At 68.8% G+C, this 42,704-nt stretch carries 50 protein-coding genes (1 of these 50 cut by a window edge); 6 read left to right on the top strand and 44 right to left on the bottom strand.

Annotated elements, in window-relative coordinates; all coding sequences use genetic code 11:
- The 5 genes in view from IE168_RS07640 to IE168_RS07660 are tightly spaced (at most 49 nt apart) and all read right to left on the bottom strand, a layout consistent with a single transcriptional unit that may run on beyond the window.
- On the bottom strand, window positions 1-946 hold the 5' portion of the coding sequence (locus IE168_RS07640) for an SPOR domain-containing protein (protein ID WP_189496839.1). Its footprint begins 191 nt before the window's first position; only the first 946 of its 1,137 coding nucleotides appear in the window; it begins with the start codon at window positions 944-946; its stop codon lies off the left edge, out of view.
- A gap of 30 nt (window positions 947-976) precedes the next feature.
- Complete coding sequence (folC, locus tag IE168_RS07645) at window positions 977-2,278, bottom strand: bifunctional tetrahydrofolate synthase/dihydrofolate synthase (RefSeq protein WP_189496841.1); 1,302 nt, start codon at window positions 2,276-2,278, stop codon at window positions 977-979.
- 3 nt (window positions 2,279-2,281) lie between these two features.
- Window positions 2,282-2,926 (bottom strand): histidine phosphatase family protein, encoded by a 645-nt coding sequence (locus tag IE168_RS07650; protein WP_189496843.1) that lies wholly within the window; start codon window positions 2,924-2,926, stop codon window positions 2,282-2,284.
- Entirely contained in the window at window positions 2,923-5,100 is a 2,178-nt protein-coding gene (locus IE168_RS07655) for a S46 family peptidase (protein WP_189496844.1), read from the bottom strand. Before IE168_RS07655 ends, IE168_RS07650 begins: the two co-directional genes overlap by 4 nt.
- Window positions 5,101-5,149: 49 nt before the next feature.
- Complete coding sequence (locus IE168_RS07660) at window positions 5,150-7,351, bottom strand: S46 family peptidase (protein WP_229823237.1); 2,202 nt, start codon at window positions 7,349-7,351, stop codon at window positions 5,150-5,152.
- Window positions 7,352-7,525: 174 nt separating this feature from the next.
- On the opposite strand from IE168_RS07660, the gene tdh reads away from it, so the two are divergent.
- The 3 genes from tdh to kbl all read left to right on the top strand — a co-directional run bounded on the left by tdh (window position 7,526) and on the right by kbl (window position 10,854).
- A complete protein-coding gene (gene tdh, locus IE168_RS07665; RefSeq protein ID WP_189496946.1) occupies window positions 7,526-8,548 on the top strand; it encodes an L-threonine 3-dehydrogenase in 1,023 nt (340 codons plus the stop codon).
- A gap of 68 nt (window positions 8,549-8,616) precedes the next feature.
- The gene (locus IE168_RS07670) at window positions 8,617-9,612 is read left to right on the top strand and encodes a hypothetical protein (RefSeq protein ID WP_189496846.1); all 996 of its coding nucleotides are present in this window, start codon (window positions 8,617-8,619) and stop codon (window positions 9,610-9,612) included.
- A 48-nt stretch (window positions 9,613-9,660) separates the two neighbouring features.
- Window positions 9,661-10,854, top strand: a complete 1,194-nt coding sequence (gene kbl / locus IE168_RS07675) for a glycine C-acetyltransferase (protein WP_189496848.1) — start codon at window positions 9,661-9,663, stop codon at window positions 10,852-10,854.
- Window positions 10,855-10,890: 36 nt separating this feature from the next.
- Here kbl and IE168_RS07680 read toward each other — a convergent pair whose 3' ends face one another.
- From IE168_RS07680 to IE168_RS07695, 4 genes are all read right to left on the bottom strand, one after another.
- Window positions 10,891-11,736 (bottom strand): pseudouridine synthase, encoded by an 846-nt coding sequence (locus tag IE168_RS07680; RefSeq protein ID WP_189496850.1) that lies wholly within the window; start codon window positions 11,734-11,736, stop codon window positions 10,891-10,893.
- On the bottom strand, window positions 11,633-12,169 hold the full coding sequence (locus IE168_RS07685) for a hypothetical protein (RefSeq protein ID WP_189496948.1): 537 nt from the start codon (window positions 12,167-12,169) through the stop codon (window positions 11,633-11,635). Before IE168_RS07685 ends, IE168_RS07680 begins: the two co-directional genes overlap by 104 nt.
- Window positions 12,170-12,275: 106 nt before the next feature.
- Window positions 12,276-13,367, bottom strand: coding sequence for an OmpA family protein (locus tag IE168_RS07690; protein WP_189496852.1), 1,092 nt, complete (start codon window positions 13,365-13,367; stop codon window positions 12,276-12,278).
- A gap of 184 nt (window positions 13,368-13,551) precedes the next feature.
- Window positions 13,552-14,670, bottom strand: coding sequence for an OmpA family protein (locus tag IE168_RS07695; protein ID WP_189496949.1), 1,119 nt, complete (start codon window positions 14,668-14,670; stop codon window positions 13,552-13,554).
- Window positions 14,671-15,149: 479 nt separating this feature from the next.
- On the opposite strand from IE168_RS07695, the gene IE168_RS07700 reads away from it, so the two are divergent.
- Complete coding sequence (locus IE168_RS07700; protein ID WP_189496854.1) at window positions 15,150-15,605, top strand: cell wall hydrolase; 456 nt, start codon at window positions 15,150-15,152, stop codon at window positions 15,603-15,605.
- Between the two features lie 339 nt (window positions 15,606-15,944).
- On the opposite strand, the gene prpC is transcribed toward IE168_RS07700, so the two are convergent.
- The 6 genes from prpC to IE168_RS07730 form a co-directional block, all read right to left on the bottom strand.
- The gene (gene prpC / locus IE168_RS07705) at window positions 15,945-17,099 is read right to left on the bottom strand and encodes a bifunctional 2-methylcitrate synthase/citrate synthase (RefSeq protein ID WP_189496856.1); all 1,155 of its coding nucleotides are present in this window, start codon (window positions 17,097-17,099) and stop codon (window positions 15,945-15,947) included.
- Between the two features lie 88 nt (window positions 17,100-17,187).
- On the bottom strand, window positions 17,188-18,069 hold the full coding sequence (gene prpB / locus IE168_RS07710; RefSeq protein WP_189496859.1) for a methylisocitrate lyase: 882 nt from the start codon (window positions 18,067-18,069) through the stop codon (window positions 17,188-17,190).
- Between the two features lie 126 nt (window positions 18,070-18,195).
- Window positions 18,196-20,085: a propionate--CoA ligase gene (gene prpE, locus IE168_RS07715; RefSeq protein WP_189496861.1), complete on the bottom strand. Its 1,890-nt coding sequence runs from the start codon at window positions 20,083-20,085 to the stop codon at window positions 18,196-18,198.
- Window positions 20,086-20,673: 588 nt separating this feature from the next.
- Window positions 20,674-21,660, bottom strand: a complete 987-nt coding sequence (locus tag IE168_RS07720) for a malate dehydrogenase (RefSeq protein ID WP_189496863.1) — start codon at window positions 21,658-21,660, stop codon at window positions 20,674-20,676.
- 105 nt (window positions 21,661-21,765) lie between these two features.
- The gene (locus tag IE168_RS07725) at window positions 21,766-22,965 is read right to left on the bottom strand and encodes an aminotransferase class I/II-fold pyridoxal phosphate-dependent enzyme (RefSeq protein ID WP_189496865.1); all 1,200 of its coding nucleotides are present in this window, start codon (window positions 22,963-22,965) and stop codon (window positions 21,766-21,768) included.
- 94 nt (window positions 22,966-23,059) lie between these two features.
- On the bottom strand, window positions 23,060-23,554 hold the full coding sequence (locus tag IE168_RS07730) for a peptidylprolyl isomerase (RefSeq protein ID WP_189496868.1): 495 nt from the start codon (window positions 23,552-23,554) through the stop codon (window positions 23,060-23,062).
- Between the two features lie 194 nt (window positions 23,555-23,748).
- Here IE168_RS07730 and typA point away from each other — a divergent pair, with 194 nt between their 5' ends.
- Together typA and IE168_RS07740 are read left to right on the top strand one after the other, a co-directional pair.
- Window positions 23,749-25,596 (top strand): translational GTPase TypA, encoded by a 1,848-nt coding sequence (typA, locus tag IE168_RS07735; RefSeq protein ID WP_189496870.1) that lies wholly within the window; start codon window positions 23,749-23,751, stop codon window positions 25,594-25,596.
- Window positions 25,593-26,357 (top strand): 2'-5' RNA ligase family protein, encoded by a 765-nt coding sequence (locus tag IE168_RS07740; protein ID WP_189496872.1) that lies wholly within the window; start codon window positions 25,593-25,595, stop codon window positions 26,355-26,357. Before typA ends, IE168_RS07740 begins: the two co-directional genes overlap by 4 nt.
- Here IE168_RS07740 and IE168_RS07745 read toward each other — a convergent pair.
- From IE168_RS07745 to rpsJ, 29 genes are all read right to left on the bottom strand, one after another.
- The gene (locus tag IE168_RS07745; RefSeq protein WP_189496874.1) at window positions 26,282-27,676 is read right to left on the bottom strand and encodes a class II 3-deoxy-7-phosphoheptulonate synthase; all 1,395 of its coding nucleotides are present in this window, start codon (window positions 27,674-27,676) and stop codon (window positions 26,282-26,284) included. The genes IE168_RS07740 and IE168_RS07745 overlap by 76 nt on opposite strands.
- A 70-nt stretch (window positions 27,677-27,746) precedes the next feature.
- Complete coding sequence (locus IE168_RS07750) at window positions 27,747-28,259, bottom strand: disulfide bond formation protein B (RefSeq protein ID WP_189496951.1); 513 nt, start codon at window positions 28,257-28,259, stop codon at window positions 27,747-27,749.
- A 92-nt stretch (window positions 28,260-28,351) separates the two neighbouring features.
- Window positions 28,352-28,726 carry a 50S ribosomal protein L17 gene (gene rplQ, locus IE168_RS07755; RefSeq protein ID WP_189496875.1) on the bottom strand — a complete coding sequence of 125 codons (375 nt, stop codon included), beginning with the start codon at window positions 28,724-28,726 and terminating at the stop codon, window positions 28,352-28,354.
- Window positions 28,727-28,751: 25 nt separating this feature from the next.
- Window positions 28,752-29,750: a DNA-directed RNA polymerase subunit alpha gene (locus IE168_RS07760; RefSeq protein WP_189496877.1), complete on the bottom strand. Its 999-nt coding sequence runs from the start codon at window positions 29,748-29,750 to the stop codon at window positions 28,752-28,754.
- A gap of 49 nt (window positions 29,751-29,799) precedes the next feature.
- Window positions 29,800-30,435, bottom strand: a complete 636-nt coding sequence (rpsD, locus tag IE168_RS07765; protein WP_189496879.1) for a 30S ribosomal protein S4 — start codon at window positions 30,433-30,435, stop codon at window positions 29,800-29,802.
- A 15-nt stretch (window positions 30,436-30,450) separates the two neighbouring features.
- The gene (rpsK, locus tag IE168_RS07770) at window positions 30,451-30,840 is read right to left on the bottom strand and encodes a 30S ribosomal protein S11 (protein WP_189496882.1); all 390 of its coding nucleotides are present in this window, start codon (window positions 30,838-30,840) and stop codon (window positions 30,451-30,453) included.
- Between the two features lie 12 nt (window positions 30,841-30,852).
- On the bottom strand, window positions 30,853-31,209 hold the full coding sequence (rpsM, locus tag IE168_RS07775) for a 30S ribosomal protein S13 (protein ID WP_189496883.1): 357 nt from the start codon (window positions 31,207-31,209) through the stop codon (window positions 30,853-30,855).
- A gap of 345 nt (window positions 31,210-31,554) precedes the next feature.
- Window positions 31,555-32,892, bottom strand: a complete 1,338-nt coding sequence (secY, locus tag IE168_RS07780) for a preprotein translocase subunit SecY (protein WP_189496885.1) — start codon at window positions 32,890-32,892, stop codon at window positions 31,555-31,557.
- A 7-nt stretch (window positions 32,893-32,899) separates the two neighbouring features.
- A complete protein-coding gene (gene rplO / locus IE168_RS07785; RefSeq protein WP_189496887.1) occupies window positions 32,900-33,334 on the bottom strand; it encodes a 50S ribosomal protein L15 in 435 nt (144 codons plus the stop codon).
- Window positions 33,335-33,338: 4 nt separating this feature from the next.
- The gene (gene rpmD / locus IE168_RS07790; RefSeq protein WP_144892887.1) at window positions 33,339-33,536 is read right to left on the bottom strand and encodes a 50S ribosomal protein L30; all 198 of its coding nucleotides are present in this window, start codon (window positions 33,534-33,536) and stop codon (window positions 33,339-33,341) included.
- Window positions 33,529-34,068 carry a 30S ribosomal protein S5 gene (rpsE, locus tag IE168_RS07795; RefSeq protein ID WP_189496889.1) on the bottom strand — a complete coding sequence of 180 codons (540 nt, stop codon included), beginning with the start codon at window positions 34,066-34,068 and terminating at the stop codon, window positions 33,529-33,531. Before rpsE ends, rpmD begins: the two co-directional genes overlap by 8 nt.
- A 170-nt stretch (window positions 34,069-34,238) precedes the next feature.
- Window positions 34,239-34,592 carry a 50S ribosomal protein L18 gene (gene rplR / locus IE168_RS07800; RefSeq protein ID WP_189496891.1) on the bottom strand — a complete coding sequence of 118 codons (354 nt, stop codon included), beginning with the start codon at window positions 34,590-34,592 and terminating at the stop codon, window positions 34,239-34,241.
- A gap of 30 nt (window positions 34,593-34,622) precedes the next feature.
- Window positions 34,623-35,150: a 50S ribosomal protein L6 gene (gene rplF / locus IE168_RS07805; RefSeq protein ID WP_189496893.1), complete on the bottom strand. Its 528-nt coding sequence runs from the start codon at window positions 35,148-35,150 to the stop codon at window positions 34,623-34,625.
- 13 nt (window positions 35,151-35,163) lie between these two features.
- Complete coding sequence (gene rpsH, locus IE168_RS07810) at window positions 35,164-35,559, bottom strand: 30S ribosomal protein S8 (protein WP_189496895.1); 396 nt, start codon at window positions 35,557-35,559, stop codon at window positions 35,164-35,166.
- 84 nt (window positions 35,560-35,643) lie between these two features.
- Window positions 35,644-35,949 carry a 30S ribosomal protein S14 gene (gene rpsN / locus IE168_RS07815; protein WP_189496897.1) on the bottom strand — a complete coding sequence of 102 codons (306 nt, stop codon included), beginning with the start codon at window positions 35,947-35,949 and terminating at the stop codon, window positions 35,644-35,646.
- A gap of 12 nt (window positions 35,950-35,961) precedes the next feature.
- On the bottom strand, window positions 35,962-36,504 hold the full coding sequence (gene rplE, locus IE168_RS07820) for a 50S ribosomal protein L5 (RefSeq protein ID WP_189496900.1): 543 nt from the start codon (window positions 36,502-36,504) through the stop codon (window positions 35,962-35,964).
- Between the two features lie 10 nt (window positions 36,505-36,514).
- A complete protein-coding gene (gene rplX, locus IE168_RS07825; protein ID WP_189496901.1) occupies window positions 36,515-36,829 on the bottom strand; it encodes a 50S ribosomal protein L24 in 315 nt (104 codons plus the stop codon).
- Window positions 36,830-36,850: 21 nt separating this feature from the next.
- Window positions 36,851-37,219 (bottom strand): 50S ribosomal protein L14, encoded by a 369-nt coding sequence (rplN, locus tag IE168_RS07830; protein ID WP_189496902.1) that lies wholly within the window; start codon window positions 37,217-37,219, stop codon window positions 36,851-36,853.
- 12 nt (window positions 37,220-37,231) lie between these two features.
- Entirely contained in the window at window positions 37,232-37,498 is a 267-nt protein-coding gene (gene rpsQ / locus IE168_RS07835) for a 30S ribosomal protein S17 (RefSeq protein WP_189496903.1), read from the bottom strand.
- 13 nt (window positions 37,499-37,511) lie between these two features.
- Window positions 37,512-37,697, bottom strand: a complete 186-nt coding sequence (gene rpmC / locus IE168_RS07840) for a 50S ribosomal protein L29 (RefSeq protein ID WP_133000743.1) — start codon at window positions 37,695-37,697, stop codon at window positions 37,512-37,514.
- Complete coding sequence (gene rplP, locus IE168_RS07845) at window positions 37,697-38,110, bottom strand: 50S ribosomal protein L16 (protein WP_189496904.1); 414 nt, start codon at window positions 38,108-38,110, stop codon at window positions 37,697-37,699. The genes rpmC and rplP overlap by 1 nt, the downstream gene beginning before the upstream one ends.
- 3 nt (window positions 38,111-38,113) lie before the next feature.
- A complete protein-coding gene (gene rpsC, locus IE168_RS07850) occupies window positions 38,114-38,854 on the bottom strand; it encodes a 30S ribosomal protein S3 (RefSeq protein ID WP_189496905.1) in 741 nt (246 codons plus the stop codon).
- A 4-nt stretch (window positions 38,855-38,858) separates the two neighbouring features.
- Window positions 38,859-39,194 (bottom strand): 50S ribosomal protein L22, encoded by a 336-nt coding sequence (gene rplV, locus IE168_RS07855; RefSeq protein ID WP_189496906.1) that lies wholly within the window; start codon window positions 39,192-39,194, stop codon window positions 38,859-38,861.
- A gap of 10 nt (window positions 39,195-39,204) precedes the next feature.
- Window positions 39,205-39,471, bottom strand: coding sequence for a 30S ribosomal protein S19 (gene rpsS / locus IE168_RS07860; RefSeq protein ID WP_189496907.1), 267 nt, complete (start codon window positions 39,469-39,471; stop codon window positions 39,205-39,207).
- A gap of 6 nt (window positions 39,472-39,477) precedes the next feature.
- Complete coding sequence (gene rplB, locus IE168_RS07865) at window positions 39,478-40,305, bottom strand: 50S ribosomal protein L2 (RefSeq protein WP_189496908.1); 828 nt, start codon at window positions 40,303-40,305, stop codon at window positions 39,478-39,480.
- A gap of 10 nt (window positions 40,306-40,315) precedes the next feature.
- Complete coding sequence (gene rplW, locus IE168_RS07870) at window positions 40,316-40,618, bottom strand: 50S ribosomal protein L23 (RefSeq protein WP_189496909.1); 303 nt, start codon at window positions 40,616-40,618, stop codon at window positions 40,316-40,318.
- Entirely contained in the window at window positions 40,615-41,220 is a 606-nt protein-coding gene (rplD, locus tag IE168_RS07875) for a 50S ribosomal protein L4 (protein ID WP_189496910.1), read from the bottom strand. Before rplD ends, rplW begins: the two co-directional genes overlap by 4 nt.
- Before the next feature lie 12 nt (window positions 41,221-41,232).
- Window positions 41,233-41,886 carry a 50S ribosomal protein L3 gene (gene rplC / locus IE168_RS07880; RefSeq protein WP_189496912.1) on the bottom strand — a complete coding sequence of 218 codons (654 nt, stop codon included), beginning with the start codon at window positions 41,884-41,886 and terminating at the stop codon, window positions 41,233-41,235.
- 10 nt (window positions 41,887-41,896) lie between these two features.
- On the bottom strand, window positions 41,897-42,208 hold the full coding sequence (gene rpsJ, locus IE168_RS07885) for a 30S ribosomal protein S10 (RefSeq protein WP_024891232.1): 312 nt from the start codon (window positions 42,206-42,208) through the stop codon (window positions 41,897-41,899).
- Window positions 42,209-42,704 lie beyond the last annotated feature (496 nt).

Consider the following 42,704-nt stretch of genomic DNA (forward strand, 5'->3'; position numbering starts at 1 on the left):
CGGCGGCGCTGCCGAAGGCGCCCAGCTGCACCGCGAAGCCGGTGCCCGCCGCCCCGGAAGGCGCCGCGGGCGCAGGCGTGGGCGTGGAGGCCGCGGGCTCCGGGGGCGTCGCGGCAGGCGCGGGCCCGGTCGTCGCAGTGCGCGCGGCCGTGGTGCCGCCGGACGCGGGGGCCGCGGCATCGAGCGCGACCACGGTGGCCTGCGCGCGCGAACCGATGCTTCCGGCGCGCACCCGCGCCGCTTCGGCATGGGCGCGGGTGGCATACGGGCCGATGCGCACGCGCCAGGCGTCGCGTCCGCCAACGCGGGTTTCTTCGACGTACGCGGGCAGGTTCTCCTGGCGCAGGCGCGTGACCACGGTACCGGCGTCGCCGCGGCTGCCGTAGGCACCGAAGTTCACCGCGTAGTCGCCGCCGGCGGTCGCGGGCGGAAGGCGCGGCGCGGGCTGCGCCGCAGGTTCCGGTTTGGCAGGTTCAGGCTTGGCGGGCTCCGGCTTCGCCGCCTCGGCCGCGGCCAGCCTGGCCTGTGCGGCGGCCGCTTCGCGCGCTGCAGCGGCGGCGTCTGCCGCACGGGTGTCCGCGGGCATCGGTGCCGGTAGCGGCTGCGCCACCGCAGCGGTGTCCTGCAGCGGTGCGGTCTCGACGCCGGACGCGAGGTCGGCGGCGTCCTCGGAGACGACGTCGCCCGCGGGCTGCGCGGTCGCCGTGTCCACGGTCGCCAGGCTGCCATCGTCGGCCAGCAGGCCGGAGCTGCCGGTCGCCGCCGGCGCGACCAGCGGCAGGTCACGGGTGACGTAGTCGCCGGAGGGCGCGTCGGGCACCTGCATCGACAGGTCCGACACGCCGCTGTCGGGCGCCGGGCCCTGCACCAGCATCGGCAGGAAGATCACGGCCAGGGCGATCAGTACCGCGGCGCCGATGAGGCGCTGTTTCAGTCCGGAATCCATGGGCGCTCGGGCAGCGGGAAGGCCGGGGAATTATACGGCCGCGTCAGCCGCGGCTTCTGAACCTGCGGCAGCCAGCCACGCCAGCGTCGCGCCGGCGACGTGGAACGAGCCGAAGGCGAGCACGCGCCCGCCGGGGCCGGCATCGGCCAGCGCCGCCGCCAGCGCAGCGTCCACGTCGCGATGGCGCGCTGCATCGGCCGCGGTGGTCCCGGCGAGCGCGTCAGCCAGCGCATCCGCATCGCGGCCGCGGCTGCCGGCCGCGGTGGTCCCGGCCAGGTGCCAGGCGTCCACGCCGTCGGCAAGCGCCGCGACCACGCCGGCCGCGTCCTTGTCCGCCAGCGCGCCGTACACGGCCACCGTGCGCGCGGGCGCCGCGTCGCGCAGCCAGTCGGCCAGCGCGCGCGCCGCCTGCGGGTTGTGCCCGACGTCGACCAGCACCTCGACGCCGGCGCGCTCGAAGCGCTGCAGCCGCCCCGGCACCCGCGCCGCAGCCACGCCGCGCGCCCAGGCGCCATCGTCGATCTCCAGGTCCAGCGCGCGCAGGGCCGCGATCGCCGCGGCGGCGTTGCGCAGCTGCGCGGGCGCCGCCAGGCCGGGCAGCGGCAGCGCCAGCTCGAAGCCGGGCTCGCGCCACCACCAGCCATCGCCGCGCTCGTCGCGGCCGAAGCGGTAGTCGCTGCCGGCCCGGATCGCCGAGGCGCCGATCGCGTAGGCGTGGCCGAGCACGCTCGACGGCGGATCGTCCTCGCCCAGCACCAGCGGCGTCCAGGCGCGGGCGATGCCGGCCTTCTCGACGCCGATGGCCTCGCGGTCGTGGCCCAGCCAGTCCTGGTGGTCGAGGTCGACGGTGGTGATCACCGCGACGTCGGGATCGACCAGGTTGACCGCATCCAGTCGCCCGCCGAGCCCGACCTCGAGCACCGCGAGGTCGAGGTCCGCGCGCGCGAACAGCCACAGCGCGGCGAGCGTTCCGTACTCGAAATACGTCAGCGAGGTGTCGCCGCGCGCGGCCTCGACCGCCTCGAAAGCCTCGACCAGCGCGGCATCGCCGGCGTCGGCGCCGTCGATGCGCACGCGCTCGTTGTAGGCCAGCAGGTGCGGCGAGGTATACGCGCCCACGCGCAGGCCGGAGGCGGCGGCGATGGCCTCGATGAAGGCCACCGTCGAGCCCTTGCCGTTGCTGCCGGCCACCGTGGCCACGAAGCGCGCGGGCCGGCCGAGGCCGAGCCGCGCGGCGACCTCGCCCACGCGCGCCAGCCCAAGCTCGACCTCGCGCGGATGCCGGCCCTCGATGTCGACGAGCCAGTCCTTCAGGGTTCTCGATGTCGCCATGGTTCAGAGCGCCCGGTGCACCGCTTCGCCGAACAGCAGGGTGTGGTGCGCGCAGTCGTTCAGCCGCAGCACCTCCAGATGCTGCGGGTCGGGACCTTCCAGCAGGTTGAGCGTCGCCGGCGCCTGCCGGAACGTCCACAGCCGGAACAGCGGCAGCCCCAGCACGCGGCACAGCAGCACGCGGTTGACCGCGTCGTGCGAGACCACCAGCAGCGTGTCCTCGGGACCCAGTCCTTCGCAGGCGGCCGCGAACGCCGGCCATGCCCGTTCCAGCACCTGCTTCAGCGATTCGCCGCCCGGCATCTGCACCTTGTCCGGGGTGTCGCGCCAGGCGGCCAGGCGCTCCGGGTCGGACTCGCGGATCTCGCTGGCGAGCTTGCCTTCCCAGGTCCCGTGGGCGATCTCCATCAGGCCCTGGTCGACTTCGAGCATATCCGCGCGCGCCTCGCCGAGCGCCAGGCGCGCGGTGTCGTAGGCGCGCGCCAGCGGCGAGGCCACGGCGCGGTCGATGCGCACGTCGTGCAGGCGCTCGCCCAGGCGCAGCGCCTGTTTGGCGCCGGTGTCCGAGAGCGGGATGTCCTCCTGCCCCTGGTAGCGGCCGGCGCGGTTCCACTCCGTCTCGCCGTGGCGGGCGAGCAGGATCCTCACCGCTTCGGCTCCAGCCCCAGTTCGGCCAGCACGCGCGGCGCCGGATAGACCTCCTGCATGATCCAGCGCATGTAGCGCTGGTCGACCGAGATCATGCGCGTCATCACCGGGTCGAACACCCAGTTCGAGGCCACCGATTCCCAGTTGCCGTCGAAGGCCAGGCCGACCAGCTTGCCGCGGGCGTCGAGCACCGGCGAGCCGGAGTTGCCGCCGGTGATGTCGAGGTCGGCGAGGAAGTTCACCGGCACCGACTTCAGGCGGCGGTCCTGCAGGCCACCGTAGCGCTTGGCGGCCACGGCATCGAGCAGCGCCCTGGGCGCGTCGAACGGATCCTCGCCGGTGTCCTTGGCAGGAATCTCCTCGAGCACGGTGAAAGCCTTCTGCGGCGTGCCGTCGAGCTTGGTGTAGGGCTTGACGTTGCCGAAGGTGATGCGCAGCGAGGAGTTGGCGTCCGGGTAGACGAACTCGCCCTTGCTGGCCTTGTAGTCGGCCACGGCCTGCAGGTAGACCGGGCGCGCCAGCAGCGCGTCGCCGGCGCGCGCCTTGCGCTCGGCCTCCTGCGCCAACAGGGTCGGCATCACCGCCACCGCGTAGCGGATTGCCGGGTCCTTGCTGGACTCGTAGGCCTGGCGATCGGCGCGCAGCCACTTCAGCCGCGCGTCGGTGCCGTCGGCCAGCTCGCTGCGACCGAGGCGGTCGAGCGCGCCGTCGATGGCCTTGTCGCCGGTGCCACCGAGCCACGTGTCCAGGGCTTCGATGCGCTGGCCTTCCGGCAGCTTCACGTACTCGTCCAGCCAGTAGCGCTGCAGGCCGCGGTCCATCTCCCGCACGTAGCGGCGCTCCATCTGGCGCACGGCGCCCTCCAGCGTCGGCACGTCGCGCTCCTGGTAGCCCTGCTCGCGCTCGGCGTCGGGCTTCTCGCGCTCGATCGCCAGGCGGTAGCCGCGGATGGCGGCCGACAGCACGCCGGTGCCGTTGAACTGGCTGAACACCAGGTCGCGGTCGCGGGTGGCGCGGCTGGCCTGGTTGAGCTCGAGCAGCTTCGCGTGCGCGTCGAGCACCGGCTGGCCGGCCTCGCCCTGTTCGCGCGCCCAGGCCAGCACCGCGGCTTCCTGCGCTTGCTTGGTGGCCATGGCGTTGGTGCGCTGGAAGCCCGCAAGCTGGCTGTCGTAGTTCTTGTAGACGTTCTCCCAGCCGCGCATGGTGCTGGCGTACTTCACCTCGATGTCCGGGTTGGCCTTGCCGGCCTCGGCCACCATCTTCTGCATCGCCTTGTAGTGGCGGACGATGGTCGGGTACTGCCAGTCCTGGGTGTCCTGGAACTCGCTGGCCAGCGCATAGCGCGCGGTGCGGCCCGGGTAGCCGGCCACCATCACGAAGTCGCCCTCGCGCAGCGGTTCGTCGGCGAAACGCAGCCACTGCTTCGGCTGGTAGGGCACGTTGTCTTCCGCGAACGGCGCCGGCTTGCCGTCCTTGCCGACGTAGGCGCGATAGAAGGCGAAGTCGCCGGTGTGGCGCGGCCACATCCAGTTGTCGACCTCGCCGCCGTAGGCGCCGACGCTGCCCTGCGGGGCGTAGACCAGGCGCACGTCCTGGATCTCGAGGTTCCTGAAGAGGCGATAGGTGTTGCCGCCGGCGAAGCTGTACAGGCGGCAGCGATAGCCGGCCTCGGCCTCGCACGCAGCGACCAGCGACTTCTCGATCGCGTCGAGCGCGTTGGTGCGGCCGAGCGCGTCCGGCGCCGCGGCCACGGCCGCCTGCACGCGGTCGGTCACGTCCTCGATCGACTCCAGCGCGTAGATGCGCGAGGTCGGGCCGGCGCTGATCTCGTCGCCGATGGCCGCGGCATAGAAGCCGTCGCGCATCAGGTTGTTCTCGGGCGTCGAGTTCAGCTGGATGGCGCCGTACGCGCAGTGGTGGTTCGTGGCGACCAGGCCCTGCGGCGAGACGAAGCTCGCGGTGCACCCGCCGAGCGAGACCACCGCGCCCAGCGGGTCGCCGGTGAGGTCGGCCAGCTGCTCGGGCTTCAGCTTCAGGCCGGCGCGCTTGAGCGGCTGGGAGATCTCCGGAAGCTGCTGCGGCACCCACATGCCCTCGCCCGCGTGCGCGGGGGCGGGGCTGGCGATGGCGGCCACGAAGGCGGCCGCGGCGGTGGCGAGGACGGTCTTGCCCATGTTGGTTTCCTGGTGCGGTGTGGAAAGGGGTCGAACGGATGGAGCGAGTCTAGCGGCCCGCGGCGGGGGCCGGCGCCGGGCCGCGGTCGGCGCCGTCGAGCGGGAGCCCCATCTCGGCCAGCAGCTGCGGCGCCGGGTACACGCGCGCCATGATCCAGCGCATGTAGCGGGCATCGACGTGGATCGCGCGCTTGTAGCGCGGGTCGAACTTCCAGCTGGCGCTGACCGCCTCCCAGTTGCTGTCGAAGTTCAGGCCGATCAGCCGGCCGCGGGCATCCATCACCGGCGAGCCGGAGTTGCCGCCGGTGGTGTCGAGATTGGTGAGGAAGTTGACGGTCTGGGTGCCCAGGCCGGGATCGGCCGTGGCGCCGAAGTCGCGACGCGCGATCGCGTCGAGCAGCGGACCGGGCGCGTCGAAGGGCGCGACGCCGGTGTGCTTCTCGACGATGCCTTCGACCGTGGTCAGCGGCGCCCAGCTGACCGCGTCGCGCGGCTGCAGGCTTTCGATGCGGCCGTAGCTCACCCGCAGCGTCGAGTTGGCATCGGGGTAGACCGCCCTGCCCTCGCTGCGGGCATGGCCGATCATCCCGCGCATGTAGGCCGGGCGCAGGCGCAGCAGTTCGCCGGCGCGCGCCTTGTCGGCGTCCTCGAAGCGCAGCACCGCCTGCTGCAGCCTGGCGGCGGCGCGCATCAGCGGGTCGGTCGATGCCTGCACCTCGGCCGGCGCGGCGGCCAGCAGGCGCAGGCGCTCGTCTTCGGAGGCCAGCGCGGTGTCCGCATACAGCGATTCGAGCGCCGCATCGGTGGCCGCGGCGTCGGTGCCGAACACCTGCTCGATCTCCGGCACCCGCTGGTCGGCCGGCAGCGCGCGGTGGCGCGCCAGCAGTTCGGCCAGGATCGCGCGCTCCACCTCCGGCGCGTAGCGACGCTGGGCCTGGCGCAGGGCGGCTTCGATGCGGGCCTCGTCGCGCAGCTGGTAGCCGCCCTCGCGCTCGGCGTCGGGCTTGCCGCGCTCCAGCGCCAGGCGCTGCAGGCGCATCGCGCTGCCCAGCAGCTGGGTCTGCGCCTGCATCAGGGCGAACAGCTGGTCGCGCTCGCGGGTGGCGCGCGCGGAGGCGATCACCTCCGACGCGGCGTCGATGTCGGCGCGCGTCGCGGCCGCGTCCGGTTGTCCCGCGAGCCAGGCCGACATCGCGGCTTCCTGCCGGCGGCGCTCGGCCACCGCGTCGCTGCGACGCAGGCCGTCGAGCTCACCCTGCGCGCGCTTGAGCGTGTTCTTCAGGCTGGCGACCTGGGCGGCATAGCGCACTTCGGCGTCGGCGCTGCCGGCCGAGCCGCGCTCGATCGCCGCCAGCAGCGCGGTCATCAGCTCCACGCGCGAAGGCAGCTGCCACTCCACCTGGTCGGCGAACTCGGCGGCGCTGCGGTGGCGGAAGGTGCGGCCGGGATAGCCGGCCAGCATGGCGAAGTCGCCCTCGGCCAGCGGATCGGTCGACACCGTCAGCCACGCGGCCGGCTTGAACGGCACGTTGTCCGGCGAGAACGCCGCGGGCCTGCCGTCCGGCCCGACGTAGGCGCGATAGAAGGTGAAGTCGCCGCTGTGGCGCGGCCACATGAAGTTGTCGATCTCGTCGCCGTAGCTGCCGATGGCGTCCGGCGGCGCGTACGCCAGGCGCACGTCGCGGATCTCGAGCTGGCGCACCAGGTGGAAGTCGGTGCCGTAGTACATGTCGACCACGCTGCAGCGGTAGCCGGGCGCTTCGGCTTCGCACTCGGCGACGGCGGCCTTGGAGGCGGCCTCGACGGCGTCGTGGTAGGCGCGGCCCGTCGTTCCGCGGGCATCGGCCAGGATGCGGTCGGTGATGCGCTCGAAGCGGTCGGTCACCAGCACCCGGGCGCCCGGGCCGGCGGAGAGCTCGTCGGCCATCGTCGCGGCATTGAAGCCGTCGTCGATGAGGTTGTTCTCCGGCGTCGAATTCAGCTGGATCGCGCCGTGCGCGCAGTGGTGGTTGGTCACCACCAGCCCCTGCGGCGAGACGAAGCTCGCGGTGCAGCCGCCCAGCGAGACCACGGCGCTCATCGGCGGCTTCGACAGGTCGGACAGGCTCCCGGGATCGCCCTGGAAGCCCGAGTCGCGCATCGCCGATTCGACCTCGGGCAGCTGGGACGGCAGCCACATGCCTTCATCGGCAACGACGGGGGCGGACAGCAGGAGGGCGGCAAGGGCGGCGGCGACGGGACTCGGGCGCATGGCGTTCCGGTTGGGCTGGACAGCCCGCGACCATAGGCCGGCGCGCCGGGCGGACGCAAATGCCGGGGGTCACGGCCACGGGCACGGCCCCGGCCGGCGGTACAATCACGGTTTTCGACCCACCTGACCGGCCCGCCCATGTCGCAGCTCCAGCAGTCCCCCCTCCCGACCACCATGAAGGCGCTGGTCAAGCGCGAGCTCGCCAAGGGCATCTGGATGGAAGAGGTCCCCGTCCCCGAGCCCGGCGCGAACGAGGTCCTGATCCGCCTCGAGAAGACCGCCATCTGCGGCACCGACCTGCACATCTACCTCTGGGACGAGTGGGCGCAGCGCACCATCCCGCAGGGCCTGACCATCGGCCACGAATTCGTGGGCCGGGTGGTGAAGCTGGGCCCGGGCGCGACCGGCTACGAGATCGGCCAGCGCGTTTCGGCCGAAGGCCACATCGTCTGCGGCCAGTGCCGCAACTGCCGCGCCGGCAAGCAGCATCTGTGCCCGAACACGGTCGGCATCGGCGTCAACCGCAACGGGGCGTTTGCCGAGTACATCGTGATGCCGGCCAGCAACCTGTGGCCGATCCCCGACCAGATCCCGAGCGAGCTGGCCGCGTTCTTCGACCCCTACGGCAACGCCGCGCACTGCGCGCTGGAGTTCGACGTGGTCGGCGAGGACGTGCTGATCACCGGCGCCGGCCCGATCGGCGTGATGGCCGCCGGCATCTGCAAGCACATCGGCGCCCGCAACGTGGTGGTCACCGACGTCAACGACTTCCGCCTGAAGCTGGCCGCCGACATGGGCGCCACGCGCGTGGTCAACGTCAGCAAGACCTCGGTCAAGGACGTGATGTCCGAGCTGCACATGGACGGCTTCGACGTCGGCCTGGAAATGAGCGGCAACCCGGCCGCCTTCAACGACATGCTCGACTGCATGTACCACGGCGGCAAGGTCGCCCTGCTCGGCCTGCTGCCCAAGGGTGCGGGCATCGACTGGGACCGGGTGATCTTCAAGGGCCTGACGCTGCACGGCATCTACGGCCGGCGCATGTACGAGACCTGGTACAAGATGACGCAGCTGGTGCTGTCGGGCTTCCCGCTGCACAAGGTGCTGAGCCACCAGCTGCCGGCGGACGAGTTCCAGAAGGGGTTCGACCTGATGGAAAGCGGCAAGTCGGGCAAGGTCGTCCTCGACTGGCGCTGAGCCATCCGGCTCACGCCGCGGGCGACTGGCCCTGCCGTCGACAGTCCAGGCATGGGAGGTGGCGCGACGTGTTCAAGCGGTTCTCGATGATGGCGTTGCTGGCAATGTCCGGGGTCGCGACGGCGGATGACCTGCAATGCCTGGACGTCGAAACGCCGCCTGCACCGGTGTGCGTGTCGACTCCCTACGGGCTGGCATATGCCGACACCGAAGAAGAAGCCAGACGGGCGGCGGCAGCGCTCGGCGACGCGGCGCAGAAGTACGCACTCCACTTCGCCCGCTCACCGTCGGGCACCCTGGTCCTGAGTACCGATCTGGACCCGCTGGTCGCCCGGGACCAGGCCCGGGCCCACGGCCTCGATTACGCACAGGTGTGGCTGCCCATTCGTGCAAAGCGCGCCATGACCGAGCGCGCGATGCGCCAGGCCAAGGTCGGCCGCACAGCCATCAGCCGAGCACTGGCTGGCGTGGCGGAACAGGAAGCGGTCACGCTGCGTCACGAGCTCGGCCACGCGATGTATGCCGCGATGTACTGGCCGGACGCGGCGGAGTCGTCGCTGCAGGCGCGATACGGCACGCCGGCTCCGGACTGGCTCGACGAAGCAGTCGCGATCCTGATGGAGCCGCCTGAAGCCCAGGCCAGGCACCTGGAGTCGTTCATCGCGGCGGCAAAGCAACGGCCACGGACCATCCCCGGCCTGGACGACTTTCTCCGGGCGGAGCATCCGGTCCGCTCAGCTGCGCTCGCAACCGCCCTTTCCCGCGGCCCCAAGTCCGGATCGGGCGTGCAGATGATGGTCGCGGACCCCGGTGCATTTCCCGCCCTCGACAGCTTCTACGGACAATCGTTGCTGGTGGCCCTGTTCCTGGCCGAGACCAGCGGCGACCCGCGCATCCTTGTTCCGATCAGCGCTGCGATCGCCGGCGGCGACACGTTCGACCAGTGGCTTGCATCAAACGGTGAGGCGCACCGCCTTCCAGGCGACCTGCCCGCGCTGCAGGCCCTGTGGGACGGCTGGCTGAAAAGCCAGGTGCTGCGTCGGGGCCGCGGCGGCAAACCCTGAAGACGACACGTAGAATCCGGGATCCGTTCCTGCCGAGGCCTTCCGACCATGTCCACCACCCAGCGCTACGCCGATACCCTCGACGAGATTCGCAAGGCCGGACTGTTCAAGGCCGAGCGCATCATCACCAGTCCCCAGTCGGCGGAAGTCACGCTGGCGGACGGCCGCACGGTGCTCAACTTCTGCGCCAACAACTACCTTGGCCTGGCCGATCATCCGGACATCATCGCCGCCGCGCGCGAGGCGCTGGACACGCACGGCTTCGGCATGGCCTCGGTGCGCTTCATCTGCGGCACCCAGGACCTGCACAAGGAGCTGGAACGCACGATCGCGGACTTCTTCGGCAAGGAGGACACCATCCTCTACGCCGCCTGCTTCGACGCCAACGGCGGCCTGTTCGAGCCGCTGCTGGGCGAAGAGGACGCGATCATCAGCGACGCCCTCAACCACGCCTCGATCATCGACGGCGTGCGCCTGTGCAAGGCGAAGCGCTACCGCTACGCCAACTGCGACATGGCGGACCTGGAGAAACAGCTGCAGCAGGCGAAGGCCGACGGCGCGCGCACGATCATGATCACCACCGACGGCGTGTTCTCGATGGACGGCTTCATCGCGCCGCTCGACGAGATCACCGCGCTGGCTTCGAGGTATGGCGCCCTGGTGCACATCGACGAGTGCCACGCCACCGGCTTCATCGGCGCCACCGGCCGCGGCTCGGCCGAGGTGAAGGGCGTGCTGGACAGGATCGACATCATCACCGGCACGCTCGGCAAAGCGATGGGCGGCGCGCTGGGCGGTTTCACCACCGCCAGGGCGGAGGTGATCGAGCTGCTGCGCCAGCGCTCCCGGCCCTACCTGTTCTCGAACTCGCTGCCGCCGCACGTGGTGGCCGCGGGCACCAGGGCCTTCCAGATGCTGGATGCCGCCGGTGACCTGCGCGAGCGGCTGGCGGAAAACACCGCCTACTTCCGCGAGCGCATGACCGCCGCCGGCTTCGACATCAAGCCCGGCGTGCACCCCATCAGCCCGGTGATGCTGTACGACGCGCCGCTGGCGCAGCGCTTCGCCGAGCGCCTGCTCGAGGAAGGCATCTACGCGATCGGCTTCTTCTTCCCGGTGGTGCCCAAGGGCCAGGCGCGCATCCGCACGCAGCTGTCGGCGGCGCATACGCGCGAGCACCTGGACCGGGCGATCGATGCGTTCACGCGCATCGGCCGCGAGCTGGGCGTGCTGAAGGCCTGACCGGCCAGGCTGCGCCGGCCCCGAACGGGCCGGCCCTCAGGCCGCGGCGGGCGTCGACGGCGGCAGCAGTGCCGCGAGTTCCGCCGCATCCAGCGGGCGCCATGCGCCCTTGGCCAGCTCGCCCAGCGCCACCGGGCCGATCGCCACCCGCACCAGCCGCAGCACGTCGAAGCCGAAGGCGGCCATCAGGCGGCGGATGTGGCCTTCGTGCAGCACCACTTCGAGCCAGGCATTGCGCCCGCCTTCGCGGAGGATGCGCACCGATCCCAGCGACAGGTGCTCGCGATCGCAGCGGACGCCACGCACCATCGCCTCGAGCTGCGCCGGTGCCGGGCAGCCGTCGATCTGTACATGGTAGGTCTTTTCCGGGCCGGTCCCCGGGTCGGTGATGGTGGCCGCCCAGGCGGGGTCGTTGGTGAACAGCAGCAGGCCTTCGCTGGCCTGGTCCAGGCGCCCCACCGGCGCGATCCAACCGAGTCCGGCGCCGTCGAAGCAGCGGTACACGGTGTCGCGGCCACGCTCGTCGCTGGCCGTGGTGACCAGTCCGCGCGGCTTGTTGAGCACGAGGTAGAGCGGCGCGGGAGCGGTCGCGTCGACGCCGTCGACCTCGATGCGGGCGGCAGCGGCGTCAACCGGATGCTCGGGGTCGCGCATCACGCGGCCATCGACCGTTACCCGGCCCGCGCGGATCCTGCGTTCGGCTTCGGTACGCGAACAGATGCCGCGCTTGGACAGCGCGCGCGCCAGCCCGTGCCGGGCACCCGGGCGCGCGCCCGGCTCAGCGGGGCTCGCCGTCGTCGGCGGCGGGAACCGGCGTCCCTTCGGCGGGCGCCGGCTGGCCTTCGGTGCCCGCGGGCGCGGCCGGCGCGGCGGCCGGTGCACTGCCGCGGGCGACGCGCACGCCGCGCGCCTTCATCCACGCGTCGAACTCGTCGGCGGTCATGCGACGACCGTTCTGGTTCATGTCGAATCGCCAGGGCGTGTTGTCGAATTCGGTCTGCGGCTTGTAGGCGCCGGGATCGTTGGGATTGGCGACGCTCGCGGGAGTCGCGATGGCGACGTTGCGGCAGCTTTCGATGCGTCGGCGCAGCAGCACCTCGTCGACGGTCTGCGACTCGTCATAGGCATGGCCGAGGACGCCGCTGTTGGCACCCAGCATGTAGGACGGCGCCACCAGCTCGGTCGCCAGCGGGGCGAGCACGCTGACCCGCTGCGCCGCGCCCGCGGTCGGCAGGTTGCCGCAATCGACCGCGGCCATCGCGAAACCGGGGGCCGCCAGGCCGGTCGCCACCACCACCCACGCCGCACGCTTCATGTCGTCGATCCACTTCTTCTGCACAGGGCGGCGAGTGTAGCAGGCTGCAAACGCACGAAGCCCGGCGCGAGGCCGGGCTTCGTGGGTACTACAGGTGCCGACGTCCTCAGTTCTGGACGTTCAGCTCCGTGCGGCGGTTGCGCGCGCGGCCGTCCGGGTTGTCCGAACCGTCGTCGTTGGTGTTCGGCGCGATCGGGCGGCTCTCGCCGTAGCCGTTCGGGCCCACCAGGCGCGAAGCGTCGATGCCGTTACCGGTCAGGTAGTCGTACACCGCCTTCGCGCGGCGCTCCGACAGCGACTGGTTGTAGGCGTCGGTGCCCTTCGAGTCGGTGTGGCCGGCCACCTCGACCTTCAGCTCCGGATAACGCTTCAGGATCTCGATCGCCTCGTTCAGGATCGACACCGCGTCAGGACGCAGCGTCGACTTGTCGAAGTCGAAGTTCACGCCCTTCAGGTCGATCGACACCGGCACCGGGCAGCCGTCCGGACCGATCGTCTGGCCAGCCTGCGAACCCGGGCACTTGTCGTCGCAGTCGTTCACGCCGTCGCCGTCGCTGTCCATGTCCGCGCAGCTCGGGGCCACCGGCGCCGGGGCCACCGGGGCGGTCGGCTCCGGACCCAGCGGGATCACCACGCCGACAGACGCCAGAACGTCGCCGAACCAGTCTTCGCTGGAGGCGTTGACGCTGGTGTCGTCGAAGTCGGCGCGGTAGGCCAGCTCGGTGCGCAGCTTCGCGCGGCTGCCAATGTCGCCCTGGGCGCCGACGCCGATCTTGGCTGCGAAGTTGCCTTCTTCACGCTGGCCCGGCGAGTTCGGGCTCGGGGACGCGTCGTACTCTTCTTCCGAGCGCTGGTAGCCCACGCCCATCAGCAGGTAGGGGTTCCAGTTGCGGCCTTCGGCGAGGAAGTGGCGACGCAGGTCGAACGAAACGCCGTACTGGCTCCAGTTCAGGTCCTGGTTCGCGTCATTGTTCGGGTTCTGGTAGTTCAGCTCGGCGTCGACCGACCACACCGGGGAGATGAACTTGCCGATGCCCAGGCCCAGGAACGGAGCATCGCGGCTGCCGCGATCATTGTCCTGGAGGTTGAAGCCGGCGCTGCCGGTCAGGTACCAGCGGTCGTCGAATTCCTGGGCGGCGGCGGCCTGCGAGAACGCAATGCCTGCCAGCAGGGCAGTGCTCAGCACGCGGATCTTCATTGATTACTCCTAAGGTCAATCAGGAATGAAAAAGGGGGAGCGGCGGGAGCATCAAGGCAGGCCGAAGCCCGCCCCTGCCAGTCGCGCCGGCAATCATACACATTCAGGCAGATGTTAACCATCCATTAAAAGCACGAGGCCCGGCATTGGCCGGGCCTCGTGGGTACTACAGGTGCCGACGTCCTCAGTTCTGGACGTTCAGCTCCGTGCGGCGGTTGCGCGCGCGGCCGTCCGGGTTGTCCGAACCGTCGTCGTTGGTGTTCGGCGCGATCGGGCGGCTCTCGCCGTAACCGTTCGGGCCCACCAGGCGCGAAGCGTCGATGCCGTTGCCGGTCAGGTAGTCGTACACCGCCGTCGCGCGGCGCTCCGACAGGGCCTGGTTGTAGGCATCGGTACCCTTCGAGTCGGTGTGGCCAGCCACCTCGACCTTCAGCTCCGGATAGCGCTTCAGGATCTCGATCGCCTCGTTCAGGATCGACACCGCATCGGGACGCAGGGTCGACTTGTCGAAGTCGAAGTTCACGCCCTTCAGGTCGATCGACACCGGCACCGGGCAGCCGTCCGGACCGATCGTCTGGCCAGCCTGCGAACCCGGGCACTTGTCGTCGCAGTCGTTCACGCCGTCGCCGTCGCTGTCCATGTCCGCGCAGCTCGGCGCCACCGGCGCCGGGGCCACCGGGGCGGTCGGCTCCGGACCCAGCGGGATCACCACGCCCACCGACGCCAGAACGTCGCCGAACCAGTCTTCGCCGTCATCGCGCGGCACGTCGTCGTTGATGAACGCCGCGCGGGTGTCGTCGAGTGCAACGGCGCGGTAAGCGAGCTCCGCGCGCAGGCGGGCACGCCCGGCGTTGCCCTGCACGCCGACGCCGAGCTTGCCGGCCACGGCGCCCTCTTCCTCCTGGAACGGGGAATCCGGGCTCGGCGAGTTGTCCAGTTCGATCTCCTCACGCTGGTAGCCCAGACCCATCAGCAGGTAGGGGTTCCAGCTGCGGCCCTCGGCGATGAAGTGACGGCGGGCGTCGAACGAGATGCCGTACTGGCTCCAGTTCAGGTCCTGGTTGCTGTCCCAGTTCGGATTCTGGTAATTGAGCTCCGCGTCGACCGACCAGTTCGGGGAAACGAACTTGCCGATGCCCAGGCCCAGGAAGGGCGCGTTGCGGGTGCCACGATCGTTGTCCTGCAGGTTGAAACCGGCGCTGCCGGTCAGGTACCAGCGGTCGTCGTATTCCTGCGCGGCGGCGCCATGGGCAGCGCCCAGACCGGCCAGCAGCATGGCTGCGCACAGCAGCTTCTTGTTCATCATGTTGTTGCTCCTTGGGTGGGGACGGTGGCGAGCGATGCCGAGGCCGCCTGAAACTGTTGATGGACTCGGCCATGGGCACGACCGGATCGCGCCGCAGGTTAGGTTCAACCCCGTGAAGGCGGCGTTAACGTTGACCTAACAAACTCCGTGCCGAACGCCCGGCAGCACGGGCACAATCACACGGCGGACGCTGCGCGGATCGCGGGCTCGCGACACAATCGTGCAGGCTCTGGACCACCCCCTGTTCAGCCGGGGTTTCGAAACCGGGCAGTAACGTGCGCCAACTTTTTCTCCGCCGCGACTTCGGCGGAACCGGCACGACCCGCTGTTCTGCGGGCTTCGCGCCCGGGCAGCAAGCGCGCCAGAGAGTGCCGCCGCCCTCCCCAACACGCCAGGCCGTTCCGCGACGCGGTGGCACGGGTTCCATTGGAGCCCGGCCCTGCTGCGCGGGCGGCGCAACGGAGCAAGGAGCCGTCATGAAACTCGCCTGGATCCTGTGGCTGGCATCGATACTGCCCCCGCAGGCTGCAGACTCCCTGTGCCTCAGCACCACGCTGTATCTCGAGGCCCGCGACCAGTCCGTCTTGGGCCAGCACGCCGTGGCCGAGGTCGCCCTGCGCCGCGCCGACAGCGGCCTGTGGGGCGATTCGGTCTGCGACGTGGTGACCGCGCGCAAGCAGTTCGCGCCGACGATCGTGTCGCCGCGCACGCGCCTGACCAATACCGAGGCCTGGTCGCAGTCGGTGACCATCGCCCTCGAGGCGCAGCGCAACTGGGCGCTGCCGGCCGGCGAGCGCAAGGAAGTCGTGCCCGGCGCCAGCCACTTCCTGGCGCATGCCATCGCCAGTCCCAGCTGGCGCAATGCCTACCAGGTCGCGACCATCGGCGACCACACCTTCCTCCGCGTCCAGAACCTGAAGCCGAAGTCCTGAGGCCGGGCGGCCGTCACGCGGCGGCTTTAGTGCGCCGAGGGCAGCTCGGATGATGGCGGTTTCCCCACGCGTGGAGCCGCAGATGAAGCTCGCCGCCTTCACGGCGCGCATGGAAGCCGACCCCGGCGTGCAGGCCGCGCTCAGGGCCGAAGGCCTGGAGTAGCGGCGCTTGCGGGAACCTTGGGGGATCTCCCCTGGGAGCGTCATGATCGCGATCGCCGCCATGGCGGCTCCTACAAAGGCCGGAGTCGACACGCCATGGCGGTTCCCATAAAGGCCGGAAAGAAGAACGGCGCCCGTGGGGCGCCGTTCCTGTTTGCGCACCGGGCGTGGCGAGCCTCAGCCGCGCTCGTCCATCGGCACCCAGTCGCGGTTCTCCGGCCCGGTGTAGTTGGCGCTTGGGCGGATGATCTTGCCGTCGATGCGCTGCTCGATCACGTGCGCGCTCCAGCCGCTGGTGCGCGCGATCACGAACAGCGGCGTGAACATCGCCGTCGGCACGCCCATCATGTGATAGCTCACCGCGCTGAACCAGTCGAGGTTGGGGAACATCTTCTTGATGTCCCACATCACCGACTCCAGGCGCTCGGCGATCGCATACATGCGGGTGTCGCCCTGCTCTTCCGAGAGATCCTTCGCCACGTCCTTGATGATGCCGTTGCGCGGGTCGCCAACGGTGTACACCGGGTGGCCGAAGCCGATCACGACTTCCTTGCGGCCGACGCGCTCGCGGATGTCGGCCTCGGCCTCGTCGGCCGTGTCGTAGCGCTTCTGCACTTCGAAGGCGACCTCGTTGGCGCCGCCATGCTTCGGACCGCGCAGCGCGCCGATGGCGCCTGCGATGCACGAATACATGTCACTGCCGGTGCCGGCGATGACGCGCGAGGTGAAGGTGGAGGCGTTGAACTCGTGCTCGGCATACAGGTTGAGCGACGTGTGCATCGCGCGCACCCACGACTCCGGCGGCGGCTCGCCGTGCAGCAGGTGCAGGAAGTGCCCGCCAATGGAATCGTCGTCGGTCTCGACGTCGATGACGCGGCCGTTGTGGCTGTAGTGGTACCAGTACAGCAGCATCGAGCCCAGCGAGGCCATCAGCTTGTCGGCGATGTCGCGCGCGCCCGGATGGTTGTGGTCGTCCTTCTCCGGCGCGATGCAGCCCAGCACCGAAACGCCGGTGCGCATCACGTCCATCGGGTGCGCCGACGGCGGCAGCTCCTCGAGCGCGGCCTTGACCGCGGCCGGGATGCCGCGCAGCGACTTCAGCTTCGCCTTGTAGCGCGCGAGCTCCGGCTTCGACGGCAGCTTGCCGTGCACCAGCAGGTAGGCGACCTCCTCGAACTCGGCGGTGGTCGCGAACTGCGTGATGTCATAGCCGCGGTAGTGCAGGTCGTTGCCGCTGCGGCCGACGCTGCACAGCGCGGTATTGCCCGCCGCGGTCCCGGACAGGGCGACCGACTTCTTCGGCTTGGGCAGGGTGGAGGTGGTCTCGCTCATCAGGTGCTCCCTTGAAACATGTCTTCAGGTGTTCGCGCGCAGGCGGTGCCTGTGTCGACGGACTGCGGCATGCCGCGGTGGCGGACGCTCAGTCCTTCGAAAACAGCGCGTCGAGCCTGTCCTCGTAGGCGTGGTAGCCGAGGAAGTCGTACAGCTCGGCGCGCGTCTGCAGGGTGTCGATGATGTTCTTCTGCGTGCCCTCGCGGCGCACGGTCTCGTAGAAGTTCAGCGCGGCCTTGTTCATGGCGCGGTAGGCGCCGCAGCAGTAGAGCGCGATGTCGACGCCGGGCGAGCGCAGTTCGTCGGTGGTGAAGAACGGGGTCGAGCCGAACTCGGTCAGGTTGGCCAGGATCGGCACCTTCACCGCGTCCTTGAACTTGCGATAGTCCTCGAGCGACTTCATCGCCTCGGGGAAGATCATGTCAGCGCCGGCCTCGACGTAGGCGACCGCACGCTCGATCGCGGCATCGATGCCTTCGACCGCGGCCGCGTCGGTGCGCGCCATGATGACGAAGCCGGCCTCGGTGCGGCCGTCGACCGCAGCCTTCACCCGGTCGACCATCTCTTGCTTCGGCACCACTTCCTTGTTCGGGCGGTGGCCGCAGCGCTTCTGGCCGACCTGGTCTTCCATGTGCACCGCGGCGACGCCCGCGCGCTCGAAGCTGCGGATGGTGCGGGCGATGTTGAACGCCCCGCCCCAGCCGGTGTCGATGTCGACCAGCAGCGGAAGCCCGGTGGCCTCGACGATGCGACGGGCGTCGATCAGCACGTCCTCCATCGTGGAAATGCCGAGGTCGGGCATGCCCAGCGAATTCGCGGCCACGCCGCCGCCGGACAGGTACAGCGCCTTGTAACCGGTGCGCTTGGCCATCAGGCCGGCGTAGGCGGTGATGGCGCCCATCACTTGCAGGGGGGATTCTTCGGCGACGGCGGCGCGAAAGCGCGCGCCCGCGGAAACATGCTCGGACATTGGAATCCTGCGTCGTGGGGTGAAGGACTCGTATTCTAGCGGAGCGCGCGCGGGCCCCGGCCGCGCGGCCGCACGGCCTGCCTCGCCCGCCTCGCCCGCCGACGGCCGCAACCGCGACGGCCGGCCTCAGCCGCCGGCGTCGGCCCCGCGGTCGATCGCGCCGCGGATCTCCTCGAGCGAACCCGGATCGTCCAGCGTCGAGAGGTCGCCGGGGTCACGGTGTTCGGCCAGCGCCTGGATCGAGCGCCGCAGCAGCTTGCCCGAGCGCGTCTTCGGCAGCGCACCGACCACGTAGACCCGCGCCGGCCGCGCGATCGCGCCAAGCTGCTCGACCACCCTGCCCTGCATCTCGTGCGCGGCCAGGGCGGCGTCGGCGGCCTGCTTGAGGGTGGCGAACACCACCGGCACCTGGCCCTTGACCGCGTCCTGCACGCCGATCACCGCAACCTCGGCCACGCCGGGATGGCCGGACACCGATTCCTCGATCTCGCGCGTGCCCAGGCGGTGGCCGGCGACGTTGATGACGTCGTCGGTGCGGCCGAGGATGAAGGTGTAGCCGTCCGCGTCGCGGATGGCCCAGTCCAGCGAGCTGTAGAGCAGCTCTTTGAAATGGGAGAAGTAGCTGTCGATGAAGCGCTTGTCGTCGCGCCAGACCGTGGTCATGCAGCCCGGGGGCAGCGGCGGGCGGATCACCAGCACGCCCTTCTCGCCCGGAGCGGCCTCTTCGCCGGTGGCCTCGTCGATCACCGCCAGGTCGTAGCCCGGCACCGGCAGGCCGGGGGAGCCGAACTTCACCGGCTTCATCTCCACGCCCGGCATCAGCGCCAGCACCGGCCAACCGGTCTCGGTCTGCCAGTAGTTGTCGATGACGGTCTTGCCCAGGCTGTCGTTGATCCACTGCGCGGTGGGCTCGTCCAGCGGCTCGCCGGCGAGGAACAGGTACTTGAGCTTCGACAGGTCGTACTTCGCCAGCCACTCCGGATCCTGCTTCTTCAATACGCGGATCGCGGTCGGCGAGGAGAACATGGTGCGCACGCCGTACTTTTCGCAGATCCGCCACCAGATGCCCGGGTCGGGCGCGGTCGGCAGGCCCTCGTACATGATCGCGGTGGCGCCGGCGATCAGCGGGCCGTACACGTTGTAGGAATGCCCGACCGCCCAGCCGACGTCGGAGGTGGTGAACATCGCCTGCCCGGCGCGGACGTCGTAGATCGCCCACATCGACATCGCCAGCGCCACCGCGTAGCCGCCGACGTCGCGCTGCACGCCCTTGGGCTTGCCGGTGGTGCCCGAGGTGTAGAGCAGGTAGCTGGGTTCGTTGGACTCCAGCCATTCGACCGGCACCTCGGCGCCCTCGTGCTGCGCGCGCAGGGTGGCGTAGTCGAGGGCGCGGCCTTCACTGCGGGCGTAGCCCGGCGCCAGGCCGCGGTCGACGATGAGGACATGCGGCGGCGGTGATTTGGCTTCCGCGAGCGCCGCGTCCACCAGCGGCTTGTAGGGGATGACCTTGCCGCCGCGGCTGCCGGCATCGGCGGCGATCAGCAGCTTCGGCTCGGCGTCGTCGATGCGCAGCGCGAGGTTGTGCGCGGCGAAGCCGCCGAACACCACCGAGTGCACCGCGCCGATGCGCGCGCAGGCCAGCATCGCGAACACCGCTTCGGCGATGTTGGGCAGGTAGATGACCACGCGGTCGCCACGGCCGACGTCGAGCGACTTCAGCACCGCGGCGAAGGCGTTCACTTCGCGATGCAGCTCGCGGTAGCTGAACTCGCGGGTGTCGCCGGTTTCCGTCGACACCGCCACCAGCGCCAGCTGGTCGCCGCGTTCGTCGAGATGGCGGTCGACGGCGTTGTGGCAGAGGTTGGTCTCACCGCCCACGAACCATTTGCGGAACGGCGGGTTCGAGTCGTCGAGGATCGCGTCGGGTTGCCGGTGCCAATGGATGGCCCGGGCCTGCTCGGCCCAGAACGCCTCGGGCTCGGCGATCGAACGGCGGTGGAAGTCTTCGTAAGCCATGCCAGCCTCCTGTACGTCCCACGAGGCTAGTCGGCGGGTGGCGGCGATGCGTTACGACGTTGGTCTAAGGCAAGAAGCAGGGCTCCTCTCCGAAGTCCTGGAAATGCCGTGCTGCCCGGGACTGAAGCGGCTCCATTGGCGGGATCAGAGCAGTTCCGTTGGGATGCGCGCTGCCCGTCCCGTACACAGGGGGTGTGCTCCCCCGGCCGCCTCCGCGTCCAGCTACGGAAGCCGGCCGCCGGCCATCCATGGCCGGCTGTACGCACACCCCCTGTGCACGGGACGGGCTGTGGCGTTTTCCGGCTTCGGGTCGAAGGGCAAAAGCCAGCAGCAAGAGCCGAGAACCGATGTACGGGAACCGTTGTTCCTTCTCGACTCGCGCGGAGTTTTCGCCCGCGACGCTCTTCTCCTCCAGACCGCGAAGGCAGTCGGGGCCCGCCGTGGAGGCAGCGAACCCTTCAACGGAGCCGCTCGAACTGTCCCGGTCAGCGCGGTGCTTCCCGGCATCCAGTGAAGAACAAAGAAAAAACCGGGCCAAGGCCCGGTTTTTCCAGATCCGACTGCAGGTCAAACCCCGCAGGGAGAGGCTCAGCCCAACAGGTGAGCCACGCCGGCGCGCTCTTCCTCCAGCTCGGCCAGGGTCTTGTCCATGGCCGCGCGGCTGAAATCATCGATCTCCAGGCCCTCGACGCGGGTGTATTCGCCGTTCTCCGTGGTCACCGCCACGCCGTAGATCACGCCCTCGGGAATGCCGTAGCTGCCGTCGGACGGCACGCCCATGGTCACCCACTTGCCGTTCGAGCCCAGCACCCAGTCGCGGACGTGGTCGATGGCGGCGTTGGCAGCGGACGCCGCCGACGACAGGCCGCGGGCCTCGATGATCGCCGCGCCGCGCTTGCCGACCTGCGGGATGAACTCGTTCGCGTTCCAGTCGGCGTCGTTGATGCGGTCCTTCAGCGACTCGCCCTTGACCGTGGCGAAGCGGTAGTCGGGATACATCGTCGGGCTGTGGTTGCCCCAGACCACCAGCTTCTCGATGTCGCCCACGGCCACGCCGGCCTTGTTGGCGAGCTGGCTCAGCGCGCGGTTGTGGTCCAGGCGCAGCATGGCGGTGAAGTTCTTCGCCGGCAGGTCCGGCGCCGACTTCATGGCGATGTAGGCGTTGGTGTTGGCCGGGTTGCCGACCACCAGCACCTTGACGTCGCGCGAGGCGACCTTGTTCAGCGCCGCGCCCTGGGCGGTGAAGATCTTGGCGTTCTCCAGCAGCAGGTCCTTGCGCTCCATGCCGGGGCCGCGCGGACGCGCGCCAACGAGGAGCGCGATGTCGGCGTCCTTGAAGGCCACTTCGGGATCATCGGTGCCGACCATGCCCGCCAGCAGCGGGAACGCGCAGTCCTCGAGCTCCATCATCACGCCCTTGAGCGCGGCCTGGGCCTTCTCCATCGGCAGTTCCAGCATCTGCAGGATCACGGGCTGGTCCTTGCCCAGCATTTCGCCGGAGGCGATGCGGAACAGGAGGGCGTAACCGATCTGGCCGGCGGCGCCGGTGACGGCAACTCGGACGGGGGTCTTCATGTGGGGTGGCTCCGGATACGTGGGGCTGGAGGAAAATGGAAGGCGCCGCGGCGTCGACGGCAGGCGGCCGGGACCGTCATCGGCACCCGGCCGCCGTGGACGGACTCAGGCCAGTTCGGCGAAGAATTCCTGGATGCGCGCCAGGCCGGGCGCCAGCTGCGGCGTCGGGCAGGTGTAGCTGATGCGCAGGCCGCGCGGCTCGCCAAAAGCCGAGCCCGGCACGCAGGCCACGCCCTTGGCTTCGAGCAGCGCGTTGCACAGGTCGACGTCGTTGGCGATGACCTTGCCGCCGTGCGACTTGCCGAAGGCGACGCTGATGTCGGGGAAGGCATAGAACGCGCCCTGCGGCACCGGGCAGACCACGCCGGGGATGGCGTTGAGCGCGGCCACGACCTGGTCGCGCTTGGCCTGGAACTCGGCGCAGCGCTCCGCGGGCACGTCCTGCGGGCCGGACAGCGCGGCCGCGGCGGCGGCCGAGACCACCTCCGGCAGGCTGGTGATGTGGTTGGAGTTCATCACCGTCATCGCCTTGGCGACGGACTCGGGGCCCGCCATCAGGCCGACGCGCCAGCCCGGCATGCCGTAGGTCTTGGACAGCGAGTCGACGAAGATCACGCGGTCGCGCAGCTCGGGGCGCGCGTGCACGAAGTTGTGGTAGCCCACGCCGTCGAACACCATCATGTTGTAGATGTCGTCGGTGATGATCCAGGTGTCGGGATGGCGCGCGACCACATCGGCCAGCGCGGCGATCTCGTCCTTCGTGTAGACCATGCCCGTCGGGTTGGACGGGTTGTTGAACAGGAACACCTTCGGCTTCTTCGCCAGCGCCGCGTCGAGCTGGGCCGGGGTGAGCTTGTAGTCCTGTTCGGGCGGGCACGGCAGCAGCTGGATGTCGGCGCCGACGATCTCGGCGATGTCCATGTAGCTGGTCCAGTAGGGCGTGGCGAAGGCGAAGCCGTCGCCCTCGTCGAGCAGCGCCTCGGCCAGGTTGTACAGGATGTGCTTGGCGCCCACGCCGGTGGCGCAATTGGCGCGGGTGTAGCCGTCCAGGCCGAGGCGGCCGAGGTGGCCGATGAAGGCGTCGAGCACCGCGTTCGCGCCGCGGTTGTTGCCGTACTGGCCGGAATCGTGCTCCAGCGCCTCCCGGGCGGCGGCGTAGACGTGCTCGCCGGGGAGGAAGTTGGGAACGCCGATCGAGAAGCTGATGACGTCGCGGCCTTCGGCCTTCAGGCGCTGGGCCGTCTCGGCCACGACCATGATCGCGCTGGGCTTGGCGCGACCCATCCGCTGGGCAAGCTGGGGCATTGCGTGAACCTCGGAAACTGGGGTGTGGGGCGCGGCGCACGGCGCACGCGGCAGCCGCTTATTCTAGCACCGCGCCCCGCCCCGGCCGGCGTCCTCAGGCGGACATCACCTTGTTCCACTCGGCCACCCGGTCGGCCTTCGCGGCCAGCGCGGCCTCGGCGTCGCCTTCGATCTTCACCGACTTGATGGCGTCGCCCTGCTTCACCGCGTCCACCACCTCCAGGCCCTCGGTGACCTTGCCGAACACCGTGTGCTTGCCGTCCAGCCAGTCGGTCTTGATGTGGGTGATGAAGAACTGGCTGCCGTTGGTGTTGGGGCCGGCGTTGGCCATGGACAGCACGCCGCGCTCGTGGCGGACGCCGTTGTTGGTCTCGTCCTCGAACTTGTAGCCCGGGCCGCCGGTGCCGGTGCCCTTGGGGCAGCCGCCCTGGATCATGAAGTCCGGGATCACGCGGTGGAAGTTCAGGCCGTCGTAGAAGCCCTTGCGGGCCAGGTTGACGAAGCTGGCCACGGTCAGCGGGGCCTTGTCGGGGTAGAGCTCGACCTTGATCTGGCCACGGTCGGTGTCGAAAACGGCGTTCAGGGACATGTCGGGAATCCTGGTCTGGGTGGGGGCGCCGGGGGCCGGCTGGCCGGATGCCCCTTCGCGGAACCTGAAGTGGAGCCGGAGGCCCGGCATTGCAACACTTTCTGGCGGGGCGCCACTGCAAGTATAATCTCCGGCTTCCCTCAACAAGGCCCAGCGCGCCCTGCCCCAAGAAGGCACGAGGTGCGGTTTTCCCGATGTCCATCGAACGCCTCCGCAACATCGCCATCGTCGCCCACGTCGACCATGGCAAGACCACCCTCGTCGACCAGCTGCTCAAGTCGTCCGGCACCCTGGATGAACGTGCGGCCGTCCCCGACCGCGTGATGGACAGCGGCGACATCGAGAAGGAACGTGGCATCACGATCCTGTCGAAGAACACCGCGATCCGCTGGACCAACCCGAAGACCAACGAGACCTGGCGCATCAACATCGTCGACACCCCCGGCCACGCCGACTTCGGCGGCGAGGTCGAGCGCGTGCTGTCGATGGTGGACTCGGTGCTGGTGCTGGTCGACGCGATGGACGGGCCGATGCCGCAGACGCGCTTCGTGACCCAGAAGGCCTTCGCGATGGGCTTCCGCCCGATCGTGGTGGTGAACAAGGTCGACCGCCCGGGCGCGCGCCCGAGCTGGGTGCTGGACCAGACCTTCGACCTCTTCGACCGCCTCGGCGCGACCGACGAACAGCTCGACTTCCCGGTGGTCTACGCCTCCGGCCTCAACGGCTATGCCGGCCTCGAGGACACCGTGCGCGGCGGCGACATGACCCCGCTGTTCGAGGCGATCTGCGAGCACGTGCCGGCGCCCCCGGTCGATCCGGACGGCCCCTTCCAGATGCGCGTGACCTCGCTGGACTACAACAACTATGTCGGCGTGATCGGCGTGGGCCGCATCCAGCGCGGCAAGGTCAAGACCAACCAGCAGGTGACCGTGGTCGCCGCCGACGGCAAGACCCGCAACGCCAAGGTGCTGCAGGTGCTGGGCTTCATGGGCCTGGAGCGCGTCGAGGTGCAGGAGGCCCGCGCCGGCGACATCATCGCCTTCTCCGGCATCGAGGGCCTGGGCATCTCCGACACGCTCTGCGACCCGTCCGCGGTCGAGCAGCTGCCGGTGCTGACCGTAGACGAGCCGACGATCTCGATGACCTTCCAGGTCAACGATTCGCCGTTTGCCGGCGTCAAGGACCGCTCCGGCGGCAAGTTCCTGACCAGCCGCCAGCTGCGCGACCGCCTGACCCGCGAGACCGCGCACAACGTGGCGCTGCGCGTCGAGGACACCGCCGACGCCGACAAGTTCAAGGTCTCCGGCCGCGGCGAGCTGCACCTGTCGATCCTGATCGAGAACATGCGCCGCGAGGGCTACGAGCTCGCGGTGTCGCGCCCGGAAGTCATCGTGCGCACGGTCGACGGCGTGGTCGAGGAACCTTACGAGTCGCTGGTCGTCGACATGGACGAGCAGTTCCAGGGCGGCGTCATGGGCCGCCTGGGCGAGCGCAAGGCGTTGCTGCAAGGCATGGAGCCCGACGGCAAGGGCCGCGTGCGCCTGGACTACATCATCCCGGCGCGCGGCCTGATCGGCTTCCAGACCGAGTTCAAGACGCTCACCGCCGGCACCGGCCTGCTCTTCCACGTCTTCGACCATTACGGCCCGAAGGCCGACGGTGACATCGGCCAGCGCAACAACGGCGTACTGATCTCCAACGGCACCGGCCCGTCGCCGGCGTATGCGCAGATGGCGATGCAGGAGCGCGGCCGGCTGTTCATCGAGCCGGGCGAGGAGATCTACGAGGGCCAGATCGTCGGCATCCACTCCAAGGACAACGACCTGACCGTCAACGCCCTGCGCGGCAAGCAGCTGACCAACTTCCGCGCCTCGGGCAAGGACGACGACGAGGGCCTGATCCCGGCGATCAAGTTCTCGCTGGAGCAGGCGCTGGAGTTCATCGACGACGACGAGCTGGTGGAAGTCACGCCGAAGCAGATCCGCCTGCGCAAGAAGCTGCGCACCGAGACCGACCGCAAGCGGGCCAGCCGCGCGGCGTGAGCCGGGCGCTGTTCCCGGGCTGGCGGCCCGATGCGGCGGGGCGCGACGGCCTCGCCGCGCTTGCGGCCCGGCTGCAGGCGGCGCGTCCGGATGGCGCACCCCGCCCGCAGCCACGTCGGCCCGACCAGTGGCACGCAACGCTGTGCTTCATCGGCTACGACCAGGCTGACGCAGCCACGCCGGCGCTGCACGCCGCGCTGGGCGGCGTCGCGCAGCGCATCCCGCCGCACGCCTTCACCATCGAGTGCATCGCCTACTGGCGCCAGTCCGGCGCCGTGGTCACCCTGCCCGCCGACTGCCCCGCCCTCCAGGCGCTGTCCGACGCCACGCGTGACGCGATCCGCGGCTGCGGCATCCGTCCGCTGCAGGTAACCACCCAGCCGCACGTCACCCTGGCCTACCTCGACCGCCATCTCGAGGCGCAGCCCTGGCTGGACGGCGTCGACTGCGACGTCGGGCCGCTGCGGGTGGAGCGTTTCGAACTGCTGTTCAATCCGGGCGGGCGCTACGAAGCCCTCGGAGCTTGGCCCCTGACGGGGACCACGCTCCCCGCGAAGCCGGGGCAGGCGTCGCTGTTCCAGGCGCCGATGACGTGCACGCAGCGGTGCGCGGGGGCCAAGAAAGGGCTGCCCAGACGCCACGGGGATCGCGGCACGGCGAAGGTCGCAGCCGTGGCTGCTCCTACTCAGACCTTGACCGGGGTTCCCAGCTGCGCGTGCTTGCGCACGATCGCCATCGCGATTTCCAGCGACTGCTCGTAGTTGAGCCGCGGGTCCACCGTCGAACGGTAGGCACGCTCGAGGTCGACCTCGCCCAGGTCACGGGCGCCGCCGGTGCACTCGGTGACATCCTCGCCGGTCAGCTCGAGGTGGACGCCACCCAGTCGGGTGCCAGCCGCGGCGTGCAGGTCGAAGCTCTGCTCGATCTCGCTGCGGATGTTGTCGAATCGACGGGTCTTGTAGCCGTTGCTGGTGGTCTCGGTGTTGCCGTGCATGGGATCGCAGACCCACAGCACGCGGCGGCCTTCGCGCCGCACGGCCTCCAGCAGCGGCGGCAGGCGGTCGGCGACCTTCCCCGCGCCCATGCGGCAGATCAGGGCCAGGCGGCCCGGTTCGTCCGCGGGATTGAGCAGGTCGACCAGGCGCAGCAGCTCGTCGGGCGCCACCGTCGGGCCGACCTTGACCGCCACCGGGTTGCGGATGCCGCGGAAGTACTCCGCATGCGCGCCGTCCAGCGCCGCCGTGCGCATGCCGATCCAGGGGAAGTGGGTGCTGAGGTTGAACCAGCCCCACTGGCGCGGCACCTCGCGGGTGAAGGCTTCCTCGTACGGCAGCAGCAGGGCCTCGTGCGAGGTGAAGAAATCGACGCGGTTGAGGTTGTGCACCTCGCTGCCCGAGAGCGTCTCCATGAAGCGCACGGCCTCGCCGATGTTGGCGACCATGCGCTGGTATTCGTGCGCCAGCGGCGAGTGCGTGACCCAGCCGAGGTCCCAGTATTCCGGGTGGTGCAGGTCGGCGAAGCCGCCGTCGACCAGTGCGCGCACGAAGTTCATCGTCATCGCCGAACGCGCGTGTGCCTTGACCATGCGCCGCGGGTCGGGGACGCGCGCCTGCGCGCTGAACTCCGGGCCGTTGACGATGTCGCCGCGATAGCTGGGCAGCGTGGCGTCGCCGCGGGTCTCCATGTCGGCCGAACGCGGCTTGGCGTACTGGCCGGCGAAGCGGCCCACGCGCACCACCGGCTGGCGCAGGCCGTGCACCAGCACCAGGCTCATCTGCAGCAGCACTTTCAGGCGGTTCGAAATGACCGCCGAGCTGCAGTCGGAAAAGTTCTCGGCGCAATCGCCGCCCTGGAGCAGGAAGCGCCGGCCCTCCTGGGCGTCGGCAAGCTGCTGCCTGAGCGCCTGGACTTCCCAGGACGTCACCAGGGGCGGCAGCGCACGCAGCTCGTCCTGCACGCCCGCCAGCTCGGCGGCGTCGGGATAGGACGGCATCTGCAGCGCCGGGCGCAGGCGCCAGCTCCCCGGATTCCAGTTCTCGGGCAGGTTCACGGGGCGGAGGTTGCGTTCGTTGGCGGACATCGGGACTCGTGGTTGTTGCAGTGCAGCGAGCCCCCATCATCCGCGCACCGGCGGATGATGGCAATGGCCTTCAACGCTGCCCGCGCGCCCGCTTCCTGAAGGCCGCGAACAGGAAGAACAGCCCGAGCACGACGAACCAGACCAGGCTCCACGCCGGCATCGAGAGGCCGAGGAAGCTCCAGTCCACCGCACTGCAGTCGCCGGATCCCGTCAGCACTCGCCGGATGACGTTCGTGGTCGACATCGTTTCGCGCATGAACGACAGCGGCGGCAGGCAGCCCGGAACCTCGGGCGGGTTGAGCTGCAGCCAGACATGGCGCCCTGCGAGCCCCATGCCGACACCGGCGACGAGGAAACCGAGCACGCCATACACATTCCGCGCCCCCGCGGCGCGCGGCGCATGCAGGCCGGCAACGAGGAACACCAGGCCCAGCGCGGCGAAGGCCAGGCGCTGGAAGATGCACATCGGACAGGGATCGAGCCCCCATGCGAACTGCGAATAGATCGCGAAGCCGATCAGCGCGGCGCAGGCGGCGAAGCCGGCCAGGCACTGGCTGCGGAAGGTCCAGCGGAACGGGTTCAGGGTCATCGGCGGGCTCGCGCGAAACGGACGCCAAGATAGCAAAAACCCCGGCGCGAAGGCCGGGGTTCCTGCATGCACTGCCGTCGCCGGCCTTACTCGGCGGCGGCCTGCGGCCGGTCGACGAGCTCGACGTAGGCCATCGGCGCATTGTCACCGTCGCGGAAGCCGCACTTGATGATGCGCAGGTAGCCGCCCGGGCGCTCGCGGTAGCGCGGGCCCAGTTCGACGAACAGCTTGCCCACGGCTTCCTTGTCGCGCAGTCGCGAGAAGGCCAGGCGGCGGTTGGCGACGCCGTCGGTCTTGCCCATCGTGATCAGCGGCTCGGCGACGCGGCGGAGCTCCTTGGCCTTCGGGAGCGTGGTCTTGATCAGCTCGTGCTTGAGCAGCGACGCGGCCATGTTGGTGAACATGGCATCGCGGTGGGCGCTGGTGCGGCTGAACTTGCGGCCGGCTTTCTGGTGGCGCATGGTCTTGGTTCCTGTCTGTCTAGTCTTAGCCGAGCATGCCGTGCGCCGAGACACCGGCCGGCGGCCAGTTCTCGAGCTTCATGCCGAGCGAAAGGCCACGCTGGGCCAGCACTTCCTTGATCTCGGTGAGCGACTTCTTGCCGAGGTTCGGGGTCTTGAGCAGCTCGACTTCCGTCTTCTGGATCAGGTCGCCGATGTAGTAGATGCTCTCGGCCTTGAGGCAGTTGGCCGAACGCACCGTCAGCTCCAGGTCGTCGATCGGGCGCAGCAGCACCGGATCCACACCCGGGGTCTGGGCCTTCTGCGCGCCGCTGTCACGTCGGGTGAAGTCGCCGAAGACGCTGAGCTGGTCGGTGAGGATGTCGGCGGCGGTGCGCACGGCCTCTTCGGCGTCGATCGTGCCGTTGGTCTCGATGTCCAGCACCAGCTTGTCGAGGTCGGTGCGCTGCTCGACGCGGGCGGCCTCGACTTCATAGGCCACGCGGCGGACCGGCGAGAACGACGCGTCCAGCATCAGGCGACCGATGGCGCGGGTCTCCTCGTCCGGGCGGCGGCGCGCGGCGGCCGGCTGGTAGCCGAAGCCGCGCTCGATCTTCAGGCGCATGTTGATCGACGCATCCTTGGTCAGATGGCAGATCACATGCTCGCCGTTGAGCACTTCGACGTTGTGGTCGGTCTTGATGTCGGCGGCGGTGACGACGCCCGGGCCGGACTTGGCCAGGGTGAGCGTCGAGCTGTCGCCGGTGCCCATGCGGATGGCGACGTCCTTGAGGTTGAGCAGCACCTCGAGCACGTCTTCCTGCAGGCCCTCGATCGTGCTGTACTCGTGCAGCACGCCGTCGATCTCGACCTCGGTGATGGCGAAGCCGGGAATGGACGACAGCAGCACGCGGCGCAGGGCATTGCCGAGCGTATGGCCGTAGCCGCGCTCCAGCGGCTCGATCACGACCTTGGCGCGGTTGCCGGTGATGCGCTCGATCTGGGGGCCACGCGGACGCAGGACCTGGTTGGCGGTAACCGTCATGTTTGGTGTCTCCTGGGGCCTGCCGATGGGGGTCGGCAGGCCGGGTGAATTACTTCGAGTACAGCTCGACGATCAGCGCTTCGTTGATGTCGGCGGGCAGGTCGCCGCGGTCCGGGACCGCCTTGAACACGCCGCTGAACTTCTTCGAGTCGACTTCGACCCAGGACGGCGACAGGTCCATCGTGGAGGACACCGTCAGGGCCTCCTGGACGCGCATCTGCTTCTGGGCCTTCTCCGACAGGGCGATCGCGTCGCCGGCCTTGACCTGGTACGACGGCAGGTTCACGGACTTGCCGTTGACCGTCACGCCGCGGTGCGAAACCAGCTGGCGGGCCGCCGGGCGGGTGACCGCGAAGCCCATGCGGTAGACGACGTTGTCGAGGCGGGTCTCGAGGAGCTGCAGCAGGTTCTCACCCGTGTTGCCCTTCTTCGTCGAGGCCTTCTTGTAGTAGTTGCGGAACTGGCGCTCCAGCAGGCCGTAGATGCGCTTGACCTTCTGCTTCTCGCGCAGCTGGACGGCGTAGTCGGAGAGCTTGCTGCGACGCGCGCCGGTGCCGGCGCCGTGCTGGCCGGGCTTCTGCTCCAGCTTGCACTTCGAGTCGAGGGCGCGCGCGGGCGACTTCAGCGAGAGGTCGGCGCCTTCGCGGCGGGCGAGCTTGCAGGTGGGACCGATATAACGAGCCATTTCTTATCGCCCCCTTTAGACGCGACGCTTCTTCGGCGGACGGCACCCGTTGTGCGGGATCGGCGTCACGTCGATGATGTTGGTGATCTTGTAGCCCACGTTGTTGAGCGAGCGGACGGCCGACTCGCGGCCCGGGCCCGGGCCCTTGATGCGGACTTCAAGCGACTTCACGCCGTAGTCGAGAGCGGCCTTTCCGGCCTTCTCGGCGGCGACCTGGGCGGCGAACGGGGTGGACTTGCGCGAACCGCGGAAACCCGCGCCGCCCGAAGTCGCCCACGACAGTGCGTTGCCCTGGCGGTCGGTGATCGTGATGATGGTGTTGTTGAACGAAGCGTGGACGTGGGCGATGCCGTCGGTGACGACGCGCTTGATCTTCTTCTTCGGCTTGGCTGCCGGCTTGGCCATGATCTTGTTTCCTTATTTCCTGATGGCCTTGCGCGGACCCTTGCGGGTACGGGCATTGGTCCGGGTGCGCTGGCCGCGCAGCGGGAGGCCGCGGCGATGGCGGAGGCCGCGGTAGCAGGCCAGGTCCATCAGGCGCTTGATCGCCATGCCGATTTCGCGGCGGAGGTCGCCCTCGACCACGAACTTGCCGACTTCCGAGCGCAGGCGCTCGACTTCCGGCTCCGACAGGTCGCGGATCTTGGTGTTCGAGGCCACGCCGGCGGCGTCGCAGACGAGCTTCGAACGGGTACGGCCGATGCCGTAGATGCTTTGCAGCCCGACCCAGACGTGCTTCTGGGCAGGCAGGTTGACACCTGCAATACGCGCCATGCGCGGATCTCCAACTGTTTGGGGCGGCCGGACAGGTCATCCGGCGCAGTGAACAAGAAATTGTATCAGGATCCCGCGTTCCAAGGAAGCCCGCGGCCGCCAAAGGCGTCCGACCGGCCCGGCATGGGGAGTGTGCCCATGCTCCGGCGAAGGTTCCCGGCTGGACACGACCCCTCGCGGGGCCCTGCCCGCCCGGCGCTACTCTGGCGCCGGGACTGGCCGGTGAACCACCTGCGTGCGGGACCGCCGCGCAGGTCGCCCATCAAAAGCCCGGCCGCGGAGCGGTCGGGCCATGGATCCGTGGTTGCTCCGGCATTGCCGGGGCCCGGGATCCGTCTTGAATCTTCAGCCGCGCGGCAGGCCGCGCGCGCCACCCTTCAGGTTGGCCTTCTTGAGGAGGCTCTCGTACTGGTGCGACATCAGGTGGGCCTGGATCTGGGAGATGAAATCCATCACCACCACCACCACGATCAGCAGCGAGGTGCCGCCGAAGTAGAACGACGCATTCAGTTCGCCGCGCATGAACTCGGGCAGCAGGCAGACCAGCACCAGGTAGGCGGCGCCGGCCGCGGTGAGCCGCGTCAGCACGCCGTCGATGTAGTCGGCCGTGGCCTTGCCCGGCCGGATGCCCGGGATCAGCGCGCCGGACTTCTTCAGGTTGTCCGCGGTTTCCTGGGAATTGAAGACCAGGGCGGTGTAGAAGAAGGTGAAACCGGCGATCAGGCCCGCGTAAAGCAGGATGTACAGCGGCTCGCCCGGCGACAGGGCCTGGCTGACCCGCTGCAGCCAGTTGGCCTGGCCGGCCTGGCTGAACCAGGTGGAAGCCGTGGCCGGGAACATGATGATCGACGAAGCGAAGATCGCCGGGATCACGCCCGCCATGTTGAGCTTGAGCGGCAGGAACGAGCTCTGGTTCATGTACGCGTTGCGACCGCCCTGGCGGCGCGCGTAGTTCACCGTGATCCGGCGCTGGCCACGCTCGACGAACACCACAAAGTAGGTGAACGCCACCACGAGCAGCGCGATCACGATCACTGCGATCGGGCTCATGTCGCCGTTGCGGGCGGCTTCGAACGTGGTGATGACCGCGCTCGGCAGGCCAGCCACGATGCCGGCGAAGATGATCAGCGAGACACCGTTGCCGACGCCGCGCTCGGTCACCTGCTCGCCCAGCCACACCAGGAACATGGTGCCGGCGGTCAGGGCCACGATGGCGGTCAGCACGAAGCCGATGCCCGGCGCGTAGGCCACGCCCTGGCTCTGCAGCATGGTCGCGATGCCGGCGGCCTGGAAGATCGCCAGCGGGATCGCGCCGATGCGCGACCACTGGGTGATCCTGCGGCGGCCGGACTCGCCTTCCTTCTGGATCGCCTTCAGGCTCGGCACGATCTGCACCAGCAGCTGGATGATGATCGAGGCCGAGATGTAGGGGATCACGTTCAGCGCGAAGACGCTGAAGCGCTCGAGGGCACCACCGGAGAACATGTTGAACATGTCCACGATGGTGCCGTCGGTCTGCTCCATCAGGCGGAGCATGGCATCGGGGTTGACGCCCGGCACCGGGATGTAGCACCCGATGCGGTAGACGACCAGCGCCCCGAGGACGAACAGCAGGCGCTGGCGCAGCTCGGTGAACTTGCCGAGCCCCGCCATGCCACCCATTGCGCCGCCGCTTCGTGCCATGCGCTGCTTACTCCTCGACCTTGCCGCCGGCGGCTTCGATCGCCGCGCGGGCGCCGGCCGTGGCCAGCAGGCCCTTCAGCACGAGCTTCTTCGACACGTCGCCCTTCTTCACGATCTTGGCGCGCTTGGCCGTGGCCGGCACCAGCTTCGCGGCGCGCAGGGCGGCGAAGTCGATGTCACCATCCAGGCGCTCGAGCTGGTACAGCATCACCTCGGCGGTGTCGGCGGCCATGCGCGAGCGGAAGCCGACCTTCGGCAGGCGCTTGCGCAGCGGCATCTGGCCGCCTTCGAAGCCGGCCTTGATCTTGCCCTTGCCCGAACGGGCGAACGAACCCTTGTGGCCGCGGCCGGCGGTCTTGCCGAGGCCGGAGCCGATGCCGCGGCCGACGCGCTTGCGCTCGGTGCGGGCGCCCTCTGCGGGCTGCATGGTGTTGAGCTTCATGTGCTTATTCCTCGACCCGGACCAGGTAGTGGACCTTGTTGATCAGGCCGCGGACCTGCGGGCTGTCCTTCAGTTCACGCACGGAGTTGAGCTTGCCCAGGCCCAGGGCCTTGACGGACAGGCGATGCTTGGCCTGCGAGCCGCGCAGGCCCTTCACCAGACGCACCTTGACGGTGCCGGTGCCGGCTTCGTTCTTAGCCATTGAGGATGTCCTCCACCTTCTTGCCGCGCTTGGCCGCGATGGCGGACGGCGAGTGCATGCCGGCCAGGCCCTTGACCGTGGCGCGGACGAGGTTGATCGGGTTGCGCGAGCCGACGGCCTTGGCCAGCACGTCCTTCACGCCGACGGCCTCGAGCACGGCGCGCATGGCGCCACCGGCGATCACGCCGGTACCCTCGGACGCGGGCTGCATGAACACGCGGGCGGCGCCGTGGCCGGCCTTGACGGTGTGGTACAGCGTGCCGCCGTTGAGCTCGACGGTGGCCATGTTGCGGCGGGCCTGCTCCATCGACTTCTGGATGGCGACGGGAACCTCGCGGGCCTTGCCGTAGCCGAAGCCGACCTTGCCGGCGCCGTCGCCGACGACGGTCAGCGCGGTGAAGGTGAACTGGCGGCCACCCTTGACGGTCTTGCTGACGCGGTTGACCGCGATCAGCTTCTCGATCATGCCGTCGTCGATTTCCTCGCGGTTGCGGTCGCGGTCACGACCGCGCGGGGCGCGTTCTTCTGCCATTTCGATGCTGCCTGTATTGTTTGAGGGATGTACGGCTCTCGGCCGCTTGTGGTTGTTGGATGGATCGGTGGAGCGCGGTCCCGGACAGAAGCCGGGAGGCGCCCGATGCAGCCCGCATCGGCAGGTAGGCTGGGGTGGGGACGCATCCCCACCCTTTCAACACGTGACGCTTAGAACTGCAGGCCACCTTCGCGCGCGGCGTCGGCCAGGGCCTTGATGCGCCCATGATACCTGTAACCGGAGCGGTCGAAGGCAACCGTTTCGATGCCGGCGGCCTTGGCCTTCTCGGCGATCGCGCGGCCGACCTTGGCGGCGGCCTCGATGTTGTTGCGGTTCTTCAGGCCTTCGCCAACGGCGGCCTGGGTGGTGCTGGCCGAAGCCAGCACCTTCGAGCCGTCGGGGGTGAACACCTGGGCGTACAGGTGCTGGCCGGTGCGCAGCACCGACAGGCGCGGCACGCCGAGCTCGCGGATGTGGGCGCGCGTCGACTTGGCGCGGCGCAGGCGGGCAATCTTCTTCTGCATGGTCTTGTTCTCCGAAAGCTGAAGGCCCGCTTAGGCCTTCTTGGCTTCCTTGCGGATGATGTTCTCGCCGGCGTACTTGACGCCCTTGCCCTTGTACGGCTCCGGCGGACGGTAGCCGCGGATCTTGGCGGCGACCTCGCCGACCTGCTGCTTGTCGGCGCCGCTGACCAGGATCTCGGTCTGCGTCGGCGTGCTGATGGTGATCCCCGCGGGCGCCTTGAAGAGCACCGGGTGGGAGAAACCGAGCGACAGGTTCAGGTCCTGGCCCTGCATCGCGGCACGGTAGCCGACGCCGACCAGTTCGAGCTTGCGCTCGAAACCCTGGGAGACGCCGTGGACCATGTTCGCGATGATCGAGCGCATGGTGCCGGTGATCGCCACGTCTTCGGTGGTCGCCGGCGACAGGAGGGCCTGGCCGTCTTCCATCTTGAATTCGACGCCGGACGGCATGGCCATGGACAGCGAGCCCTTCGGGCCCTTGGCGGCGACGACGCCGTCCTGGACCTTGAGTTCCACGCCCTTCGCGAGGGCGATGGGCTTCTTGGCAATTCGGGACATTACGGTGCCTCCCTTAGGCCACGAAGCACAGGACCTCGCCGCCGACGCCCTGCTGGCGCGCCTGCGCATCGGTCATGATGCCCTTCGAGGTGGAGATGATGGCGATACCCAGGCCGTTGAGGACCTTGGGCAGTTCGGCCTTGCCGCGGTAATGGCGCAGGCCAGAGCGCGAAACGCGCTGCATGCGCTCGATGACCGGACGGCCTTCGTAGTACTTCAGCTCGATCTCGAGTTCGGCCTTGGCGCCGTTCTCGGTCACGCGCGCGCCGGAGATGTAGCCCTCGTCCTGCAGCACCTTGGCGATGGCCACCTTGGTCTTGGACGACGGCATCTTCACCGTCGGCTTGCCGACGGCCGCCGCATTGCGCATGCGGGTCAGCATATCGGCGATGGGATCAGTCATGCTCATTGATGTGTACCTTTGAGTGCACCGATATCCGCGGGATTGCGAATTCGTTGGACCGGGCCCTCGCGGGCCCGGGTGTTGCCTGGCTTACCAGCTCGCCTTGCGCAGGCCGGGAACGTCGCCGTTCATCGTCGCCTTGCGCAGCATGTTGCGGCCCAGGCCGAACTTGCTGTACACCGCGCGCGGACGGCCGGTCAGGGCGCAGCGCGTGGTCTGGCGCGAGGGCGAGGAGTCGCGGGGAAGCTTCTGCAGCTTGACCGCCGCGTCCATCTTCTCCTCGTAGCTCGCCGAGTCGCTGCTGACGATCTTCTTGAGCGCGTCGCGCTTGGCGGCGAACTTCTTCGCCAGCTTCTCGCGCTTCGCTTCGCGGTTGATCATTGAGGTCTTGGCCATGTCTCTATCCGGTCAGTTGCGGAACGGGAAGCGGAAGGCCTCGAGCAGGGCGCGGGCTTCCTCGTTGGTCTTGGCGGTCGTGGTGATGGCGATGTCCATGCCACGCAGCGCGTCGACCTGGTCGAAGTCGATCTCCGGGAAGATGATCTGCTCCTTCACGCCCATGTTGTAGTTGCCACGACCGTCGAACGAACGGCCCGACACGCCGCGGAAGTCGCGGACGCGCGGCAGGGCCACGTTGACCAGGCGGTCGAAGAACTCGTACATGTGCGCGCGGCGCAGCGTGACCTTGCAGCCGATCGGCCAGCCGTCACGGATCTTGAACGAGGCGACCGACACGCGCGACTTGGTGACCAGCGGCTTCTGACCGGAGATCTTGGCCATGTCGGCGGTCGCGTTCTCGAGCACCTTCTTGTTCGCCGCGGCCTCGCCCACGCCCATGTTGAGCGTGATCTTGACCAGGCGGGGAACCTGCATCGGATTGGTGTAGCCGAACTGCTTGGTCAGCTTCGGCACCACTTCTTCCTTGTAGAACTTTTCCAGACGGGTGGTCATTTCACATTCCTCAGGCGTCAATCGCCTCACCACTCGAGCGGAACACGCGTACGCGGCGTCCATCCTCGAGGACCTTGGTTCCGATGCGCTCGCCCTTGCCCGAGGCAGGGTTGAAGTGCATCACGTTCGACGCGTCGATCGGCGCCTCGCGCTCGACCACGCCGCCAGGCTGGTTCGCCTGGGGATTCGGCTTGGTGTGGCGCTTGATGATGTTCACGTTGGACACGACGACCTTGTCGCCGAGCACGCGGACGACTTCGCCCTGCTTGCCCTTGTCCTTGCCGGCGGTGACGACGACGCGGTCACCCTTCTTGATGCGGTTCATGTCTGTTTCCTCTCGGCCTGCTCAGAGCACTTCGGGTGCGAGCGAGACGATCTTCATGAACTTCTCGGAGCGCAGCTCGCGGGTCACGGGCCCGAAGATGCGGGTGCCGATCGGCTCCTGCTTGTTGTTCAGCAGCACGGCGGCGTTGCCGTCGAAGCGGATCAGCGAACCGTCGGCACGACGCACGCCCTTGCGGGTGCGCACCACGACGGCGTCGTAGACCTCGCCCTTCTTGACCTTGCCGCGCGGAATGGCGTCCTTCACGGACACCTTGATGATGTCACCGATGCCGGCGTAGCGACGCTTCGAGCCGCCCAGCACCTTGATGCACATCACTTCCTTGGCGCCGGAGTTGTCCGCCACCATCAGGTGGCTCTGCATCTGGATCATTTCGGAGCCTCCTTATTCAGCGGCGCGGGCGACGATTTCGACGACGCGCCAGTTCTTGGTCTTGGACATCGGCGCGATCTCCACCACGCGGACGGTATCGCCCTCGTTGCAGGAGTTGTCGGCGTCGTGCGCGTGCAGCTTGGTCGAGCGGCGGATGTACTTGCCGTACAGCTCGTGCTTGACCTGGCGCTCGACGAGCACCGTCACGGTCTTGTCCATCTTGTTGCTGACGACGCGGCCTTCGACCGTGCGCAGCTTCTTCTCGGTATTTTCGGTCATGTCTGCCCGGTCCTTACTGCTTTGCGCCGAGGAGGGTGTTCACGCGAGCGATCTCGCGGCGCACCCGGCGGGCGTCATGGGTCTTGGCGAGCTGGCCGGTCGCCTTCTGCATGCGCAGCGAGAACTGCTCTTTCTGCAGCTCCAGCAGGTGCGCCTTCAGCTCGTCCGAAGACTTCTGGCGGAGTTCCTTGATGTCCATCAGCGCACCGTCCGGGTCACGAAAGTGGTGGTCACCGAGAGCTTGGCAGCCGCCAGGCGGAACGCTTCGCGCGCGGTCACCTCGTCGACGCCCTCGATCTCGTAGATCATGCGGCCGGGCTGGATCTGGGCCACCCAGTACTCCACGTTGCCCTTGCCCGAGCCCATGCGGACCTCGATCGGCTTCTTCGAGATCGGCTTGTCGGGGAACACGCGGATCCACATCTTGCCGCCGCGCTTGACGTAGCGGCTGATGGCACGACGCGCGGCCTCGATCTGGCGGGCGGTCAGCTGGCCGGTGGCAGTGGCCTTGAGGCCATACTCACCGAAGCTGACGGCGTTCGCGCTCCAGGACAGGCCGTCGTTGCGGCCCTTGTGCATCTTGCGGTATTTGGTTCGCTTGGGTTGCAGCATGACTTAGTCCCTCGCCTCGCGTTCGCGACGCGGGCCACGCGGGCGCTCGCGGTCGCCACGATCACCACGCTCGCCGCGCGGAGAATCGTCCTGCTTTTCCTGGCCGACCTGGGCGAAGTCGAAGATCTCGCCCTTGTAGATCCAGGTCTTGATGCCGATGATCCCGTAGGTGGTCCTGGCTTCGGCGAAGCCGTAGTCGACGTCGGCACGCAGGGTGTGCAGCGGCACGCGACCTTCGCGGTACCACTCCGAACGCGCGATCTCGGCGCCGTTCAGGCGGCCGGCGACATTGACCTTGATGCCCAGCGCGCCCAGGCGCATCGCGTTGCCGACGGCGCGCTTCATCGCGCGGCGGAACATGATGCGGCGCTCGAGCTGCTGCGCGATCGACTCGGCGACCAGCTGCGCGTCAAGCTCGGGCTTGCGAACCTCGGTGACGTTGATGTGCGCCGGGACGCCCATCATGTCGCTGACTTCCTTGCGCAGCTTCTCGATGTCTTCGCCGCGCTTGCCGATCACCACGCCCGGGCGGGCGGTGTGGATCGTCACGCGCGCCGACTTCGAGGGGCGCTCGATCATGATGCGGCTGATGCCGGCGGCGGCCAGCTTCTTGCGGAGCATCTCGCGGACCTTCAGGTCCGAAGCCAGGTACTCGGCGTATTCCTTCTTGCCGGCGTACCACTTCGAGTTCCAGTCCTTGGAGATGCCCAGGCGGATGCCGGTGGGGTGAACTTTGTGACCCATATGCTTACTTCCCCTCGCCGACAACGACGGTGATGTGGCTGGTGCGCTTGAGGATGCGCGTGCCGCGGCCCTTCGCCCGCGCCATGAAGCGCTTCAGCGTGGGGCCTTCGTCGACCATGATCGCCTTGACCTTCAGCTCGTCGACGTCCGCGCCGAGGTTGTTCTCGGCGTTGGAGGTGGCGGAGTACACGACCTTGTAGATCATGTGCGCGGCCTTCTTGTCGCTGAACTTCAGCAGGTCGAGGGCGCGCGCGGCCGACAGGCCACGGACCTGGTCGGCGACCAGGCGCGCCTTCTGCGGGGAGATGCGCGCGGTGCGCAGGATTGCCTTCGCTTCCATCGTCATCTCCTTAACGCGACTTCTTGTCGCCGCCATGACCCTTGAAGGTCCTGGTCAGGGCGAACTCGCCGAGCTTGTGGCCAACCATGTTCTCGTTGACCAGCACCGGGACGTGGTTGCGGCCGTTGTGCACGGCGATGGTGAAACCCACCATCTCCGGGAGCACCATCGACCGGCGCGACCAGGTCTTGATCGGCTTCTTGGTGTTGCCCGCCGCTTCCACCTTCTTGATGAGGTGGTGGTCGACGAACGGGCCCTTCTTGAGTGAACGTGCCATGGTCGATTAGCTCCTGCGGTCGCGCACGATGAACTGCTGCGTCCGCTTGTTGTGGCGGGTCTTGTAACCCTTGGTCGGAACGCCCCAGGGGGTGACCGGATGCGGGTTGCCCTGCCCGGCCTTGGCCTCGCCACCGCCGTGCGGATGGTCGACCGGGTTCATGGCCGCGCCGCGGACGGTCGGCTTGATGCCGCGCCAGCGCTTCGCGCCTGCCTTGCCCAGCTTCTGCAGGTTGTGCTCGGAGTTGCCGACTTCGCCGATGGTCGCGCGGCACTCGGCCGGAACGCGGCGCATCTCGCCCGAACGCAGGCGCAGGGTGGCGTACACGCCCTCGCGGGCCACCAGCTGCACGCCGGCACCGGCGGCACGGGCGATCTGCGCGCCCTTGCCCGGCTTCATCTCGATGCAGTGCACGGTGGAGCCGACCGGGATGTTGCGCAGCGGCAGGGTGTTGCCGGCGCGGATCGGGGCGTCGTTGCCCGCGATCACCTGGTCGCCGGCCTTCAGGCCCTTCGGCGCGATGATGTAGCGGCGCTCACCGTCGATGTACACCAGCAGCGCGATGTGCGCGGTGCGGTTGGGGTCGTACTCGATCCGCTCCACGCGCGCCGGGATGCCTTCCTTGTCGCGCTTGAAGTCGATGATGCGGTAGTGCTGCTTGTGGCCACCGCCGATGTGGCGGGTGGTGATGCGACCGTGGTGGTTGCGGCCACCGGTCCTGCTCTGCTTCTCGACCAGCGGTGCGTAGGGCGCGCCCTTGTGGAGCTCGGGCGAGACCACGCGGACTGCACTGCGGCGGCCGGCGGAGGTGGGCTTGAAATTCATCAATGGCATGGGGGCTTCCTCAGGCCTTGGCGTTCATGACGTCGATCGACTGGCCGTCGGCGAGCTTCACGTAGGCCTTGCGCCAGTCGCCGCGGCGACCCTGGCGGTTGCGGAAGGCCTTGTTCTTGCCCTTCACGTTGACCACGTTCACAGCCTCGACCTTGACGTCGAACAGCTTCTCGACCGCGTACTTGATGTCGGCCTTGGTGGCATCGGTCGACACTTCGAACGCGTACTGGTTGGACACTTCCTGCAGGCGCGCGGTCTTCTCGGACACGCGCGGCGCACGGATCAGTGCGTAGAGCTTGGCGTCGTTGATCATGCCAGCCACTCCTCGATCTTCTTCATGGCGTCGGCGGTGACCAGCACGCTGTCGGCGCCGACCAGCGAGACCGGGTCCAGGCCCTGCACGTCGCGGATCTCGACGTAGGGCAGGTTGCGGGCCGACAGGTACAGGTGCTCCGAGGCGTCCTCGGTCACGATCAGCGGGCGCTTGCCGAGGTTGAAGCCCTTCAGCTTCTCGACCAGCGCGCTCGTCTTCGTGGCCTCGACGTCGAAGGTCTCGACGACCTGCAGGCGGTCCTGGCGGACCAGCTCGGACAGGATCGCCATCATCGCCGCGCGATACATCTTGCGGTTGACCTTCTGCTCGAAGCTGCGCGGCTTGGCCGCGAAGGTCACGCCGCCGCCGACGAAGATCGGGGCCGTCAGGGCGCCGTGACGCGCGCCGCCGCCCTTCTGCTTCTTCGACTTCTTGGTCGTGCCGCTCACTTCGGAGCGCGTCTTCTGCGCCTTGGTGCCGGCGCGGCCCGCGTTGCGGTACGCGACCACGACCTGATGGACCAGGTCGCGATTGAACTCGCGACCGAACACCACGCCGGATACGGACATCTTGTTGTTGCTACCGGTGATAGAGAGTTCCATCGCCATCTCTCCTTATGCCTTGCTCGCGGGACGCACGATCACGTCTCCGCCCGGCGCGCCCGGAACCGCGCCCTTGACGGCGATCAGGCCGCGCTCGGCGTCGACCCGGACCACCTCGAGGTTCTGCGTGCTCTGGCGGACGCCGCCCATGTGGCCGGCCATCTTCTTGCCCGGGAACACGCGGCCCGGCGTCTGGCGCTGGCCGATCGAACCCGGCGAACGGTGCGACAGCGAGTTGCCGTGCGTCGCGTCGCCCATGCTGAAGTTCCAGCGCTTGATCGTGCCCTGGAAACCCTTGCCCTTGGTCACGCCCTGGACGTCGACCATCTGGCCGACCTCGAAGATGTCGGCCTTGATTTCGCCGCCCACTTCGAGGCCGCCGATCTGGTCGTCGGCCACGCGCAGTTCCCACAGGCCACGACCCGCTTCCACCTTGGCCTTGGCCAGGTGGCCGGCCTCGGGCTTGTTCACCAGCACGGCGCGCTTGCTGCCGACGGCGACCTGCACGGCGCTGTAGCCGTCGGTCTCGCTGGTCTTCACCTGGGTGATGCGGTTCGGGGTTGCTTCGATCAGGGTGACCGGGATGGACTGGCCGTCCTCGGTGAACACCCGGCTCATGCCGGCCTTGCGACCGACGATTCCCAGCGAATGCTTCTTCGCAGTCATGTCAGTGGCCTCAGGTCAGCTTGATCTGGACGTCGACGCCGGCCGCGAGCTCGAGCTTCATCAGCGCGTCCACGGTCTTGTCGTTGGGGTCGACGATGTCGAGCACGCGCTTGTGCGTGCGGGTTTCGTACTGGTCACGCGCATCCTTGTCGACGTGCGGCGACGTCAGGATGGTGTAACGCTCGATCTTGGTCGGCAGGGGGATCGGGCCGCGCACCTGGGCGCCCGTCCGCTTGGCCGTTTCGACGATCTCGCTGGCCGAACGGTCGATCAGTCGATGATCGAACGCCTTCAGCCGGATCCGGATCTTTTGGTCCGCCATGACGGAATTCCTTCGTTAAAAGAGCGACAGGCCCGCGGCTGGGTGCGCGAAACCCCGTGGATTCAATGATTCCCGGCGCCCGAAACCCTGCGCACCGGCAACCTTCCCTGCAAAAAACGAGGCAGGCCGGTTGCCCGGCCCGCCCAGACTGAGAAGCGAACGCGACGATTCCCCAGGTCCGCCATGTCCCGAAGAGCTTCGGGACGGACCGGGGTACTGCCGCGCGACGTGTTCCCTGTCTGGCGAAGACGAGGCGCATCCTGCACCTCATTTCGCGGTTCCGGCAGAGCCCGAAAGGATCTGCCGAAGTGGTCAGCGATTATAGCGGGCTCCCAAGGCAAAGCGCAACACCCCGGAACCAAAAAGCCGTCAGCGTGAGCTGATGGCCCCGCTGGCGTTATCCGGCCTGCCCCGCAGGCCGGATCAACGGCAGCCCATATCACGGCGGCGGTACGCCGCCGGGATATGCCGTCTTACTTGTTGATCTTGGCGACGA

This window comes from Luteimonas padinae (assembly GCF_014652935.1).
Lineage (GTDB): Bacteria > Pseudomonadota > Gammaproteobacteria > Xanthomonadales > Xanthomonadaceae > Luteimonas > Luteimonas padinae.

Coding starts and splice junctions, on each gene's coding strand:
- IE168_RS07700 (WP_189496854.1), top strand. CDS start 15,150: ATGAAACTCGCCTGGATCCTGTGGCTGGCATCGATACTGCCCCCGCAG.
- typA (WP_189496870.1), top strand. CDS start 23,749: ATGTCCATCGAACGCCTCCGCAACATCGCCATCGTCGCCCACGTCGAC.
- IE168_RS07660 (WP_229823237.1), bottom strand. CDS start 7,351: ATGCGCCCGAGTCCCGTCGCCGCCGCCCTTGCCGCCCTCCTGCTGTCC.
- rplD (WP_189496910.1), bottom strand. CDS start 41,220: ATGGAACTCTCTATCACCGGTAGCAACAACAAGATGTCCGTATCCGGC.
- IE168_RS07695 (WP_189496949.1), bottom strand. CDS start 14,670: ATGAACAAGAAGCTGCTGTGCGCAGCCATGCTGCTGGCCGGTCTGGGC.
- rplO (WP_189496887.1), bottom strand. CDS start 33,334: ATGAAGCTCAACACCATGCAGCCCGCAGAGGGCGCCCGCACCGAGCGC.
- rpsJ (WP_024891232.1), bottom strand. CDS start 42,208: ATGGCGGACCAAAAGATCCGGATCCGGCTGAAGGCGTTCGATCATCGA.
- rplR (WP_189496891.1), bottom strand. CDS start 34,592: ATGCAGAAGAAGATTGCCCGCCTGCGCCGCGCCAAGTCGACGCGCGCC.
- rpsM (WP_189496883.1), bottom strand. CDS start 31,209: ATGGCGCGTATTGCAGGTGTCAACCTGCCTGCCCAGAAGCACGTCTGG.
- rpsD (WP_189496879.1), bottom strand. CDS start 30,435: ATGGCTCGTTATATCGGTCCCACCTGCAAGCTCGCCCGCCGCGAAGGC.
- tdh (WP_189496946.1), top strand. CDS start 7,526: ATGAAGGCGCTGGTCAAGCGCGAGCTCGCCAAGGGCATCTGGATGGAA.
- rplC (WP_189496912.1), bottom strand. CDS start 41,886: ATGACTGCGAAGAAGCATTCGCTGGGAATCGTCGGTCGCAAGGCCGGC.
- kbl (WP_189496848.1), top strand. CDS start 9,661: ATGTCCACCACCCAGCGCTACGCCGATACCCTCGACGAGATTCGCAAG.
- IE168_RS07685 (WP_189496948.1), bottom strand. CDS start 12,169: ATGAAGCGTGCGGCGTGGGTGGTGGTGGCGACCGGCCTGGCGGCCCCC.
- prpB (WP_189496859.1), bottom strand. CDS start 18,069: ATGTCCGAGCATGTTTCCGCGGGCGCGCGCTTTCGCGCCGCCGTCGCC.
- rplF (WP_189496893.1), bottom strand. CDS start 35,150: ATGTCCCGAATTGCCAAGAAGCCCATCGCCCTCGCGAAGGGCGTGGAA.
- IE168_RS07655 (WP_189496844.1), bottom strand. CDS start 5,100: ATGGGCAAGACCGTCCTCGCCACCGCCGCGGCCGCCTTCGTGGCCGCC.
- IE168_RS07720 (WP_189496863.1), bottom strand. CDS start 21,660: ATGAAGACCCCCGTCCGAGTTGCCGTCACCGGCGCCGCCGGCCAGATC.
- rpsQ (WP_189496903.1), bottom strand. CDS start 37,498: ATGACCGAAAATACCGAGAAGAAGCTGCGCACGGTCGAAGGCCGCGTC.
- rplN (WP_189496902.1), bottom strand. CDS start 37,219: ATGATCCAGATGCAGAGCCACCTGATGGTGGCGGACAACTCCGGCGCC.
- rpsC (WP_189496905.1), bottom strand. CDS start 38,854: ATGGGTCACAAAGTTCACCCCACCGGCATCCGCCTGGGCATCTCCAAG.
- IE168_RS07730 (WP_189496868.1), bottom strand. CDS start 23,554: ATGTCCCTGAACGCCGTTTTCGACACCGACCGTGGCCAGATCAAGGTC.
- IE168_RS07690 (WP_189496852.1), bottom strand. CDS start 13,367: ATGAAGATCCGCGTGCTGAGCACTGCCCTGCTGGCAGGCATTGCGTTC.
- rplE (WP_189496900.1), bottom strand. CDS start 36,504: ATGACCACCCGTCTGGAAAAGTTCTACAAGGAAGAAGTGGTGCCGAAG.
- rplW (WP_189496909.1), bottom strand. CDS start 40,618: ATGATCAACGACGCCAAGCTCTACGCACTGATCCGTGCGCCGCGCGTG.
- rpsN (WP_189496897.1), bottom strand. CDS start 35,949: ATGGCCAAGACCTCAATGATCAACCGCGAAGCGAAGCGCGAGAAGCTG.
- rplX (WP_189496901.1), bottom strand. CDS start 36,829: ATGAACCGCATCAAGAAGGGTGACCGCGTCGTCGTCACCGCCGGCAAG.
- rpmD (WP_144892887.1), bottom strand. CDS start 33,536: ATGGCTAAGAACGAAGCCGGCACCGGCACCGTCAAGGTGCGTCTGGTG.
- rpsE (WP_189496889.1), bottom strand. CDS start 34,068: ATGGCAGAAGAACGCGCCCCGCGCGGTCGTGACCGCGACCGCAACCGC.
- folC (WP_189496841.1), bottom strand. CDS start 2,278: ATGGCGACATCGAGAACCCTGAAGGACTGGCTCGTCGACATCGAGGGC.
- IE168_RS07760 (WP_189496877.1), bottom strand. CDS start 29,750: ATGACGGTTACCGCCAACCAGGTCCTGCGTCCGCGTGGCCCCCAGATC.
- rpsK (WP_189496882.1), bottom strand. CDS start 30,840: ATGGCCAAGCCGGCAGCCAAGCCGAAGAAGAAGATCAAGCGCGTCGTC.
- rplQ (WP_189496875.1), bottom strand. CDS start 28,726: ATGCGCCACCAGAAAGCCGGCCGCAAGTTCAGCCGCACCAGCGCCCAC.
- rplB (WP_189496908.1), bottom strand. CDS start 40,305: ATGCCATTGATGAATTTCAAGCCCACCTCCGCCGGCCGCCGCAGTGCA.
- prpE (WP_189496861.1), bottom strand. CDS start 20,085: ATGGCTTACGAAGACTTCCACCGCCGTTCGATCGCCGAGCCCGAGGCG.
- IE168_RS07745 (WP_189496874.1), bottom strand. CDS start 27,676: ATGTCCGCCAACGAACGCAACCTCCGCCCCGTGAACCTGCCCGAGAAC.
- prpC (WP_189496856.1), bottom strand. CDS start 17,099: ATGAGCGAGACCACCTCCACCCTGCCCAAGCCGAAGAAGTCGGTCGCC.
- IE168_RS07725 (WP_189496865.1), bottom strand. CDS start 22,965: ATGCCCCAGCTTGCCCAGCGGATGGGTCGCGCCAAGCCCAGCGCGATC.
- rpsH (WP_189496895.1), bottom strand. CDS start 35,559: ATGAGCATGACTGATCCCATCGCCGATATGCTGACCCGCATGCGCAAT.
- rpmC (WP_133000743.1), bottom strand. CDS start 37,697: ATGGACATCAAGGAACTCCGCCAGAAGTCTTCGGACGAGCTGAAGGCG.
- rpsS (WP_189496907.1), bottom strand. CDS start 39,471: ATGGCACGTTCACTCAAGAAGGGCCCGTTCGTCGACCACCACCTCATC.
- secY (WP_189496885.1), bottom strand. CDS start 32,892: ATGGCACGAAGCGGCGGCGCAATGGGTGGCATGGCGGGGCTCGGCAAG.
- rplV (WP_189496906.1), bottom strand. CDS start 39,194: ATGGAAGCGAAGGCAATCCTGCGCACCGCGCGCATCTCCCCGCAGAAG.
- rplP (WP_189496904.1), bottom strand. CDS start 38,110: ATGCTGCAACCCAAGCGAACCAAATACCGCAAGATGCACAAGGGCCGC.